General features: G+C 68.0%; 55 protein-coding genes and 4 tRNA genes (1 of these 59 only partly in view). 38 read left to right on the plus strand and 21 right to left on the minus strand.

What is annotated here, in order from left to right:
• Together RIB98_17165 and RIB98_17170 are read left to right on the plus strand one after the other, a co-directional pair.
• On the plus strand, nt 1-196 hold a 196-nt coding region (locus tag RIB98_17165), incomplete at its 5' end, for a Flp family type IVb pilin (protein MEQ8842715.1).
• 95 nt (nt 197-291) lie between these two features.
• Nucleotides 292-1155, plus strand: a complete 864-nt coding sequence (locus RIB98_17170) for a pirin family protein (protein ID MEQ8842716.1) — start codon at nt 292-294, stop codon at nt 1153-1155.
• Between the two features lie 3 nt (nt 1156-1158).
• Here RIB98_17170 and priA read toward each other — a convergent pair whose 3' ends face one another.
• Nucleotides 1159-1896, minus strand: coding sequence for a bifunctional 1-(5-phosphoribosyl)-5-((5-phosphoribosylamino)methylideneamino)imidazole-4-carboxamide isomerase/phosphoribosylanthranilate isomerase PriA (gene priA, locus RIB98_17175; protein MEQ8842717.1), 738 nt, complete (start codon nt 1894-1896; stop codon nt 1159-1161).
• 103 nt (nt 1897-1999) lie between these two features.
• Nucleotides 2000-2083 (minus strand) — tRNA-Leu (locus RIB98_17180).
• Nucleotides 2084-2196: 113 nt separating this feature from the next.
• Between RIB98_17180 and RIB98_17185 the strand changes: the two genes are divergently transcribed.
• The 6 genes from RIB98_17185 to pknB all read left to right on the plus strand — a co-directional run bounded on the left by RIB98_17185 (nt 2197) and on the right by pknB (nt 9677).
• Nucleotides 2197-2850 (plus strand): DUF3662 and FHA domain-containing protein, encoded by a 654-nt coding sequence (locus RIB98_17185; protein ID MEQ8842718.1) that lies wholly within the window; start codon nt 2197-2199, stop codon nt 2848-2850.
• Between the two features lie 71 nt (nt 2851-2921).
• Entirely contained in the window at nt 2922-3416 is a 495-nt protein-coding gene (locus RIB98_17190) for an FHA domain-containing protein (protein MEQ8842719.1), read from the plus strand.
• Nucleotides 3413-4621 (plus strand): protein phosphatase 2C domain-containing protein, encoded by a 1209-nt coding sequence (locus tag RIB98_17195; protein MEQ8842720.1) that lies wholly within the window; start codon nt 3413-3415, stop codon nt 4619-4621. The genes RIB98_17190 and RIB98_17195 overlap by 4 nt, the downstream gene beginning before the upstream one ends.
• The gene (locus tag RIB98_17200; protein MEQ8842721.1) at nt 4618-5940 is read left to right on the plus strand and encodes an FtsW/RodA/SpoVE family cell cycle protein; all 1323 of its coding nucleotides are present in this window, start codon (nt 4618-4620) and stop codon (nt 5938-5940) included. Before RIB98_17195 ends, RIB98_17200 begins: the two co-directional genes overlap by 4 nt.
• On the plus strand, nt 5937-7484 hold the full coding sequence (locus RIB98_17205; GenBank protein MEQ8842722.1) for a penicillin-binding protein 2: 1548 nt from the start codon (nt 5937-5939) through the stop codon (nt 7482-7484). Before RIB98_17200 ends, RIB98_17205 begins: the two co-directional genes overlap by 4 nt.
• Before the next feature lie 78 nt (nt 7485-7562).
• Entirely contained in the window at nt 7563-9677 is a 2115-nt protein-coding gene (gene pknB, locus RIB98_17210) for a Stk1 family PASTA domain-containing Ser/Thr kinase (protein MEQ8842723.1), read from the plus strand.
• Between the two features lie 3 nt (nt 9678-9680).
• Here the strand turns inward: pknB and RIB98_17215 are convergent, their stop codons facing one another.
• Genes RIB98_17215 through RIB98_17225 form a run of 3 tightly spaced genes read right to left on the minus strand, consistent with a single transcriptional unit; the run spans nt 9681 to nt 12867 of the window.
• Nucleotides 9681-10280 (minus strand): aminodeoxychorismate/anthranilate synthase component II, encoded by a 600-nt coding sequence (locus tag RIB98_17215; GenBank protein ID MEQ8842724.1) that lies wholly within the window; start codon nt 10278-10280, stop codon nt 9681-9683.
• Between the two features lie 10 nt (nt 10281-10290).
• Complete coding sequence (locus RIB98_17220; protein MEQ8842725.1) at nt 10291-10566, minus strand: hypothetical protein; 276 nt, start codon at nt 10564-10566, stop codon at nt 10291-10293.
• A gap of 15 nt (nt 10567-10581) precedes the next feature.
• Complete coding sequence (locus tag RIB98_17225; GenBank protein MEQ8842726.1) at nt 10582-12867, minus strand: 4Fe-4S dicluster domain-containing protein; 2286 nt, start codon at nt 12865-12867, stop codon at nt 10582-10584.
• A 115-nt stretch (nt 12868-12982) separates the two neighbouring features.
• Here RIB98_17225 and RIB98_17230 point away from each other — a divergent pair, with 115 nt between their 5' ends.
• Together RIB98_17230 and RIB98_17235 are read left to right on the plus strand one after the other, a co-directional pair.
• On the plus strand, nt 12983-13486 hold the full coding sequence (locus RIB98_17230) for a winged helix-turn-helix domain-containing protein (GenBank protein MEQ8842727.1): 504 nt from the start codon (nt 12983-12985) through the stop codon (nt 13484-13486).
• Nucleotides 13487-13653: 167 nt separating this feature from the next.
• Nucleotides 13654-15060 (plus strand): ammonium transporter, encoded by a 1407-nt coding sequence (locus RIB98_17235; GenBank protein MEQ8842728.1) that lies wholly within the window; start codon nt 13654-13656, stop codon nt 15058-15060.
• Nucleotides 15061-15160: 100 nt separating this feature from the next.
• On the opposite strand, the gene RIB98_17240 is transcribed toward RIB98_17235, so the two are convergent.
• Genes RIB98_17240 through RIB98_17260 form a run of 5 tightly spaced genes read right to left on the minus strand, consistent with a single transcriptional unit; the run spans nt 15161 to nt 19946 of the window.
• Entirely contained in the window at nt 15161-16537 is a 1377-nt protein-coding gene (locus RIB98_17240) for a rhodanese-like domain-containing protein (GenBank protein ID MEQ8842729.1), read from the minus strand.
• Nucleotides 16534-17151 carry a rhodanese-like domain-containing protein gene (locus RIB98_17245; GenBank protein MEQ8842730.1) on the minus strand — a complete coding sequence of 206 codons (618 nt, stop codon included), beginning with the start codon at nt 17149-17151 and terminating at the stop codon, nt 16534-16536. Before RIB98_17245 ends, RIB98_17240 begins: the two co-directional genes overlap by 4 nt.
• Nucleotides 17148-18950 carry a solute carrier family 26 protein gene (locus RIB98_17250; protein MEQ8842731.1) on the minus strand — a complete coding sequence of 601 codons (1803 nt, stop codon included), beginning with the start codon at nt 18948-18950 and terminating at the stop codon, nt 17148-17150. The genes RIB98_17245 and RIB98_17250 overlap by 4 nt, the downstream gene beginning before the upstream one ends.
• Nucleotides 18951-18993: 43 nt before the next feature.
• Complete coding sequence (locus tag RIB98_17255) at nt 18994-19185, minus strand: hypothetical protein (protein ID MEQ8842732.1); 192 nt, start codon at nt 19183-19185, stop codon at nt 18994-18996.
• A 2-nt stretch (nt 19186-19187) separates the two neighbouring features.
• Nucleotides 19188-19946: a phosphoglyceromutase gene (locus RIB98_17260; protein MEQ8842733.1), complete on the minus strand. Its 759-nt coding sequence runs from the start codon at nt 19944-19946 to the stop codon at nt 19188-19190.
• 55 nt (nt 19947-20001) lie between these two features.
• On the opposite strand from RIB98_17260, the gene RIB98_17265 reads away from it, so the two are divergent.
• A complete protein-coding gene (locus RIB98_17265) occupies nt 20002-20973 on the plus strand; it encodes a hypothetical protein (protein MEQ8842734.1) in 972 nt (323 codons plus the stop codon).
• A complete protein-coding gene (locus tag RIB98_17270) occupies nt 20973-21818 on the plus strand; it encodes an SDR family NAD(P)-dependent oxidoreductase (GenBank protein MEQ8842735.1) in 846 nt (281 codons plus the stop codon). The genes RIB98_17265 and RIB98_17270 overlap by 1 nt, the downstream gene beginning before the upstream one ends.
• Before the next feature lies 1 nt (nt 21819).
• On the opposite strand, the gene RIB98_17275 is transcribed toward RIB98_17270, so the two are convergent.
• The gene (locus tag RIB98_17275; GenBank protein MEQ8842736.1) at nt 21820-23622 is read right to left on the minus strand and encodes a right-handed parallel beta-helix repeat-containing protein; all 1803 of its coding nucleotides are present in this window, start codon (nt 23620-23622) and stop codon (nt 21820-21822) included.
• Nucleotides 23623-23818: 196 nt separating this feature from the next.
• Between RIB98_17275 and dnaK the strand changes: the two genes are divergently transcribed.
• From dnaK to RIB98_17295, 4 genes are read left to right on the plus strand one after another with little or no spacing between them, the layout of a single operon-like run.
• The gene (gene dnaK, locus RIB98_17280) at nt 23819-25657 is read left to right on the plus strand and encodes a molecular chaperone DnaK (GenBank protein ID MEQ8842737.1); all 1839 of its coding nucleotides are present in this window, start codon (nt 23819-23821) and stop codon (nt 25655-25657) included.
• Nucleotides 25654-26229, plus strand: a complete 576-nt coding sequence (locus tag RIB98_17285; GenBank protein MEQ8842738.1) for a nucleotide exchange factor GrpE — start codon at nt 25654-25656, stop codon at nt 26227-26229. Before dnaK ends, RIB98_17285 begins: the two co-directional genes overlap by 4 nt.
• Nucleotides 26230-26258: 29 nt before the next feature.
• Nucleotides 26259-27386 (plus strand): molecular chaperone DnaJ, encoded by a 1128-nt coding sequence (gene dnaJ / locus RIB98_17290; GenBank protein MEQ8842739.1) that lies wholly within the window; start codon nt 26259-26261, stop codon nt 27384-27386.
• A gap of 5 nt (nt 27387-27391) precedes the next feature.
• Entirely contained in the window at nt 27392-27778 is a 387-nt protein-coding gene (locus tag RIB98_17295; protein ID MEQ8842740.1) for a helix-turn-helix transcriptional regulator, read from the plus strand.
• Nucleotides 27779-27797: 19 nt separating this feature from the next.
• Here the strand turns inward: RIB98_17295 and RIB98_17300 are convergent, their stop codons facing one another.
• A complete protein-coding gene (locus tag RIB98_17300) occupies nt 27798-28184 on the minus strand; it encodes a GntR family transcriptional regulator (protein ID MEQ8842741.1) in 387 nt (128 codons plus the stop codon).
• Nucleotides 28181-29068, minus strand: coding sequence for a hypothetical protein (locus RIB98_17305; protein MEQ8842742.1), 888 nt, complete (start codon nt 29066-29068; stop codon nt 28181-28183). The genes RIB98_17300 and RIB98_17305 overlap by 4 nt, the downstream gene beginning before the upstream one ends.
• A 26-nt stretch (nt 29069-29094) precedes the next feature.
• On the opposite strand from RIB98_17305, the gene RIB98_17310 reads away from it, so the two are divergent.
• The 8 genes from RIB98_17310 (at nt 29095) to RIB98_17345 (ending at nt 40129) form a co-directional block, all read left to right on the plus strand.
• Nucleotides 29095-29628: a hypothetical protein gene (locus RIB98_17310; GenBank protein ID MEQ8842743.1), complete on the plus strand. Its 534-nt coding sequence runs from the start codon at nt 29095-29097 to the stop codon at nt 29626-29628.
• Between the two features lie 192 nt (nt 29629-29820).
• Nucleotides 29821-31086: an ergothioneine biosynthesis protein EgtB gene (egtB, locus tag RIB98_17315; GenBank protein ID MEQ8842744.1), complete on the plus strand. Its 1266-nt coding sequence runs from the start codon at nt 29821-29823 to the stop codon at nt 31084-31086.
• A complete protein-coding gene (egtD, locus tag RIB98_17320) occupies nt 31083-32078 on the plus strand; it encodes an L-histidine N(alpha)-methyltransferase (GenBank protein ID MEQ8842745.1) in 996 nt (331 codons plus the stop codon). The genes egtB and egtD overlap by 4 nt, the downstream gene beginning before the upstream one ends.
• A gap of 34 nt (nt 32079-32112) precedes the next feature.
• Nucleotides 32113-33270 carry a hemolysin family protein gene (locus tag RIB98_17325; GenBank protein ID MEQ8842746.1) on the plus strand — a complete coding sequence of 386 codons (1158 nt, stop codon included), beginning with the start codon at nt 32113-32115 and terminating at the stop codon, nt 33268-33270.
• A gap of 78 nt (nt 33271-33348) precedes the next feature.
• Nucleotides 33349-35838: an AAA family ATPase gene (locus RIB98_17330; GenBank protein ID MEQ8842747.1), complete on the plus strand. Its 2490-nt coding sequence runs from the start codon at nt 33349-33351 to the stop codon at nt 35836-35838.
• A 121-nt stretch (nt 35839-35959) separates the two neighbouring features.
• Nucleotides 35960-37654 (plus strand): hypothetical protein, encoded by a 1695-nt coding sequence (locus tag RIB98_17335; GenBank protein MEQ8842748.1) that lies wholly within the window; start codon nt 35960-35962, stop codon nt 37652-37654.
• 199 nt (nt 37655-37853) lie between these two features.
• The gene (locus tag RIB98_17340; GenBank protein ID MEQ8842749.1) at nt 37854-38660 is read left to right on the plus strand and encodes a hypothetical protein; all 807 of its coding nucleotides are present in this window, start codon (nt 37854-37856) and stop codon (nt 38658-38660) included.
• Nucleotides 38661-38848: 188 nt separating this feature from the next.
• Entirely contained in the window at nt 38849-40129 is a 1281-nt protein-coding gene (locus RIB98_17345) for an adenylosuccinate synthase (protein ID MEQ8842750.1), read from the plus strand.
• Between the two features lie 19 nt (nt 40130-40148).
• Here the strand turns inward: RIB98_17345 and RIB98_17350 are convergent, their stop codons facing one another.
• A complete protein-coding gene (locus tag RIB98_17350; GenBank protein MEQ8842751.1) occupies nt 40149-40715 on the minus strand; it encodes a hypothetical protein in 567 nt (188 codons plus the stop codon).
• 96 nt (nt 40716-40811) lie between these two features.
• On the opposite strand from RIB98_17350, the gene purB reads away from it, so the two are divergent.
• Nucleotides 40812-42221, plus strand: coding sequence for an adenylosuccinate lyase (gene purB / locus RIB98_17355; protein ID MEQ8842752.1), 1410 nt, complete (start codon nt 40812-40814; stop codon nt 42219-42221).
• 16 nt (nt 42222-42237) lie between these two features.
• Here the strand turns inward: purB and RIB98_17360 are convergent, their stop codons facing one another.
• Nucleotides 42238-42762 carry a hypothetical protein gene (locus tag RIB98_17360; GenBank protein MEQ8842753.1) on the minus strand — a complete coding sequence of 175 codons (525 nt, stop codon included), beginning with the start codon at nt 42760-42762 and terminating at the stop codon, nt 42238-42240.
• A gap of 52 nt (nt 42763-42814) precedes the next feature.
• On the opposite strand from RIB98_17360, the gene pyrE reads away from it, so the two are divergent.
• The 4 genes from pyrE to RIB98_17380 are packed head-to-tail and all read left to right on the plus strand — an operon-like array spanning nt 42815 to nt 47385.
• Nucleotides 42815-43360, plus strand: a complete 546-nt coding sequence (gene pyrE, locus RIB98_17365; GenBank protein ID MEQ8842754.1) for an orotate phosphoribosyltransferase — start codon at nt 42815-42817, stop codon at nt 43358-43360.
• A gap of 25 nt (nt 43361-43385) precedes the next feature.
• A complete protein-coding gene (locus tag RIB98_17370) occupies nt 43386-44789 on the plus strand; it encodes an NAD-dependent malic enzyme (GenBank protein MEQ8842755.1) in 1404 nt (467 codons plus the stop codon).
• Between the two features lie 44 nt (nt 44790-44833).
• Nucleotides 44834-46978 (plus strand): FAD-dependent oxidoreductase, encoded by a 2145-nt coding sequence (locus tag RIB98_17375; protein ID MEQ8842756.1) that lies wholly within the window; start codon nt 44834-44836, stop codon nt 46976-46978.
• A 35-nt stretch (nt 46979-47013) separates the two neighbouring features.
• A complete protein-coding gene (locus RIB98_17380) occupies nt 47014-47385 on the plus strand; it encodes a nuclear transport factor 2 family protein (protein ID MEQ8842757.1) in 372 nt (123 codons plus the stop codon).
• Nucleotides 47386-47450: 65 nt separating this feature from the next.
• Here RIB98_17380 and RIB98_17385 read toward each other — a convergent pair.
• Both RIB98_17385 and RIB98_17390 read right to left on the minus strand, forming a co-directional pair.
• Nucleotides 47451-47526: transfer RNA gene (locus tag RIB98_17385), tRNA-Phe, on the minus strand.
• Nucleotides 47527-47557: 31 nt separating this feature from the next.
• A tRNA-Asp gene (locus tag RIB98_17390) sits at nt 47558-47635 on the minus strand.
• Between the two features lie 144 nt (nt 47636-47779).
• Here RIB98_17390 and RIB98_17395 point away from each other — a divergent pair.
• The gene (locus tag RIB98_17395; GenBank protein ID MEQ8842758.1) at nt 47780-48508 is read left to right on the plus strand and encodes a hypothetical protein; all 729 of its coding nucleotides are present in this window, start codon (nt 47780-47782) and stop codon (nt 48506-48508) included.
• A gap of 68 nt (nt 48509-48576) precedes the next feature.
• Here the strand turns inward: RIB98_17395 and RIB98_17400 are convergent.
• A tRNA-Glu gene (locus RIB98_17400) sits at nt 48577-48649 on the minus strand.
• 129 nt (nt 48650-48778) lie between these two features.
• On the opposite strand from RIB98_17400, the gene RIB98_17405 reads away from it, so the two are divergent.
• The 4 genes from RIB98_17405 to RIB98_17420 are packed head-to-tail and all read left to right on the plus strand — an operon-like array spanning nt 48779 to nt 52196.
• Nucleotides 48779-49405 (plus strand): glycerol-3-phosphate acyltransferase, encoded by a 627-nt coding sequence (locus tag RIB98_17405; GenBank protein MEQ8842759.1) that lies wholly within the window; start codon nt 48779-48781, stop codon nt 49403-49405.
• Nucleotides 49402-50238, plus strand: coding sequence for a DegV family protein (locus tag RIB98_17410; protein ID MEQ8842760.1), 837 nt, complete (start codon nt 49402-49404; stop codon nt 50236-50238). Before RIB98_17405 ends, RIB98_17410 begins: the two co-directional genes overlap by 4 nt.
• Before the next feature lie 36 nt (nt 50239-50274).
• Nucleotides 50275-50736: a PH domain-containing protein gene (locus RIB98_17415; protein ID MEQ8842761.1), complete on the plus strand. Its 462-nt coding sequence runs from the start codon at nt 50275-50277 to the stop codon at nt 50734-50736.
• Nucleotides 50733-52196: a PH domain-containing protein gene (locus RIB98_17420; protein ID MEQ8842762.1), complete on the plus strand. Its 1464-nt coding sequence runs from the start codon at nt 50733-50735 to the stop codon at nt 52194-52196. The genes RIB98_17415 and RIB98_17420 overlap by 4 nt, the downstream gene beginning before the upstream one ends.
• Here RIB98_17420 and RIB98_17425 read toward each other — a convergent pair.
• The 3 genes from RIB98_17425 to RIB98_17435 are packed head-to-tail and all read right to left on the minus strand — an operon-like array spanning nt 52193 to nt 53830.
• Nucleotides 52193-52657: a DUF2017 family protein gene (locus RIB98_17425; protein ID MEQ8842763.1), complete on the minus strand. Its 465-nt coding sequence runs from the start codon at nt 52655-52657 to the stop codon at nt 52193-52195. The genes RIB98_17420 and RIB98_17425 overlap by 4 nt on opposite strands.
• Before the next feature lie 28 nt (nt 52658-52685).
• Nucleotides 52686-52973 carry an ATP-dependent Clp protease adapter ClpS gene (gene clpS, locus RIB98_17430; GenBank protein ID MEQ8842764.1) on the minus strand — a complete coding sequence of 96 codons (288 nt, stop codon included), beginning with the start codon at nt 52971-52973 and terminating at the stop codon, nt 52686-52688.
• Complete coding sequence (locus RIB98_17435; protein ID MEQ8842765.1) at nt 52970-53830, minus strand: COX15/CtaA family protein; 861 nt, start codon at nt 53828-53830, stop codon at nt 52970-52972. Before RIB98_17435 ends, clpS begins: the two co-directional genes overlap by 4 nt.
• Before the next feature lie 59 nt (nt 53831-53889).
• Between RIB98_17435 and RIB98_17440 the strand changes: the two genes are divergently transcribed.
• The 4 genes from RIB98_17440 to RIB98_17455 form a co-directional block, all read left to right on the plus strand.
• Complete coding sequence (locus RIB98_17440) at nt 53890-54783, plus strand: heme o synthase (GenBank protein MEQ8842766.1); 894 nt, start codon at nt 53890-53892, stop codon at nt 54781-54783.
• A gap of 201 nt (nt 54784-54984) precedes the next feature.
• Nucleotides 54985-56649 (plus strand): cbb3-type cytochrome c oxidase subunit I, encoded by a 1665-nt coding sequence (locus RIB98_17445; GenBank protein MEQ8842767.1) that lies wholly within the window; start codon nt 54985-54987, stop codon nt 56647-56649.
• Entirely contained in the window at nt 56650-57240 is a 591-nt protein-coding gene (locus RIB98_17450) for a cytochrome c oxidase subunit 3 (GenBank protein ID MEQ8842768.1), read from the plus strand.
• 7 nt (nt 57241-57247) lie between these two features.
• On the plus strand, nt 57248-57324 hold the 5' end (the start) of the coding sequence (locus tag RIB98_17455; protein MEQ8842769.1) for a hypothetical protein. The gene runs 772 nt beyond the window's last position; only the first 77 of its 849 coding nucleotides appear in the window; its start codon is at nt 57248-57250; the stop codon falls past the right edge of the window.

Genomic DNA, 57324 nt, shown 5'->3' on the forward strand with positions numbered 1-57324 from the left:
GAGTCCAACAATGACCACCGCATACCAGTTCCTCAGCGCCTGGATCACCAGCCGTATCGATGACGAGCGTGGCGCGAGCCTCGTGGAGTACGCGCTCCTCGTCGCCCTCATCGCCGTCGTGTGCATCGCTGCCGTGACCGCTCTCGGTGAGTCCGCTTCCTCGAAGTTCTCGGAAGTCGATTCGTCGCTCGGCTAAGGCCTCTGACGCGGCTTCCGCCGTGTGAGGACGCAGAAACCCCCGAGCCGAGAGGCTCGGGGGTTTCTCACTCTTTCGGCTAGAACCGGGGCACGATGTCCGGCCCACCGATCGAGCAGCTGATCGAGCCCCGTCGCCGCCAGGTCGGCACGGGCCACGTTCGCCGTCTGCTGCCGTTTCGCGAGCGGCGCATGGTCGGCCCGTTCATCTTCGCCGACCTGATCGGACCGACGACGTCGCCGCCGGGTGCCGGTATGGACATCGACGCCCACCCCCACATCGGACTCTCGACCGTGAGCTATCTGTTCTCGGGGGGTCTCGTCCATCGTGACTCCACCGGTGCCGTCCAAACGATCGAACCCGGTGCGGTCAACTGGATGACGGCGGGAGCGGGCATCACCCACACGGAACGATCGACTCCCGAGGGCCGGACGGCCGCATCGGAGATGCACGGACTGCAGACCTGGGTGGCGCTGCCCGACGACGCGGCCGACGGTCCGCCGGGCTTCGAGCACCAGGGCGCGGACACGATCCCGGGTCTCGAACGCGATGGCGCGTCGATCCGGTTGGCCGCCGGCACGGGCTACGGGCTCGAGTCGCCGGTCACCGTCTCCTCGCCGCTCGTACTCGCCGAGATCCGCCTCGAGCACGCGGCGGTGCCCGTCGACGACGCTCACCCCGAGCGGGCGGTGCTGGCGGTCGAGGGCGAGTTGCTGATCGACGGTCGTCCCATCGCCGAGGGCAACCTCGCGGTGATCGGCCGAGGCGAATCCGCCACCGTGTCGGGCACCGGCCGGGCGATGCTCATCGGCGGCGAACCGGTCGGCAAGAGGTTCATCTGGTGGAACTTCGTACACGCCGATCGCGACCGGATCGAACAGGCGAAGGACGACTGGACCAACCAGCGTTTCCCGAAAGTGCCGGACGATCACGATCCCTGGGTTCCGCTACCGGAGTGAGCCTCAAGCTCTGCCGGGCCGGGTGAGCGCGAGGGCGTCCTCGAGGGTGAAGCGACCCTCGTGCAGCGCCGCGCCGATGATCGCGCCCTCGAGCCCGTTGTCGAGCAGTCCCAAGAGGGCGCGGAGGTCGGCGAGCCCGGCGACACCGCCCGAGGCGACGACCGGCCGGTCGGTGGCGGCGCAGACCGCGCGCAGGAGATCGAGGTTGGGGCCCCGGAGCATCCCGTCCTCGTCGACATCGGTCACGACGTAGCGAGCGCAGCCCTCGGCATCGAGCCGGGCGATCACGTCGAAGAGATCACCGACGGCCCGCGCCGAACCCCGCCCGGTCAGGATGCGACCGCGGACGTCGAGCGCAACCGCGATGAGGTCGCCGTGGTCGGCGATCGTCTTGGCACACCAATCCGGTTGCTCGAGCGCCGCCGTCGCGAGGTTGACCCGACGACACCGGGTGGACAGCGCCGCGGCCAGCGATTCGTCGTCGCGGATCCCGCCGCTCAGCTGCACGTCGACGTCGAGACGGCCGACGATCTCCGCGAGCAGAGCCCGGTTGTCGCCCCGCCCGAACGCCTGGTCGAGATCGAACAGGTGGACCCACTCAGCGCCGCGCCGCTGCCAGTTCAGGGCCGCCACGCCAGGGTCACCGAACGCCGTCGCCGACCCCTCGGCCGCCTGCACGAGCCGCACCGCCTGCCTGTCCTGCACGTCGACCGCCGGCAACAGTTCGAGATGGTCCGCCACCGCCAGACCGTAGTGGCGGCCGCCACTCGTGCTCGGAGAAAGGCCGAGGAGAACGGAGAACCCCCGAACCGAGGTTCGGGGGTGTCCGACGAAATCCGAATCGTGCGCGAGGGGGGACTTGAACCCCCACACCCTTACGGGCACAGGCACCTGAAGCCTGCGCGTCTGCCAATTCCGCCACTCGCGCGTGGCCGTACACCGAAGTGAACGTGTGACGAGGCTAGCGCGCCCGTCGCAGGTTTCGACCGCGTTTGCGGGGTGCCCGCTTCGCGATTCTCGCGCAGCGCTAGCCTCCACGGCGTGGGTCTGCGATCAGTGGAACGACGCCTCGAGCGTTTTGTCGAAGGCACGGTCGGACGGTTCTTCCGCGGCGGTGTGCGCCCGGTCGAGATCGGCCACCGCATCGCCCGCGAGATGGCCGACTCCCGCAGTGTCGGCGTCAAGGGCCAACCCGTGGTGGCCAACCACTTCTCGGTGCGCCTCGCCGCGTCGGATCTCGAACGCTTCGCCGAGGTGAAGGACTCGCTCATCCGCGAGCTGTGCGACGCCACCCGCGAACACGCCCGCGAAGAGGGCTGGACGTTCATGGGCCCGGTGCAGATCGAGATCGAGGGCGACGAGGCCCTGCGAGGAGGAGCGGTCAACGTCACCGGACGGATGAAGGAGGCCGACGGCGGCGTCGGCGTGTTGCACCTCCCCACCGGGCAACCGGTGGTCCTCGGCGAGTTCATCGTCACGATGGGACGGTTGGCCGAGTGCACGATCTCGTTCGACGACCCCAACATCAGCCGCGAACACGCTCAGATCCGGCCGGAGGGTGACGGCTTCATTCTCACCGACAACGGCTCCACCAACGGCACGCTCGTGAACGGCGTGGCCATCACCTCGCACCGTCTGGTCGACGGCGACCGTATCGATCTCGGCGCCACCACCATGGAGTTCCGCGCCGGCTGACCCCGGCGGGAACGCGTCCCGTCCGGCCGCGTCACTTCTGACGTGGCCGACAGCGTTAGTCTCGGCGGACCGTGTCGGACCAGCTCTTCATCGTCCTTCGGGTGTGCCTTCTTGCCCTCGTCTACCTCGTCTTCCTGCGCGTCCTGCGGGCCGTCTGGGTCGAGCTCCGAGCCGAGTCGTCCATCCCCGTGGGTGCCGCCGCGCCCACCGCGTCGCCGCGACCTCGTCCGGCGGCTGCGCCGACGCCGCCCCGGTCAGGATCCACGATGGTCTCCACCGACGCATCCCGGCTCATGGTGATCGCTCCGGCCGGCTTGGCCGGACGCAGCTTCACGCTCGCCGGCGAGACCACCATCGGACGTGGTGCCGGCTGTGGCGTGTCGATCGACGACGCCCACGTGTCGAAGCTGCACGCCCGCCTGTGGCCCAGCGACGGCGGCTGGTTGCTCGAGGACCTGGGGTCGACCAACGGCACGCAGCTCGACGGCACGCTGCTCACTGCACCCGCCCCGCTCGGTGTGGGCAGTCGCATCACGATCGGCGAGATCGTGTTGGAGCTCGCATGATCGAGTTCCGTTGGGGTACCGCCACCGACGTCGGGCGGGTCCGATCCGCCAATCAGGATCAGCTCCTCACCGTCGACCCCGTGTTCGTCGTCGCCGACGGCATGGGCGGTCACAACGGCGGCGAGGTGGCCGCCGCGATCGCGGTCGACGAGATGGCGAAGGTCGGCGTGGTCAGAACGCTCGACGAGCTGAGCGAGGCCGTTCAGGTCGCCAACCGCGAGATCGTCGACCGCTCGAAACTCGAACCCGGGCTGCGGGGAATGGGCACGACGCTGGTGGCGCTCGTCGGAATGACCACGGGCGACGTGTCGCGGCTGGGTGTGGCCAACGTCGGTGATTCGCGGCTGTATCTGCGTGGCGCCGACGAGTTGGTGCAGGTCACCGAGGACCACACGCTCGTCGAGGCGCTGGTGCGCGACGGCCGCCTCACCGCAGAAGAGGCACTCGATCATCCCCAGCGCAACATCGTCACCCGTGCGCTCGGCATCGACGACAAGGTGCTCGTCGACACGTGGGAGCTGGCCCCGGTCGCCGGCGATCGCTACCTGCTCTGCAGCGACGGCCTGTTCAACGAGCTGACGCCCGCGGAGATCCTGGCGATGCTGCGCGACATCGACGATCCGTCCGAAGCCGCCGTGTCGCTGGTCAACGGTGCCTGCGACGCCGGGGGCCGCGACAACGTCACGGTCGTCATCGTCGATGTCGTCGAGATCGACCGGGACGACGACGCGGCAGGCACGACGGTCGACGACGTACCCGCCGACCGGGTCGTCTCGACCCGCAAGGCGGTGCCCGACAGCGTGCTGCGCGTCGACCCACCGGTCGCCACCGGCCCGAACGACCCGCATCCCGACGAGATCCTGGTCGATCGCCGCAGCAGTTCGTCCTTCTTCACCTGGCGGCTCGGTCTCTTCGTCGCCACGGTGCTGTTGGTGCTCGGCATCCTCGCGTCATCGGTTGTCGCCTACGCCCGTTCGGCCTACTTCGTCGGCATCGACGGCGAAACGGTGGTGATCTACCGCGGCCGGCCCGACGGCGTCCTGTGGTTCGACCCCACGCTCGAGGAGCCGCTCACCCTGACGGTCTCCGAACTCGATTCCGACGATCTCGACGATGTCGCCGGCGGCGTCGAGTTCGACACGCTCGACGAGGCGCGGGCCTATGCCGACGTGCTGCTCGAGCGGGCTGCGACCGACGACCCGTGACCGCCACCGCGCGCCGGCCCGCCGTGCGCCCCCAGATCGCGGCAGTCCGGCCCCGCCGCGTCGAACTCGGTCTGATCGCGCTGATCGCGATCGTCGTGGTGTCGGCTTACGGTCTGGCCAGCCTCGGCGAATCCGCGTCGGTGCCCGCCGACATCGGACCGTTCCTCGCGTGGATGCTCGGCCTGTTCTTCTTCGTGCACCTCGCCGTCCGCCGGTTCGCGGCGGCCGCCGACCCGGTGCTGCTGCCGATGGCGTTGCTGCTCAACGGCATCGGCTACGTGATGATCGCCCGCCTCGGCGAGGACGTCGGCGGCGGCCTCGCCGGTCTCCAGTCGGTCTGGACCGCAGTCGGCATCGCTGCGTTCGTCGCCACCCTGATCCTGGTCCCCCGGGTTCGGGAGCTGGCGCAGTACCGGTACCTGTTGGGTGTCGGCGGTCTGGTGTTGCTCGCGCTCCCGCTCCTGCCGATCGGTGTGGAGATCCGTGGCGCCCGAATCTGGGTGAGCATCGGGCCGGTCAACTTCCAGCCCGGCGAATTCGCGAAGATCGCACTCGCGCTCTTCTTCGCGTCCTATCTCGTCGACGCCCACGAGCTCATCAAGAACCGAATCGAGTTGCGCGATCTCGCCCCGATCGGCGCGGCATGGGCTGCGTCGGTCGGTGTGATGGTCCTCGAGCGTGACCTGGGGTCCTCGATGCTCGTGTTCGCCCTCTTCGTCGTCATGATGTGGGTGGCAACCGAACGCACATTGTTCGTAGGGCTCGGCGTCGCGCTTTTCGCAGCGGCCGGTGTCGTCGCCTTCCAGCTGTTCGCCCACGTGGAACGGCGAATCGACGCCTGGCTCGACCCGTGGGCCGACCCCCAGGACACCGGGTTCCAGATCATCCAGGCCACCTACTCGATGGCGGAGGGTGGTCTCACCGGAACCGGCCTGGGACGAGGAGAGCCCGATCGCGTACCGGTCGCGGAGAGCGATTTCATCTTCTCGGCCATCGGTGAGGAGCTCGGCCTCGCCGGGACGACTGCGATCCTGATGGCGTTCCTGATCGTGATCGGTTCGGGTCTGCGGATCGCCATCCGGGCGACCCGGCCCTTCGAGAAGCTGCTCGCCGTCGGCCTCACCACGCTGCTCGGATTCCAGGCCTTCATCATCATGGGTGGCGTGGTTCGCCTCGTCCCGTTGACCGGCGTGACGCTGCCGTTCGTCTCCTACGGCGGCTCGGCGTTGGTGTCGAACTACATCGTCCTGGCCCTCTTGATGCGGCTCTCCCACGAGCAACGTGTCGTGTCGCCGTCGTCCTCGGGAACGTCGCGATGAACCGCCGCATCCGCAATCTCGGCGCCGCGTTCATCGTGATGTACGCGGTGCTGTTCGCCCAACTCAACCGGGTGCAGTTCGTGCAGGCCGACGACTACAAGACGCACGAGGGCAACGTGCGGCCGCAGCTGCGGGCGTTCGGTCAGGAGCGCGGCGACATCGTGACCGCCGACGGTGTCGTCGCCGCGTTCTCGGTGCCGGTCGAGGCGGGAGAGATCGAGTTCCGGCGGGACTACCCGACCGGCGACCGCTACGCCCACATCGTCGGCTACCAGTCGTTCAACCAGGGCGCCTTCGGGCTCGAACGGCAGTACAACGACCAGCTGGCCGGGGCCCGGCTCGACCAGCAGTTCGACTCGCTGAAGGATCTCTTCGTCGATCGTGACACCACCGGCACCGTGGTGATGACCCTGCGCGACGACATCCAACAGGCGGCGGCGGCCGCCCTCGGCGAGCGCAACGGTTCCGTCGTCGCCGTGGACCCCCGCACCGGCGAGGTACTCGCCATGTGGACGTATCCGAGCTTCGACCCCAACCTGCTCTCCGGGCTCGACGGACCCGCCGTCAACGCCGCGTACCAGACGCTGCTGAACGACCCCGAGAATCCGTTGTTGGCCAAGTCGTTCCGCGAAGTCTTCTTCCCCGGTTCGACGTTCAAGGTGGTGACCGCGGCCAGTGCGCTCGAGTCCGGTGACATCACCCTCACCGAGCCGGTCTGGCCCGACAGCTCCGGCTATGAGCCGCTGCCCGCCGGATCCCTGATCCGCAACTTCGGTGGTTCGACCTGCGGCGGCGACCTGATGCTGGCACTCCAACGGTCCTGCAACGCGACCTTCGCCGAGATCGGGGCCGAGTGGCTCGGTCCCGACGCGATGATCCGCACGGCCGAGAACTTCGGTTTCAACGCCGACCCGGTCATCGATCTGCCCGACGCCGCCCGGTCACAGTTCCCGACCGACTACGGCGCCTACATCGCCGACCTCGACGCCTACCAGCCCGAGGGAAGCCCTCCGCTGATCAACGGCGACACCCCGATCCACGAGAACTCCGCGATCCTCGCCCAGGCCGCCATCGGGCAGAACGACGTCAAGGCCACCCCCTTGCAGATGGCCATAGTGGCCGCCGCGATCGCCAACGACGGCCTGATGATGAGGCCGCACGTGGTCGCCGAGGTGCAGTCGGCCGACGGTGACGTCTACGACACCGTCGAGCCGTCGCTGTGGCGCGTCGCCATGTCCCCGGGTGTGGCGAGCGAGCTCCAGCGGGCGATGGTCAACGTGGCCGAGAACGGAACCGCCGGGGGGATGCAGGTGGGTGGGCTCACCGTGGGCGGCAAGACCGGCACCGCCCAGCTCGGCACCACTCCGGCCAGTTCCCACGCCTGGGTGGTCGGTTTCGCGGGCCCGCCGGGCATGCCGGCCGAGATCGCGGTGGCCGTTCTGGTCGAGGCCCAGCCCGGCGCCAGCGAACAGACCGGCGGCACCGTGGCCGCCCCGATCGCCCAGGCCGTGTTCGAGGCCGCCTTCGCCGCGTCGGGCAACTGACGCCGTGTTCGACCCCATCCGCCCTGCGCACGGGACCTGCACCGATCCCGTGCCACTGCACAGTTAGAATCTCTCGTCATGTCCGATCAGGGCCCCACCGTCTTCAACGGACGCTACGAACTGCTGCGCCACATCGCCCGTGGCGGGATGGCCGACGTCTATCTCGCCCGCGATGAGCTGCTCGACCGGGAGGTCGCGCTCAAGGTGCTCTTCCCGGAGTTCGCCAACGATCCCAACTTCGTCGAGCGATTCCGGCGCGAGGCCCAGGCCGCCGCCAACCTGAACCACCCCAACATCGTGGGCATCTACGACTGGGGTCAGGAGCGCGGCACCTACTACATCGTGATGGAACACGTGTCGGGCCGCAGCATGTCCGACGTGCTGCGTTCCACCGGTCCGTTGCAGCCCGACCGGGCCGCGGAGATCGCCGCCGACGTGGCCGCCGCGTTGTCCACCGCACACCAGGCCGGCCTGGTGCATCGCGACGTCAAGCTCGGCAACATCCTCGTGTCCGACGGCGGCAACGTGAAGGTGGCCGACTTCGGCATCGCCACCGCGCTGGCCGGCGGCACCGACGCGGGTCTCACCCAGCACGGGTCCGTGATGGGCACCGCCACCTACTTCTCGCCCGAGCAGGCGCAGGGCAAGCAGGTCGACGGGCGCAGCGACCTCTACTCCCTCGGTGTGGTGCTCTACGAGATGCTGGCCGGAGTGCCGCCGTTCCAGGCCGAGACACCGATCGCCGTCGCCTACAAGCACGTGCAGGAGAAGCCCGAAACGCTGATCGAACGCGGCGTCCCGGTGGCCAAGTCGCTCAACGCGATCACCATGAAGCTGCTGGCCAAGAACCCGGCCAACCGCTATCCCACCGCCGAGGACCTCCGCAACGACCTGCGTCGCTACCTGTCGGGCGCCCACCAGGTACCCGGCGCCGCTGCGGCAGCAGCAGCCGCCGCCGGAGCCGGAGCCGCCGGAGCCGCAGCTGCGGCGCCCGCGCCCGACTCGGCCCCGGTCGATGCCACCACGGTCGTGCCCACCACCCCGGCCGCGAGTCCCACGGTCGACGCCACGATGATCGGGGCCCCGGCGGCCCAGCCCGGCGCGGGACTCGATCCTGCGGCGGCCGCGGCCCAATACGCCCAGGGCGGCTACTACTACGACGACGAGCCGGCCGGCGATGACGACTGGAAACGCACCGCCGCGCTGTTGGTCGGTCTCGGCGTGCTGATCTTCATCCTGGGATTCCTCACCATCGCCTTCGGCCGTCAACTCGGCCTCTTCGGTGACGATGGGGGCGACGCGGGCGAGGAGGTCGTCGACAAGGTCGATGTGCCCAATCTCGAAGGAATGACGGCCCTCGAGGCCGAGGCGGCCCTACGCGAGCTCGGCCTCGTGCCCACCCAGACCGAGCAACGCAACGACAGCGTCGACGCCGGCATCGTCTTCGGCCAGTTGCCCCCGGCCGGGCAGAAGCTCGACCCGGGTGAGTCGGTCGAGATCGTCGTGAGCACCGGCAGGGCCCTCACGGTGCCGTCGGTCGTGGGGAGATCGCAGGAGGACGCCACACGAATACTGAACGAGGCCGGTTACACGGTCGATCCCCGCGACGAGTCCAACGTGCAGGACGTCGGCACGGTCGTCAGCCAGACGCCGACGGCGGGCACCGAACTCGATCTCGATCAGCCGGTCATCATCAACGTCTCGACGGGGCCGGCCCAGGTCGTGGTGCCGGATCTGAAGGGCAAGTCGGTCCCGCAGGCCGTGCGCGAGCTCCAGGAACTGGGGTTCGTCGTCGCGGACGACACCATCGAGGAGCCGTCCGACTCGATCACTGCCGGCAACGTCACCCGCACCGACCCGGCGGCCAACAGCATCGAGGCCGACGGGTCGATCATCACGCTCTACACCTCGTCGGGCGTGGAGCAGATCGCCGTGCCGCGAGTGATCGGACTGTTCTACGACACCGCCGAGTCCACCCTGCGCAGCCTGGGCCTCGAGCCGGTGGTCGAGTTCCGCCAGGTGCCGTTCGGTGATCCCCAGGTCGGTCTCGTGATCGAACAGAGCCCCGCCAACTTCACCGAGGTCGACAAGGGCACCGAAGTGGTGATCGTCGTCGGGGAAGCGGCGCCGGAACCCACCACGACCACGACGACCACGACGACGACGACGACCGAGCCGCCCGACGACGAGTGACGCTCAGGCTCGGGCGGTCGAGCTGCAGCGGGCCAGGAAGTTCGCCAGCAGGTCGTGGCCCGACGCGGTGAGCACGGATTCGGGGTGGAACTGCACGCCTTCCACGTCGAGCTCGCGATGACGCAGGCCCATGATGAGGCCGTCGTCGGATTCGGCGGTGATCTCGAGGCAGTCGGGCAGCGACGCCCGATCGACGATCAGTGAGTGGTAGCGGGTGGCCTCGAGTGGGTTGGGGAGACCGGCGAACACGCCGACGTCGTGGTGGCGGATGAACGACGTCTTGCCGTGCATGACCTCGGGAGCCCGGATCACCTCGCCGCCGTAGACCTGGCCCATGGCCTGCATACCGAGGCACACACCGAAGATCGGCAGCGTGCCCGAGAGTTCCTCGAGCACCGGGATGGACACGCCGGAGTCGTCGGGCGTGCCGGGGCCGGGCGAGATGAGGATGCCGTCGGGATCGAGCTCGCGGATGCCGTCGAGGTCGATCTCGTCGTGGCGGTAGACCACCGGCGTGGCACCGAGCTCGCCGAGATACTGCACGAGGATGTAGACGAACGAGTCGTAGTTGTCGATCACCAGGATCGTCGGCGAGTTACTCACGCCGGGGAACCTACCGCCGTTCTGGTCCGTGAGCCGACTGCTTTCGGGGCCGCCGACGGACCAGAACGAGAGCGGCGGCACCGAGGCCGATGGCGAGCACCGGGTAAAGGAAGAAGGCGACGTCGCCCGCCATGCTCCCTTCGCAGTAGCGCGGCATCCCCGGCGCGTGCTCGTAGTGCGTTGCGACACAGGCGACCTCGCTGGCGGCGGTGCCGATGCTCGCGACCAGCGACCACCCGACGAGCACGTAGACCGCGGCCCAGAAGCTCACCTCTCCGACCGTCACGGGTCGGATGGTGGGTCAGTCCTCGGTGGCGGCGTTGTCGGGCTTCACGGCCGCGACGAGTCCGGCCAGTTCGCTCTGCTGCGCCCGTTCGGCCTCGACTCGGTTCTTCTCGCCGGTCTCGATGGCGCCGAGGACATGGATGGCGATGTCGGCCACCCGGACCTCGTCCTCTTCCTTGCCCGCGGCCTTCACGCCGTCGTCCATCATCACGTAGCAGAACGGACACGCCGTCGCGACCTGGGTGGCACCGGTGGCGACGAGCTCCCGGGCTCGGACGTCGTTGACCTTCTCGCCAACGGACTCCTCCATCCACATGCGGGCGCCGCCGGCGCCACAGCACATCCCCTTGGTGCCGTTGCGTTCGGCTTCGACGATCTCGATGCCGCCGAGCTTGCCCAGCACCTTGCGAGGGGCCATGTAGACGTCGTTGTGGCGGCCCAGGTAGCAGCTGTCGTGGTAGACGACGCGCTCCTCGAGTTCGGCACCGTCGAGATCGAGGCGGCCCTGGTCGACCAGCCATTCGAGGAACTGCGAGTGGTGCACGACCTCGTAGTGACCGCCGAGCTGGGGGTATTCGTTGGCCAGCGTGTTGAAGCAGTGCGGACACTGGGTGACGATCTTCTTCACGCCCATGTTGTTGAGCGTCTCGATGTTCTGGCTCGCCAGCATCTGGAACAGGTACTCGTTGCCGGAGCGACGGGCGGAATCGCCCGTGCAGCTCTCGGCCGGACCGAGGATGGCGAAGTCGACGTCGGCGCGCTGCATGAGCTTCGCCATGGCCTGGGTGACCTTCTTGTTCTTGTCGTCGAACGATCCGGCGCAGCCGACCCAGTAGAGATACTCGGCCTCGATGGGGTCGGAACCGTCGATGACGTTGATGCCCTCGACGCCAGTGGTCCAGTCGGCTCGCTCGCTCTGGCTGATGCCCCACGGGTTGGCGGAGTTCTCCATCGAGCGGAACGCGGTGCCCAGTTCGCTCGGGAAGTCGGACTCCATCAGCGTGAGGTAGCGCCGCATGTCGAGGATCTTGTCGAGGATCTCGATGTTGACCGGGCAGATCTCGTCGCAGGCCTTGCACGTCGTGCAGGCCCAGAGCTCTTCCTGGGTGACTCGATCGAACATCCAGTTGGCGGGCACGGTGATGTCGTCGTCGACGCCGATGGGGGGCGACACCGCAGGGTCGCCGGTGCGGGCCATGACCTCGCCGGTCTTGAGCACGATCTCACGCGGATCGAGGGACTTGCCGGTGGCGTGGGCCGGGCAGACCGAGGTGCAACGGCCGCACATGGTGCAGGCATCGGTGTCGAGCAACTGCTTCCAGGTGAAGTCCTCGATGACCGAGGCACCGAAGGTCTCGAGCTCGGTGTCGCCCGAGACGAGGTCGGGCATCGGCTTCATGGCGCCCTTCGGGCGGTCCTTGTCGGAGAGATACATGTTGAGCGGCGAGGTGAACATGTGGCGCAGCATCGTCGTGGGCAGGATCACGAGGAAGGCGATGAAGCTGAGGACGTGGGCGATCCACCAGGCCTGATGCCAGCCGGCGACGTTGTCCCATCCGTCGACGAGCGTGGCCAGCGGGTAGCCGACGAAGCTCCACTTCTCGAACTCGGGCAGCTCACCCGCGGCGCGACCCTGCTCGGCGATGCGGAACATCTCGGCGCCGAAACCGGTGACGGCGATGGCGAAGAACACGCCGAGGATCACCGCATGTTCGGGCTTGCTCTTGACGCGGATGCGGTAGGGCCGCCAGTTCCACGGGCCGTAGCGGCGCACGATCGCCCACACGATGCCGATGAGGAAGATGAGTCCCGCCGCGTCGCCGACCGCCGCGTAGCCCCGGTAGACGTCGCCGTGGAGGAACTTGGCGCCCTCCGGCAGCTGGTGGTTGACCTCGAGCGTGGTGGTGACCGCGAGCAGGATCAGGAACCCGAAGTAGATGAACGAGTGCATGATGCCGGCGCCCGGCTCGCGCAGCAGGGTCTGCATGTAGACGCCCGAGCGGAAACTCTTGGCCCGCTTCGGCGCGTTCTTCAGGGTGGTACGGCGGTTGTCGGGACGGCCCCGTTCCCAGTTCTTCACCCGCATGGCGAACATGTAGGCGCCGTAGACCAGCAGCAGCGGAATGACGGTGTAGAAGGCCAGCTTGATGCCGGTGGGGATGTTGTCGAACACCTCGCGCTGGACCGCACTGTCGTCGTGCCAGTTGGTGAGGCTCGGGACGACACCGGAGATCGCCGTGAAGAGGGCGATTCCGACACCGAGAGCGATGACGAGGTGATGGGGCTTGAGGCGCGAATTCATGGCGAGGCAAAGATACCTCTCTCTCCGAAGCCGTCGCGCATCCAGCGGAATCGGTGACCGTACGGTTCATCTCGGCGAAACAATGGCGAAATCCTCGGCTGGCACGGTGTTCGCCATGGACATCACGCTCATCCGATGGCCTGCCGAGGCCGATCGTCTTCCCGAACTTCGCGACGCTCGAGTGCCCCGCTTGCTGCTGGTGGATCGCGGCGCGCCGCCGCCGGTCGTCGAGGACGACTACGAGGACTGGATTCGGGTGCCGGCGCCCGAGGAGGACCTTCGAGCCCGGGTCGAGGGCCTCTCGCGCCGCGCCACCGCGGCCGGCGAAGGAACACCGGAGATCGACGAGTACGGGGTGGTGCGCTTCAACGGCGCGCACACCGCCGTGCCGCCGGTCGAGGCTCGGCTGGCCGAGCTGCTCATCGGGCGCTTCGGCGCCGTCGTCGGACGCCCCGAACTCTCCGAAGCGGGATGGCCCGGCGGCCATGCGAGCCGCAACGCACTCGACGTCCACGTATTGCGGCTACGGCGTCGTCTGGCCGAGGCCGGACTGTCGATTCGCACCGTTCGCGCCCGCGGCTACCTGCTGGAGCCGTCGCCCGCCTGCGCCGCGGTCTGAAACATTCGCGTCACATTCGTGACGCACTGCGGCAACGCGACGGTGCGCAACGGGTAACAAACGACGAACAATCCGGAAATCTGCGCCTTCTACGTTCCTTTCCATCGCCGTAAGGAAGGGAAAAGCTGATGCGGACGAAGTACGGAACAAGAGGGTTGTCCAAAAGGATGATGCTCGGAGCAACCATCGGGGCGGGAACGCTCTTGTGGGCACTGCCGGCAGGGGCGCAGGAGACGGAGGCCACTGTGGCCGATGTCGAGGCCGCCAACGCGTTGTCGCAGGCCATCATGGACAACATGTGGCTGGTGATCGCCGGCGCCATGGTCTTCCTGATGCAGGCAGGCTTCGCGTTCGTCGAGGCCGGTCTCACCCGGGCCAAGAACATCGCGAACATCATGGCGAAGAACCTGGCCGACATGGCCATCGGTGCCGTCGCCTTCTTCATCATCGGCTGGTCGGTCGCCTACGGGACGAGCGAAAGCCGACTGTGGGGTGGTCTCAACGACTTCTTCTTCAAGGACTCGGGTGATCCGAACGCCTTGTTCGACATGTCAGCAGGACTCTCACCGGCCACCAACTTCTTCTTCCAGGTGGTCTTCGCGGCCACCGCCGTCACCATCGCCTCCGGCGCCATGGCGGAACGGACGAAGTTCTCGGGCTACCTGATCTTCTCGGCCGCGATGACGGCGTTCATCTACCCGGTCGTGGTCCACTGGACCTGGGGCGGCGGCATGATCGCGCAGATCAACATCGGCGATCGCGTCTACTCGGACTTCGCCGGCTCGACGATCGTGCACCTCACCGGTGGCGTGGCGGCGCTCGTCGGCGCAGCGATTCTCGGGCCTCGGATCGGGAAGTACGGCCCCAATGGTGAGTCCAGGGCCATTCCCGGCCACAACATCGGCTTCGCGGTGATCGGTGTCTTCATCCTCTGGTTCGGCTGGTTCGGCTTCAACGCCGGCTCCGAGCTCGTGGCCGACGGCCTGCTCTCGTTCCTCGCCATGAACACGCTCATGGCGGCCGCTGCCGGGGTCATCGGTGCTTCGCTGATCGTCTTCTTGAAGACGGGAGTCGCCGACGTCGCCATGGGCGGCAATGGTGCGCTTGCCGGTCTGGTGTCGATCACCGCGCCGGTCGGCACGGTCGAACCGTGGGCAGCCCTCGTCATCGGATTCATCGGTGGTGTGATCGTGGTCTTCGCGGTGCTGTTCTTCGACAAGATCCACATCGACGACCCGGTCGGCGCCATCGCCGTCCACGGCGTCTGCGGTATCTGGGGCACGCTCTCGATCGGCCTCTTCGCCCGCTACAACGATGCGTTCCTGGCCATCGAAGGTGTCCACGACGGCGAGAATCTCGGTCTGCTCTACGGCGGCGGCGTGTCGCAGCTGATCGTCCAGGCGCTGATGGTGCTCATCGTCATCACCTGGGTCGGCATCATGAGCTTCATCGTCTTCAAGCTGATCGACCTGACCATCGGTCTGCGGGTCGACGAAGAGGAAGAGGTCACCGGCCTCGATGTCGCCGAGCACGGTTCTGCCGGCTACGGCCTCGAGACCATCGGACTCAGCTGATCGGCGCACGCTGAAAGATCGGGTTTCTCCAACCCAAGCGAACGGCCCCGGGATCCCCCTCCCGGGGTCGTTCCGCGCCCCGGTTCAGGTCGGGGGGGGGTCAGGTCGGCGCGGTCTCCATCCAGGCGCCGTAGCCGCCGCGGATGTCGGACACATCGGCGAAGCCGGCGTGGCGCAACACGCTCGCCCCGACCGACGACCGGTAGCCGCCGGCGCAGAACACGACGGTTGTGGCATCGGCATCGAGCTCGTCGATTCGACCGGGCAGCTGACCGACCGGGATGCTGATCGCACCGTCGATCGAGCCGAGCGCGAACTCGCCGGGGTTGCGGATGTCGACCAGTTGGAGGTCGTCGAGTTCGCGGCGGCGGGTCGTGAACTCCTTCGCGGTCAAGCGCGACGCCCGCGCCACGCGGTCGGGGTGGGCGGCCATCGCGTCGAGCGGTTGTTCGAGGAAGCCGGCCACCCGGTCGAAGCCGATGCGAGCCAGTCGGTTCTTCGCCTCGAGTTCGAAGCCCGGTTCGACCACGAGCACGATGTCGGTGTCGCTGGGGATGACGGATCCGGCGAACTCGGCGTAGCGCCCGTTGAGTCCGACGTTGATCGCGCCGGTCAGGTGGCCCCGGGCGAAGTCCTCGGGGTCTCGACCGTCGAGCAGCATGGCGCCCCCGGCGACGAGCGCGTCGGTCGCCGCGAGGTCGAGGGCGGTCGGCAGCGCCGACTCGTCCAGAAGCGCGCGGTCCTTTCGGTTCAGGACGGCATCGAACACGAAGTAGTCGGGCGCAGGAGGTTGCCCTTCGGTGACCAGGTCCACGAACGTCGCACGGTCGGGCGCCAGCAACGCGTAGTTGCTCGTGCGCTGCTCGCCCATCGTGGACGACGTCTCGGTCGACAGGTTCTTCCCGCACGCCGAGCCGGCACCGTGCGCGGGGTAGACCCGCGTGGCATCGGGGAGCGGCAGCAACTTCTGGTGGAGACTGTCGTAGAGCTTGTCGGCAAGTTCGTCGCGGGTGAATCCGATCGACGCCAGCAGGTCGGGACGCCCGACGTCGCCGACGAACAGGGTGTCGCCGGTGAGCACGCCGAACGGAACGTCGTCGTCGGCGCGTTCCCAGATGACGATGCTCATCGACTCCGGGGTGTGGCCCGGGGTGTGGAGGACCTCCAGCGTCACCTCGCCGAGAGAGATGCGCTCACCGTCTCGGAGTTTGCGCGACTCGAACTCGGTCGTGGCGACCGAGGAGTAGGCGATCTCGGCGCCGGTGGCCGCGGCGAGTTCCAGGTGACCGGAGAGAAAGTCGGCGTGGAAGTGGGTCTCGAGGACGAGCTCGATCGTCAGTCCTGCCTCGCGAGCGTCGTCGACGTATTCGTCGATGTCGCGGCGCGGATCGACGACCACTGCGCGACCGGTGGTCTCGTCGCCGATGAGATACGAGGCCTGCGAGAGACAGTCGAGGTAGTACTGGGTGAACTTCACGGTGAGTCCTCCTCTCCGGTCGCTCGGAGGTCGCGTAGCACGCCGTCGATGTCGCATCCGTCGGTGCGGTTGTAGGGCAGCTTCGACAGCGCGCTCGCCATCGCGCACGTGTTGGAGAGCGCCGAGTAGGTGAGCCCGGCGCCCACGCCCCCGGCCAGCCACTTCGCCCGGGGCAGCACCGTGCTCGTGAGGATGCCGGTGAGGACGAGCGAGCCGGCGACCAGTCGGACCTGGCGATCCATCGCCCATCGCTCGCGGTCGCCGCGGACGATGTCGCCGCCGGCGGCCTGCCAGGCCTCGATGCCACCGTCGAGGATGTGGAGCGTCGTCTTGCCGGCACCGGTGAGCTTCTCGTGGGCGCTGGTGGCCCGCCCGCCGCTCTGGCAGACGAGCACGACGGGGTGTTCGACGTCGGCGAGGTCAGCGACGTGTTCGGCGAGGGTGTCGAGGGGCACGTTGTACGAGCCCGGGATGTGCACGGTCTCGAACTCGCCGCCGGTGCGCACATCGAGGATGCGGATGCCGTCGTCGCTCTCTCGTAGCGCGCGGAGTTCCGCCGTGTCGATGACGTCGGCTCGTCCGGGGATCGACGGGGAAGTGGTCGTGGTGGTCATGGTGAAGCCTCCTGGGCGTCAGCCTTCTCGGAAGTTGGCGGTGTTGAAGTTGGCGGTGTCGGTGCGGGCGCGGTCCGTGTCGGCCGCTCGTCGATGCCGTGACGGCGGTGGTCCTCGGGCGCCGGTAGGCAGTCGCGGATGGCGCGGATCGCGTCGTCGGTCGACGTGTGGACCCGATGGCCGAGATCGTCCCAGATTCCGGCGCGGCGCAGCACATCACGAACCGGGCCCTTGACGTCGCTGAGGTGGAGCACGACCCCGCGTTCGTCGAGTTCGTCGAGCACCTCGCGCAGCGCCGCCGCGCCGGTGGCATCGATGTCGTTGATGCCGGACGCGTCGAGCACGAGCGCCTGCGGCGGCTCGGTCAGTGCGTCGGCGTGGTCGAGCAGAAGCCGTTTCACGTGGGCGGCGTTGACGAACGACAAGGCGGCATCGATACGAACGATCCGGATGCCGTTTGTCGTGCACGCCTCGGGGAAGCGCTCGACGTTGCGATAGCTGGTGGTCCCCTCGATGTGGCCGAGCACCGCGCTGTGGGGCGTCGACATGCGTGCGAACACGACGAGCATCGAGGCGATGACGGCGACGAGGAGACCGAGTTCGATACCGAGGGCGAGGGTGGCGACGAACGCGACGGTGAGTCCGATCAGGTCGCTGCGCTTCACGGTTGCGATGTGGCGGATCTCGGCGACGTCGATGAGACCGACGACGGCCATCAGGATGATCGCCCCGAGCGCGACATCGGGGAGCAGGGCGAAGAGCGGGGTGAGAAACGCAAGGGTGGCGACGACGATCGACGCGGTGATCAGCGATGCCAACGGCGTTCGGGCCCCTGCGGAGGCGTTGACGGCGGTGCGGGCGAAACCACCGGCCACCGGGTACCCGCCGAAGAGTCCGGATGCGATGTTGGCTGCGCCCAGCCCGATCAGTTCCTGGTTGGCGTCGAGTTCGTAGCGGTTGCGGCGGGCGTAGACCTTGGCGACGGCGATCGACTCCGTGAAGCCGACGATCGTGATCACCAGGGCCGCGGCGCCGAGGTCGGCGATCCATCCGCCCTGGATGTCGGGGAGCCCGAATGCCGGCAGTCGATCGGGGATGTCGCCCACCACCCGTACCCCTCGGGCCTCGAGGTCGAACCACTTCACGGCCAGGATCGAGCCGACCACGATGATCAACGCGGCCGGGACGCGCGGGGCGACGCGCTTCATCACCACCAGCGCAGCGAGGGCGATGACCCCGATGGTGAGGGTCGTGCCGTTGGTGTCGGGGAGTTTCCTCCACACGTCGATGACCGTCTCGTGGAAGTGATCCTTGCGCTCGGTCGAGATGCCGAGAAGATGCTTCGCCTGCGAGAAACCGATGATGATCGCCGCGGCGGCCGTGAACCCCACGAGCACGGAGTGCGACAAGAAGTTGACGAGGAAGCCGAGGCGGCCGAGGCCGAGCACGAGATGGATGGCGCCGACCATGAGGGCCAGCAGTGCGGCGGCGGCGAGGTAGCCGGCCTCGCCCTCCTGGGCGACCGACGCCAGGGCCGAAGCGGTGAGGAGGGAGACGATGGCGACCGGTCCGGCGGCCAGCTGTCGGGATGTCCCGAAGAGGGCATAGACCACCACGGGGATCGTGGCGGCGTAGAGACCCACCTCGGGCGGGAGACCGGCCAGCAGGGCATAGGCCATCGCCTGGGGGACGAGCATCGCACCGACCGTGAGTCCGGCCGCGAGATCGCTGCGCAGGTCGGTTCGGTCGTATCCCGGACCCCAGCGAAGGATCGGGAGTATCGCAGAGGCGGACGGCACACCGTAAATGTACGGACATTTCTGCCCGCCGCAACCCCGAGGGTCAGCTCCGGCGGACCTGGGTGACGTAGATGATGGCCAGCACGACCCCGAGCGGGGCGTAGATCGCCGTGGCGATGGCCATGCCGAGGGTCCAGATCCGCTCACCGTCGCGCAGCGCGAGGATCACCGCGCCGATGACGATGGCCAGCGAAACGAGGAAGAGAATGCCGTTGAAGGCGCCGATGCCGAGCATGGTCAGTGACCGCCCGCCTGGGCCGCGACTTCGGCCGCGCCGGCGGCGGCTGCCTCGGGGTCCATGGCCCGTTCCAACGGATGCCGGGCCTCGAGCGGCCGCATGTCGTCGCCCAGCCGGTAGTGCAGCGGCATGCCGGTGGGGATGTTGAGCTCGGCGATCTCGTCGTCGGGGATCGAGTCGAGGTGCTTGACCAGGGCCCGCAACGAGTTGCCGTGGGCAGCCACCAGCACCGTCCGACCCACACGGAGGTCGGGGACGATCCCGTCGAACCAGTAGGGGAGCATCCGCTCGACGACGTCCTTCAGGCATTCGGTCGTCGGCAGGAGCTCGGGGGCGAGGTCGGCGTAGGCGTCGGAGGTGTTGGGGTTGTACGGGTTGTCGTCGGCGATCGGGGGCGGCGGCGTGTCGTAGCTGCGGCGCCAGATGTGGAGCTGCTCGTCGCCGTGTTTGTCGCGGGTGGCGGCCTTGTCGAGACCGGTGAGGTCGCCGTAGTGGCGTTCGTTGAGGCGCCAGCTGCGACGCACGGGAATCCAGCGCCGGTCGGTGGCGGCCAGCATCAGCTCGGCTGTCTCGATGGCCCGCTGCTGGAGCGAGGTGTGGACCACGTCGGGAAGCAGGCCGGCGTCGACGAGCATCGGTCCGGCCGCTCGTGCCTCGGCGCGACCCTTCTCGATGAGCGGGCAGTCGTACCAGCCGGTGAAGAGGTTGAGCTCGTTCCATTCGGAGCGCCCGTGGCGCACGAGAATCAGGTCGTACATGCGGGCGAGGATAACCGACGACTAAAACTGCTCCATGGCCCACGGCTCATCCTCCATGCCCACCGCAGGACTTCTCGCCTTCTTGGTCGCACTTGCGCTGGTGGTGGGCGGGTGCGGAACGGTCGACCCGGAGTTGGCGGAGACGATCGCCTCCGCTCCGGGCGCCGATGACACCCTTGCCACACTTCCTCCGGTCGCGACCGGCGATGTCGTGGTCGAGACGACGACCACGACACCGCCCGAAGGTGGCGAGACCGGTGCGCGCAATGCCGACGCCGCCGCGCTGGCGGCCGCTCTGGAGGTCGGTGCGGTGCAGCTCGAGGAGACGCTCGCCGCCAACGGCGGCCTCGACCCTTTCGCAGCGTTGATCGACGCGTCACAGAACGGCGCCGACGGCTATCGGGCGATTCCGGCCACGGCTGCCACGTCGGAGGTTCTCGCCGATCTCGCGGCCAGCGGCGACGCGTTGGCGGAACTCATCGGGCGTTACGAACCGTTGCTCGCCGATCCGGCGACGGCCCCTGCGGCCTTGCAGGACTTCCTCGCGGAGAATTCGGAGATCGTGGAGATCGGGGTCGAGATCGAGGCTCGCCTCGTTGGGTTGGTGAACGACCAACTGGCACTGAGGGGCGGTCCGGTCGCCGATTACCTGGTCGCCTCCGCCGACGTGCAGCAAGAAGCGGGGGTGGTGATCAGTGAACTTCTCGACAGCATGCAACTCCTCGGCGTCGACCCCGTCGCCGCGCTCTCGGCGATGCGGGGACCAGTCGAGACGATCGGGGATCTCGGTCCGTTGATCGACCAGCTGGATGCGCCACCGAGCCTCGAGGACTACCACCGCCGATACGTGGCGTTTCTCGACGAGTACGCCATGACGTTCGGTGTCCTGATCGACACTGCAGAGGCGAGCGGAAGTCCGACTGCCACAGACCTGCGCTCGATGCAGTCGCTGGGCGTGCAGGGCCCCGAGCTCAATGCCGAACGATCGCGGCTGCTCGCCGCCGCCCTGCGCGGAGAGCTGAACTGATGGCGTTCGGGAGCTTCATCGACAAGGTTGTGGTCGTCACCGGTGCCGGTTCGGGCATGGGCCGCGCCTACGCGCTCGAGTTCGAGAAGGTGGGCGCCAAGCTGGCGCTCTGCGACATCGACCCCGTCGGTCTCCAGGAAACGGTCGACGCGCTCCGTACGCCCCGCGACGATCGTGTCTTCTCGTCGACGGTCGACGTGGCTGACGAGGACGCCGTCAACGAGTTCGCCGACCGGTCGCGGGCGGCCCTCGGCAACGCCCACGTGGTGATCAACAACGCCGGCATCGCCGGTTCGATGCTGCCCGGCGCCGAGACCTCGGTGAAGGATCTCGACCGGGTGTTCGCCGTCAACTTCTACGGCGTGGTGCACGGCACGCTGGCGTTCCTTCCGCAGCTCGAGGCCAACGCCGAGGCCGCCCTCGTCAACGTGTCGAGCATCTTCGGCATGATCGGCGCGCCGGGCAACGCCGACTACTGCGCCACCAAGTTCGCAGTGCGTGGCTACACCGAGGTGCTGATGGCCGAGCTCGACGGATCGCACATACAGGTGCACCTCGTGCATCCCGGCGGGATCGACACGAACATCGTCCGCGGCACGACGGCCGAGGACGACGCCAAGGCGCTCCTCACCACGCCGCCGGCCGAGATCGCGGTGAAGGTCATCGAGGCGATTCGCAGGAACCGGCGCCGTGTCGTGTTCGGCAACGCCGCCCGGCCGGCCCGTTTCGTGTCGAACTTCCTGCCGGTCGGGCTCGTGGCCCGTCTGCTCCACAAAGGAGTCGAGCGAGGCCGAAGCCCGGGCGCACCGCACTCAGCGGCGCCGCCTCCACACGCACCCGAGTGATTCAGTCGTCGTCGGTGACCAGGCCGAGTCCGATGCCCCACCAGCCGCCGATTCGGGCGTTGACGGGCTCACGGACGAGCACCGCGGCGTACTCGAAGGGTTCGGCGACGGCGTCGTCGATCAGTTCCAGCACGATCTGCCCCTCGGTCTGACCCGGTTCGAATTCCACATCGCCCTCGCCGTAGACGATGTCGGTGCCGACGGTGGCCAGCATGTCGGCAAGTCCTTCGGGCGTGTACCAGTGGACCGACACCGTCTGATCGCTGGCGTGGGAGAGCTGCACGGGGATGACGATGGTGTCGTCGGTGCCCTCGATGACCTCGTCGAATCCGGGGACCACCGCCGGCTCGGCCGGCCGTTCGCACGGCTCGAGTGGCCCCAACACCGGGTGGGAGAGGTCGGCGGGAGCCGGGGTCTCGGGCGAGCCGATGGGCTCGAACGCCGCGGCGATCACCCAGATCAGCGCCAGGCGCGGCGGTTGGACGCCCTCACAGATGCCGACGGGCTCTCCGTTGGCCGTGTTGGCGTCGACAGTGAGACCGTCGAAGCCGTGGATCCAGCGAATCGGACTGGCGTTGCCGGCGATGTCGATCCGGTTGCCGGTGATCGTGGTGTCGGCCACCGGCTCGTCGAGCACATCGGTGCGGTACTCGGTGCCGACGATGATGCCGTGGTGGTTCGGATCGGCCGAGGTGATCGTGTTGTCGGCCACGGTGGTCCCGTCGTCCTCCACCCGGACCGGGTAGGTCACGTTGGTGAACACGTTGTCGCGAACCTCGTTGTCGGCCGCGTCGTCGCGGGTCACCCGCAGGAGTGGACCCTCGACGTAGGCCGGCTTGGTGCATTCCATCGGCAGGGTGTTCTCGGCCATGCGCTGCCCGACCCACACGCCGTTCAGGCCGCCGGTGAACGTGTTGTCCTCGATCAGGTTCCGGTCGGAGGGCCAGCGTCGGTCGAACCAGCGGCCCGAATCGGGGAACTCCCCACAGTTCGTGTAGAGCAGGATGCCCCCGTGGCGGTTGCCCCAGAACCAGTTGCCGGTCACCACGTTCTCGTAGCTTCCGTCGATGGCGAGCCCTTCTCGCCCGATGCCCCACCAGCGGAACCGCAGACCGCCGAAGGTGTCGACCTGACCGAGCGGCCCGTTCTCGCGACCACCGTTGCCGAGGATCATGTTGTTCTCGACCCGGCTACGACGGCTCCCCGTCTCGAGATAGATGCCGGTGCTCCCGGCGCCCCGGACGATGTTGTCGCGGATCACCGCATCGCTCACGTAGCCGTCGATGAACACGCCGACGCCCCGGGAATTGCGGAACTCGTTGTTCTCGATGACGACGCCGGTCAGCCCGTTCTCGTACTCGACACCTTCGGTGAGGTCGCGAAAACCCGGTCGGGTGACGCGCAAGCTGTTGAGGAATCCGTCGACGACGCAGCCGCGCACGACGACACCGCTCATGGGGATGTCGACGGGCGACGACACGTCGATCCCCCGGCCGCCGCCGTCGTTTCGGATCAGCGCGCCCTGACAGTCGAGAACGACGTCGGACGCGGTGATGTCGAAGCCCTCGCTCCAGACACATGTTGGATCGAGCCGGACGCCGGCGGTCAGCTCGTGGCGCTGGTCGGCTTCCGAGCAGTCGAGCTGTGGCAGCCCACCGGCGGCCGTGGTCGTCGAGACCGGCCCGCTGGTGGTGGAGGTGGCTGTCGTGGTGGATGCCTCGTCGGCGGCACCGGCGGGCGAGAGCAGTGCACCGAACGAGAGAAGAGCAGCGGCGAGGGTGACGGCGCGTGAGATTCTGCCCATCCGGCGAGTATCGACGGTGCGACACTCGCCGTCCAGGTGACGAGAAGTCGGCGAGGACGGTCAGCCGCCTCGCAAACCTGACAACAAGGCACTCAACTTTTCGGTGTCGATGGGAATTTCGCTCGCTATGGTGCGGTTCAAGCACCTGTACTCCCCGGAAACCACTCCCCCAACCAAGACAGAAAGAGCGTGTTCCATGCCCAAGGCAGTCGGTATCGATCTCGGCACCACCAACTCCGTCGTCTCCGTTCTCGAGGGCGGTGACCCGGTCGTGATTCCCAACGCCGAGGGATCACGCACCACCCCTTCGGTCGTCGCCTTCGCCAAGGACGGCGAGGTGCTCGTCGGCGAGGTCGCCAAACGTCAGGCGATCACCAACCCCGAACGCACGATCCGTTCGGTCAAGCGCCACATGGGCACCAACTGGACCATCGACATCGATGGCAAGGCCTACAACCCCCAGGAGATCTCGGCCCGCGTGCTGATGAAGCTCAAGCGTGACGCCGAGGAGTACCTCGGCGACACCGTCACCCAGGCCGTCATCACCGTGCCCGCCTACTTCGACGACGCCCAGCGCACCGCCACCCAGGAGGCCGGCCAGGTCGCCGGGCTCGAGGTGTTGCGCATCATCAACGAGCCCACCGCGGCGGCGCTCGCCTACGGCCTCGACAAGGAAGAGACCGAGCAGACGATCCTGGTGTTCGACCTCGGCGGCGGCACGTTCGACGTGTCGGTGCTCGAGCTGGGTGACGGTGTCTTCGAGGTGAAGTCCACCGCCGGCGACACCCACCTGGGCGGCGACGACTGGGACGACGCGGTCATCGACTGGCTCGCCGAGTCGTTCAAGAACGACCACGGCGTCGATCTCCGCAAGGACGCGATGGCCGCGCAGCGGCTCAAGGAAGCGGCCGAGAAGGCCAAGATCGAGCTGAGCCAGACCCAGTCGACCCACGTGAACCTGCCGTTCATCACCGCCACCGACGCCGGTCCGCTCCACCTCGACTACGAGCTCACCCGCTCGAAGTTCCAGGACCTCACCTCCGACCTGCTCGATCGGTGCAAGAAGCCCTTCGAGCAGGCCATCAAGGACGCCGGTCTCACCCAGGGCGAGATCGACCACGTCGTGCTCGTCGGCGGTTCCACCCGCATGCCCGCGGTCGCGAATCTCGTGAAGGAGATGACCGGCTCCGAGCCCAACAAGACGGTGAACCCCGACGAGGTCGTGGCCATCGGTGCCTCGGTCCAGGCCGGCGTGCTCAAGGGTGAGGTCAAGGACATCCTGCTCCTCGACGTCACTCCGCTCTCGCTCGGCATCGAGACCAAGGGCGGCGTCATGACCACCCTGATCGAGCGCAACACCACCATCCCGACCCGCAAGAGCGAGACCTTCACCACGGCCGAGGACAATCAGCCGTCCGTGGAGATCCACGTCCTTCAGGGCGAGCGGGAGATGGCCCAGTACAACAAGACGCTCGGCAAGTTCCAGCTCGTTGACCTGCCGCCCGCACCGCGCAATGTGCCCCAGATCGAGGTCGTGTTCGACATCGACGCCAACGGCATCGTGCACGTGAGCGCCAAGGACACGGCGACCAACAAGGAGCAGTCGATGACCATCACCGGTCAGAGCTCGCTCTCGGACGACGTCATCCAGCAGATGGTGAAGGACGCCGAGGCCCACGCCGAGGAGGACCGTCAGCGCAAGGAAGAAGCGGAGATCCGCAACACCGCCGACAGCCTCGTGTACCAGACGGAGAAGCTCCTCAAGGACCAGGCCGACAACGTCAACGACGACGAGAAGTCGACCATCCAGGCCAAGCTCGACGACGTCAAGACCGCACTCGAAGGCACCGACCTCGAGGCGATCAAGGACGCCACCGAGGGTCTGATGTCGGCCAGCCAGGAGTTCGGCCAGCGTCTCTACGAGGCCGCGGCCGCCGAGAGTCGTGATGCCGACGCCGCCGCGAGCACACCCGACGACGACGAGGTGGTCGACGCCGAGATCGTCGAGGACGACGGCGACGAAGAGGCGTCGTGAGCGATCACGGCGAGACTCCTCCGGAGTCCTCGGGAGAACCGGCCGAGCCGGATACCGCGGCAGGCGCGGCGAGCGAGCCCGCGGCCGCGGATCCGGCGGATGCCGGGATCAGCCCGGCGGATGCCGCGATCAGCATCGAGGAGCTCGTGGCCACACTCGAAGCCGTCACCGCCGAGCGCGACCAGCACCTCGCCGATCTGCAACGAGTGAGCGCCGACTTCGCGAACTTCCGCAAGCAGACGGAGAAGCGCAACGCCGAGCTGTCGGCCCAGGCCGGGTCGCGGGTCGCCGAAGCGCTGTTGCCGGTGCTCGACGCGTGCGATGCCGCGGCGCAACAGGGCGTCGAGGGCGTCGAGCCCATCGGTGCCCAGCTCCGCGGCATTCTCCAGAGCGCAGGACTGGAGACGATCTCCGACGAGTCCGAGCCGTTCGACCCGAACCGGCACGAGGCGGCGATGACCGAACCGGCCGACGAGGGCCAGGAGGTCGCCGTCGTGAGCCAGGTCCTGCGCACGGGCTACGCGTGGAACGGTCGGGTCCTGCGGGCGGCGATGGTCACGGTCAAGGGCTGAGGTCGTTCGCTTCGGAAGGGAGGTGTCACATGGCTGCGGAACCGCAGAAGGAATGGTTCGAGAAGGACTACTACAAGACGCTCGGCGTCGATTCCAAGGCCTCGGCCAAGGACATCACCAAGGCGTACCGCAAGCTCGCCCGCGAGCTGCACCCCGATGCCAATCCTGGTGACGCGGCGGCCGAGGCGCGATTCAAGGAGGTCTCCTCGGCCTACGACGTCGTGGGCGACGACGAGAAGCGCAGCCGCTACGACGAGGTTCGCCGCATGGGCCCGATGTCGGGCGGATTCGGCGGTCCCGGATCGCCCGGCGGACCCGGCGGCCCCGGTGGGTTCAATGTCGGGTTCGACGACATCGGCGATCTGCTCGGCGGTCTCTTCAATCGCGGTGGCCGCGGTGGCCGGGGCGGTCAGCAGCAACCACAACGAGGTCAGCAGGGCGCCGACCTCGAAGCGGATCTCACCCTCGAATTCGACGACGCCGTCAACGGTCTCGAGACCACGATCACCCTCACCAGCGAGGCCACCTGTTCCACCTGTGCCGGCAGCGGTTCCAGACCCGGGTCCACGCCCGAGACCTGCAAGGTCTGCAAGGGAAAGGGAGTGCAGGACGAAAACCAGGGTCTGTTCTCTCTCAGCCGACCGTGCGCGGCCTGCGCCGGGCGGGGTTCGATCATCACCGACCCCTGCACCACGTGTCGCGGCATCGGCGTCGAGGTGCGTCCCCGCGACGTGAAGGTGCGCATCCCGGCCGGGGTGAAGACCGGCCAGAAGATCCGCCTCAAGGGACGGGGTGGCCCGGGCCGTCTCGGCGGCCCGCCCGGTGATCTCTTCGTGAGGGTCAACGTCGCCGATCACCCGCTCTTCGGTCGTTCGGGCGGTGACCTCACGATCGACGTGCCCATCACGTTCGCCGAGGCCGCCCTCGGCGCCGACGTCAAGGTGCCCACCCTCGATGCCCAGCCGGTCACCATCCGCATTCCCCCGGGCACCGCCACCGGAAAGACCTTTCGGCTTCGGGGCAAGGCGGGGAAGGGCGACCTCCTCGCCACGGTCGTCGTCACCGTCCCCGAGGCGTTGACCGACGACCAGCGCGCCGCCATCGAGGCGCTGGCCGCGGCGTCCCCCGAGTCGCCCCGCACCCACCTGGGAGTCTGAGCAACATGGAGCACGAGCGTTTTCATCGAGCCGTCTACGTCATCTCGGTTGCCGCCGAGTTGGCCGGTGTGCACCCCCAGACGCTCCGCATCTACGAACGCAAAGGACTGGTCGATCCGGCCCGCACCGGTGGTGGCAGCCGTCGCTACAGCGACGCCGACATCGCGTTGCTCCAGCGCATCCAGGAGCTCACCAACGACGGGCTCAACCTGGCCGGCGTGAAGCGGGTGCTCGACCTCGAGCTCCGGGTCGCCGAGCTCGAAGCCGAACTTGCGCAGCGCGAGTCGGCCGCATCAGCCGCCGTCGACCAGGTCCACCGTCAGTACCGGCGGGACCTCGTACCGGTGCCGCCGCGAAGCGTCACCCTCTACCGGCGCGAACGTCGCGGCTGATCGACCCGGTGCCCGCAGTTCAGCCGGCAGCACCGCCGAGTCGGGTCAACGCCTCGCGCACGGCGGTGAGCGCGGACTGCTCGTCGAGACCGAGTTGACGGATGACGACCGCGAAACGGTCGCCGGCCTCCCGCAGGGCGGCAGTCGCGTTGGCGTCGCTCACCTGGGGCGGGGCGCGGACGAACGTGCCCGCCCGGCCACGGGTCTCGATCAGGCCGTCGGACTCGAGCAGCTGGAACGCTCGTTCGACCGTGCCCTTGGCCAACCCCAGGTCGGCGGCGAGCTGGCGAATGGTGGGGAGCTGGACGCCGGTGGTGAGCGCGCCGGACGCAATCATGCGCTCGATCTGACTTCGAATCTGCTCGTACACCGGAACGGGCGTCGCCGGGTCGACGTGGAGGATCACGCGATGGACCTCGCCGCGATGAGCACCATCACGAACACGGCGATGCCGGCGAACGCCATCGCGCCCGCACGCGCCGCCGAGGGCTGAAGGCCCTCGCGGCGGGCAGTTCTCGTCAAGCCGAACGAGCGGTTGCGCCGCCACCAGACGAAGGCAACGAGGAGAGTGGCGATCACGAACCAGCCGATGATCGGCTCCACGTTGCTGATGATCCGGAGCTGCCACGTCAACACCAGCAGCTCGAGGGTCACGATCGGACGCCCCAGGCCGACGGACGCCGCCATTCGCCGGATGTCATCGTCGGCCTCGGCGACCACAGGGGAGAGCGCGGGTCGGGGTCGCAGAGCGATCCGTCGCACCGCCCAGCGGCGGAGAAGTGCCAAGGCGACTCCTGCGGCAGCCAGGAGGGTGACTGCGAGCAGGTTCGCGCCGACTGCTGCGGCGAGCACGAGCGCGCCGACCATCCCGAACGCGACGAACTCTTCGCGCCGCAGGGCGATCTTGTCGTCGTAGTCGACGGGGTTGCGAACCTCGAGTGAGGCGATTCGCGGAGCCCGTGGTCGGCGGAACCGGAACGTCTCGGCCGCGATCGAGCCGATGACCGAACCTGCGAGCGCGATCGTCGCGACGAGGGTGAAGTCCAGGTGCCAGCTGCCTTCCTCGCCCAGGTCGGCGGCGACGGTGGCCGCGAAGATCGCCACGACCCAACCGACGACGGCGCCGCTGAGGCGAAAGCGACGTGACCGCTCGAAGAAGCGTTCGTAGAGCTCGCGTTCGGGACCGTCGGAAGCGAGGGCGCCGAGGTGTTCGATCGAGACCGACGATCCGCGTACGGTGGCCGCGGTCAGCCCGATGATCGCGATCAGTGAGAGTGCGACGATCGACATTCTTGCCTCGTTGGAGAACTGATTCGGTGAAATTCTGGGTCGTCGTCGCCGCCGCCGCCGCCGCCGTCGTGGCCGCCGGATGGGTGTGGTCGCTCGGCATCGCCAACCCCGAGATCTCCTCGAACGCGGCGACCTATGGTGGCGACGGTCCGGTGCACATGGGCTTCCAGATCACTTCGGATTCGTCGACGACGATCGAGATCACCGAAGGATTCGGCGTACCGTCCGGCCTTCGTCTACTCGGCTACACGACGGGTCCGTTCGACATCGACGCCCCGCCCGATTCGTTCCGCAGCGACATCTTCCCCCGTCGTCTGGAAGCCGGCGACATGGTCGAACTCACCGCCTTCTACGAAGTCGACGACTGCTCCAGGTTGCCGTTGGGCGACGACGGGGTCGAGGTGACGGTGGCAATCGCCGACGGACCCTTCTCCCGGTTCGAACATCGACGCCAGGTCAGCAACGACATCTTCGTCAGCTACGGGCCAGGCCGCGGCAGTTGGCCGGCGACGATTGCGCAGTTCGTCTGCGACGCCGACTCGGGGTCGATCGACGAGTAGCCGGCGCGGAGGCCGGGAGTTTGTGGAGGGCGGACGACGGGTAGAGCCGTCGGAACTCGCACGTGGCCGGAACATCGGACGACGTCGGCGGGTTTGGGCTTCGGTACCACCTCTCTGAAGGAAGAACGGCATGTCTGTGCACTCCTGGCTCCATCTCGGACCGATCCGCGACCGCGAGTGGGAGGCAGCCGCATGCGGACACCAGTGAAGACGGCGGTCACCACGCCTCTCTCGGTTCGCTATCAGGCCATCCGAGACCAGACCGAGGTGCTTGCCTCGCTGCTGAGCCCCGAAGACCAGGTCGTGCAGTCGATGCCCGATGTCAGCCCGACCAAGTGGCACCGGGCCCACATCACGTGGTTCTTCGAGAACTTCCTCCTCCTTCCGAGCGGCCACGAGCCGGTGGAGGAGTACTACGGGTACCTCTTCAACTCGTACTACGAGGCGGTCGGCGATCGCCAGCCTCGCCCTCAGCGGGGCCTCGTCACCCGGCCGACCAATGACGAGGTCGGCGAGTACCGGCGATGCGTCGATGCGTCGATGCAGGACCTGATCGCGAGTGACGCCGGGTGTGATCCCGACGTCGTCGCACTGATCGAGCTGGGTCTGCACCACGAGCAACAACATCAGGAACTGCTCCTGACCGACATCAAGCACGTGTTGTCGTGCAATCCGTTCCGACCCGCGTACGACCCGCGACCGGTGCCGGCTCCGGCGGCGCCCCCCGATCAGGGCTGGGTCGAGCACCCGGGCGGTATCGTGCCGATCGGTCATCGGGGCGAGGGGTTCCACTACGACAACGAGGGACCGCGTCACGACGCGCTCGTGCACCCCCATCGTTTGGCCGACCGGCTCGTCACCAATGGGGAGTGGCTCGAGTTCATGGCCGATGGCGGATATCGCGACCCCGGCCATTGGCTGTCGTCGGGCTGGCACACCGTCAACGCCGAGGGCTGGGAGTCGCCGCTCTACTGGCAGCGCTCCGACGACGGCTGGGCCGTGCACACGCTCACCGGGGTGCGGCCGATCGACCCCAGCGAGCCGGTCGCCCACGTGAGCTACTTCGAGGCCGATGCGTTCGCTCGCTGGGCCGGCGCGCGACTGCCGACCGAGTTCGAGTGGGAGGCCCACGCGGCGGGCGTCGCACCGGAAGGCAACTTCCTCCCGGACGACGAACTCCATCCCGTGCGGGCATCGGGCGATGGCGTGCGCCAACTCTTCGGCGACCTGTGGGAGTGGACGTCGAGCGCGTATGCGCCCTACCCCGGCTTCGTGCCGGCGCCGGGTGCGGTGGGCGAGTACAACGGCAAGTTCATGGTCGACCAGCAGGTCCTGCGCGGTGGTTGTTGCGTGACGCCCGGAGGCCACCTGCGGGCGACTTATCGCAACTTCTTCCCCACGCACTCACGCTGGGTTTTCAGTGGTGTCCGGCTGGCATCCGACGGAGGTGCCCGATGAATCCTCTGAACGACGTGGCAATCGCGCCGATCGTCGACGTGCATCTCGGACCGGACGATCTCGCGCTGGCCCTGCGCCGTGACGTCGGGGCCGGCTTGACCCGACAGCCGAAGGAGCTGCCACCCAAGTGGCTCTACGACGAGCGGGGCAGTGACCTGTTCGACCAGATCACCCGATTGGACGAGTACTACCCGACCGAGGCCGAGCGCGAGATCCTGCTTCGCCATGCCGAGGTGATCATCGAGCGGGCCGAGGCGCACACGATCGTCGAGCTCGGTGCCGGCACCTCCGACAAGACGACCGCACTCCTCGATGCCGGACGCGCCCACGGGAGCCTCGTCCGTTTCGTTCCCTTCGATGTGAGCGAGGAGTTCCTGCGGGCCACGGCCACGAACCTGGCCGAGGCCTATCCCGGTCTGCGCGTGCACGGCGTGGTCGGCGACTTCGATCGCCACCTCTCTCGGATCCCGCAGAGCGAGGATCGGCGGATGGTCGTATTGCTGGGTGGGACGATCGGCAATTTCGCGCCGTCGAAGCGAAGAGCGTTCCTGGAGGCGATCGTCGCGGGCATGAGGCCCGGCGACCGCTTCCTGTTGGGCACCGACCTCGTGAAGGAGCCGGCGCGGCTCGAGCTGGCCTACGACGACCCACAGGGCATCACCGCGGCGTTCACGAAGAACGTCCTGTCCGTGATCAATCGCGAACTCGAGGCGAACTTCGACCTCGACCAGTTCGACCACGAGGCGACCTGGGACGACGACGAGGAGTGGATGGATCTCGGCGTGCGGAGTCGTGTCGACCAGCGGGTGCGGGTCGCCGCGCTCGATCTCGACGTCGACTTCGCGGCCGGCGAGTACATGCGCACCGAGGTGTCGGCGAAGTTCCATCTGGCCGGTCTCGCAACCGAGTTGGCGGAGGTCGGGCTGACGGTCGAGCAGTTCTTCACCGACGAGGCCGGTGACTTCGCGGTGAGTCTCTCGGTGGTGCACTGATCCCCGACGAGATGACTCGGAGTAGGTTTTTTCCGTGAACAACATCTTGGCAGCGGTGGCGACGGGCGATGGCGGGGGTTCGGGCTCGCTCACGTTGCTCGTCGTGTTCGTCGCGGTGGCGATCGGCGTGTCGTTCCTCTGCTCGATCATGGAAGCCGTCCTCCTGAGCGTGACCCCGGCCTACGTCGGCGCTCTCGAGATCGAACATCCGGCCGCGGCTCGGCGCCTCCGTGAGCTCAAGGACGATGTCGATCGGCCCCTCGCCGCGATCCTCACCCTGAACACCGTGGCGCACACGATCGGTGCCGCCGGCGCCGGCGCCGAGGCCGCCGCGTACTTCGGCAACTCCGCGATCGGCATCTTCTCCGCCGTGCTCACGCTGGCGATCCTCGTGCTCAGTGAGATCATCCCCAAGACCTTGGGCGCGGTCTACTGGCGAGGGCTCGCGCCCCTGGTGAGTCGGACGCTGAAGCCGTTGATCTACCTGCTCTACCCGCTCGTGCTCATGTCGCAGTGGTTCGCGAAGTTGCTCACGCGGGGCGAGAAGAAGGGCGACGTCAGTCGCGAGGAATTGGCGGCGCTCGCCGACATCGGTGCCGAGGAGGGTGTCTTCAACAATCGGGAGGCGCGGCTCTTCAAGAGCCTGTTGCAGTTCGAGAGTCTGCGCGTGTCCGACGTGATGACCCCGCGAACGGTCGTGGTGGCGTTCCCCGAGACCGCGACGGTGCAGGAACTCGTCGACGCCAAGCGTTCCTTCTCCCGGTACCCGGTCTTCTCGCAGAACCACGATGACATCTCGGGCTACGTGCTGTTGAGCGACGCACTGACGCAGATGGCCGAGGATGCCAAGAACACCCCGTTGGCGGCCCTCCGAAGGGATCTCATCGTCGTGCCGGAGGATCAACCCCTGCTCGAGGTCTTCGAGGCGCTCGTCGAGGGCCGCGAGCACATTGCCAGGGTGATCGACGAGTACGGGGGCACGGCCGGTATCGCCACGATGGAGGACGTGATCGAGACGTTGCTCGGGCTCGAGATCACCGACGAGACCGACACGGACGAGGACATGCAGGTCCTGGCCCGGGATCAGTGGCGCGTCCGCGCATCGAGACTCGGTCTGGTCGACGACGCGGAACGTGATGCCACCATCAGATTGGGCCTCACCGGCGGCGAACCACCCGCTGCGGGGGAATAGAACCGACCTCGCCAAAGTTGAGTCTATTGCACTCAGGTTTTCTGAGATACGCCTGTCACCCACCTGGAGGTCCCCCACATGGCGCTCGATCCGAATCGCTGGACGCTCAAGACCACCGAGGCATTCTCGGCGGCCACCGAAGCCGCCCGGGCCTCGTCGCATCCCGAGGTCGTTCCTGCGCACCTCCTCACCGCCCTGCTCGGCCAGCAGGAAGGCATCGTGCTGCCACTTCTCCACAAGGTGGGTGTCGACGTCCCGGCAGCTCGCAACAGTGCGGCCGACGCCCTCGCCACCCTGCCCCACGCCTACGGCTCCGACCCCCAGCTCTCGAAGGAGCTGCGCGAGGTGCTCGAGCAGGCCGACGTCGTGCGGGTCGACCTCACCGACGAGTACCTCTCCACCGAACACCTCCTGCTCGCGCTGAGCAACTCGATCGGTGTCGATCGCGAGCAGCTGCTCTTGGCGTTGCGCGAGGTGCGTGGCAGCCATCGGGTGACGAGCCAGACCCCGGAGAACGAGTACCAGGCCCTCGAACGCTTCGGGCGCGACCTGACCGAGGCGGCCCGTCTCGGCGAGCTCGACCCCGTGATCGGGCGTGACGACGAGATCCGGCGGGTCATCCGCGTGCTGTCACGGCGGACCAAGAACAATCCGGTGCTCATCGGCGAACCCGGGGTGGGCAAGACGGCCATCGTCGAGGGTCTCGCCAACCGCATCGTCGAGGGCGACATCCCCGAGTCGTTGAAGAACAAGCGTCTGATCAGCCTCGACATCTCCTCGATGGTCGCCGGGGCCAAGTACCGCGGCGAGTTCGAGGAGCGACTCCAGTCGGTGCTCAAGGAGATCGAGGACGCCGACGGCGAGATCATCACGTTCGTCGACGAGATGCACACCGTCGTCGGCGCCGGCGGCGCTGAGGGTGCGATGGACGCCGGCAACATGCTCAAGCCGATGCTCGCGCGGGGCAAGCTCCGTATGGTCGGCGCCACCACGCTCGACGAGTATCGCAAGTACGTCGAGAAGGACCCGGCGCTCGAGCGCCGGTTCCAACAGGTCATGGTCGAGCCGCCGTCGGTCGATGCCGCGATCGCCATCCTGCGCGGGCTCAAGGAGCGTTACGAGGTGCACCACGGCGTCCGCATCCAGGACTCCGCCCTGGTGGCCGCGGCCGTGCTGAGCGATCGTTATCTCACCGGCCGGTTCCTGCCCGACAAGGCCATCGACCTGATCGACGAGGCGAGCGCATCGTTGCGCATCGAGATCGACTCGGTGCCGACCGAGATCGACGTGGTCGAGCGGCGCATCCGTCAGCTCGAGATCGAGCGTGTCGCCCTGGCGAAGGAGACCGACGCGGCGTCGGCCGAACGGCTCGAGGACCTCGATCGCGAACACGCGGACCTGAGCGAGTCGTTGGCCGGCCTCACCGCCACCTGGCAGGCCGAGAAGGACGCCATCTCCGCGTTGCGCGATCTCAACGAGGAGCTCGACGTCGTGCGGGGCGAGGTCGAGCGCGAGAGCGACCTCGAGAAGGCCGCCGAGCTGCGCTACGGCCGCATTCCCGAACTCGAGCGCCGCTTCGAGGCCGCTCGGGAGGAACTCGACAAGATCCAGGCCGAGTCCTCGATGCTCAAGGAAGAGGTCGACGAGGAGGACATCGCCCAGGTCGTCAGCCGCTGGACCGGGGTGCCCGTCTCTCGCCTTCTGGAGGGAGAGGTGCAGAAGCTCGTGCGGCTCGAAGACCATCTGCACCTGCGGGTGGTGGGCCAGGACGACGCCGTGTCGGTGGTCGCGAACGCGATCCGACGCTCGCGGGCCGGCCTCGCCGACCCCAACCGACCGATCGGCAGCTTCCTGTTCCTCGGCCCCACCGGTGTCGGCAAGACCGAGCTGGCCCGTTCGCTGGCGGAGTTCCTGTTCGACGACGAGCGGGCGATGGTGCGCATCGACATGTCCGAATACATGGAGAAGCACTCGGTGAGTCGACTGATCGGTGCCCCGCCCGGCTATGTCGGCTACGACGAGGGCGGGCAGCTCACCGAGACGGTACGGCGGCGGCCCTACTCCGTCGTGCTGCTCGACGAGGTCGAGAAGGCCCACGGCGACGTGTTCAACGTGCTGCTGCAGCTGCTCGACGACGGTCGTCTCACCGACGGACAGGGCCGTACCGTCGACTTCTCCAACGTGGTGCTGATCATGACGTCGAATCTGCCGGGCAATCCGGAGGACTTCTTCCGTCCCGAGTTCGTCAACCGCATCGACGACATCGTGCGGTTCCGTTCGCTCACCGAGGAGGACCTCGTCGAGATCGTCGACATCCAGCTCGCCGGGCTCTCCGGGCGGCTGTCGACCCGTCGCCTCACGCTCGACGTGACCGACGACGCCAAGCAACTGTTGGCGGTCGAGGGATTCGACCCGGCGTTCGGTGCCCGGCCGCTCAAGCGGCTCATCCAGCGAGCGATCGGTGACCCGCTCGCCATCGCCATTCTCGAGGGAACCTACGAGGAAGGCGACCTCGTCACCGTCGACGTCGACGGGCCGGCCGACGATCGCGAACTCAGCCTGCGCTGAACCTGCACCTCACCTGACCTTTCCGCCCTTGACCGTGCTGCCCACCGGGGAGGTGGGCGGAGCATCACCCTCCGTGGGCCTGGGGACAACTACGTTCCGTAATGGAGTACGGGAGAGTGATGTGAGACCACGACAGTTGTGGAAACTGCTGTCCGGTGTCGCCTTGCTCGTCACCGGTTTCGTGTTCGGCGCCTCGGCGCCGGCGGGGGCCACGACGGGAGGGTGCACCGGCGACATCGTCGTCGCGCTCGACGTCGCGGTCTGGTCGCGCTCCGGCCACGACACCTATGGCTTCACTCTCCGTGACCCGCTGCCGGCCGGTGAGTGGCGTGTGGGCGCCGCGTCGTCCGACGCCTACGTCGGTCGCGGCGCGAGCGACCAGACACACGAACAGTGGCTGCTCGACATCACCGACCATGTCGTGCTCGGCCCGACCACCGATCTTCGCGACGGGGTCGACGCCGCGAGCGTCACCGACGACCTCGGCACGTTCGTCTCGTCGAGCGGCGTCACCCACTTCACGGTGCGTCACTCGGCGCCGAGCACACCGTCGGGCACGAACTCGGTCACCGCCGACTGCGTGTCGTTCACGCGTGTCGCCCCGACCCCCACGACGACCACGGTGCCGTCCACGACGGTGCCGTCCACGACGGTGCCGACCACGACGGTGCCGACCACGACGGTGCCGACCACGACGGTGCCGACCACGACGGTGCCGACGACCACGGTGCCGACCACGACGGTGCCGTCCACGACGGTGCCCGCGTTGGGTCCGGTGCCCGGTGCCACCCCGACCGTGCCTCCACCGTCGACGACGGTGCTCGGGCCGGCGGCGTTGCGCGCCTCCGCGGTGGTCGACTGCGCGGCCGACAGTGTCCACGTACTCCTCGGCAACCAGGGTGACCTCGGTGCCACGGTCGACGTCGCGCTGCCGATGGCGGCGATCGAGGCGGGCCTCCGCATCGACGGGGGCGCCCTCACCACCACCACGCTCGACATCGGCGACCTCGAAGGCCCCACCGAGGTGCACGTCTCCGACTCGACATCGGGCGCGACCTATCTGCTCACCCCGGTCGACATCGACTGTGACGATCCCGCGCGGCCCACCGCAGCCACGGTGCTCGACTGTGCCGCCGACGTACTCGTGGTCGTCCTGGGCAACGACGCCGGCGACCCGGCGAGGCTCACCGTCTTCCACGAGCGCGTGGCGATGGTGGCACAACGCGAGGTGGCGGTCGGCGACGTCCTCCAGATCGAGGTGCCGCTCGACGGCGCGTCGAGCGTGCCGATACGCGTGGTCGACGACGACGGCACCGATGTCATGCGGGTCGAGGTCGACAACGTCTGTGCCCCGCCGGCCGAGGCCGATCCGGATGCCGGCAGCGATTCCGCCGACACCGGTGGTGCCGGTACGAACGGCGACATCGACTGTGCGACCTCGGCACGCTCGGCCCCGCCTTGCGCGGAGGTACGGGTCATGGTCTCGCCGGATTGCCCCGCGTCGCTCGCCGATGTGTCGATCCGCAGAGACGGCATCGGGCGCGAGCGCTTCGTGGTGCTGGTCGACGGTGCGGTGGCCGGAGTTGTCGCCATCGACGGGTCCGGTGAACGCACCATCCCGGTGTCCCTCGGCTCGGCCGATGCCGAGCTCACCGTTTCACGCTCGATGGTGGTCGAACCGATCGTCATCGGCACGCTCAGATGCGGGTCGAACGACGGGCGGGCCGGTCCGGTTGCCGCCGCGCTCGTGGTCTTCGCCGTGCTGTCCACGGCGGCCGGCGTGGCGCCCTGGCCGGTCAAGCTCACCTGGCCCTGACCGGCGGCGACGGGAACATTCCCCGGATCGCCGCCAATGATGGTGCAAGCGGCCTATTGTTACGACACTCCAGGCGCTCGTAGCCTGGCATCACGGGGAGGCAGTGACCCGTCGGACTGCATTGGTCGCTTTGTCCGGCGGTGAGCCAGAGCGAAACCGGCCCCTGTCCAGGCAATTCTCCTCTGAGAGGTCGGTTTCCATGTCCACCCGTTTGAAGCTCTTCACCTCGCTGGCCGTCATCGCCGCCATGCTCGTGGTGCCGACGACGATCAGTTCGGCGCAGGACTCCGGCGTTCCGACCTGCTCGGGGGCCGAGCAGGTCATCGCGTTCCCCAATGTCGGCTTCAACGCCGGAGCAGCCGCGACGATCGTGGCCGGCAACAGCGGATACGACCGCTCCAAGACCGTCAGCGCCGCAATCCCCGCGGGAGAGTACGCAGTGATCGCCGCCAGTCTCGACTGGTACACCGGCCGATCCGGTACCGCTCTCCAGGCGTTCGAACAGTACGTGCTCGAGTTCATCGATGCCGACGGCGACATCATCGCAACCACCGGTCTGACCGCCGACCTCGAGGACTTCGTCGAGCAAGCGAGCTGGACCGGTTCCGTTGGCACGGTCGTCCTCGACCGCGATGCGGTGGCGGTGACGGCAAGCCACGCCTATCAGAACGACGCCGCGGTCAAGGCGATCGGTGAGGCCCAGTCGGTCCAGCCGTCCTGCTTCGGTGTCACGAACCTGAACCCGACCACGACGACGAGCAGCACGACGTCCACGACCACCACGGTCGTCGACCCGCCGAGCAGCAGCTCCACGACGGTGGCACCGACGACCACGGTGATCGAGCCCCCGTCCAGCAGCTCCACGACCGTGGCGCCCACCACCACTTCCGGGGGTGGCGGGATCGCATCCACAACCACCACCACGGTGGCCACGGAGGTCCTACCCGAAGTGCAGGAGATGCCCGACCCCACACCGGTCGCCGCGAACCCCAGCTTCACCGGCTGACCCAAGGGTGGCCGGGGGCGAACCGGTTGCCGAGAGAACGCACCCTGGACAGCACGGGGCGGGGCGCAGGCCCCGCCTCTTGCGCGTCATGCGGGCGCGTGCCTCAGCAGAGACTGCGTTCCCGGACATCATCGGCGGGCGTGGCGGCTACTCTTTCCCGGTAACGCAATTCCCGAGAGGAGAGCGCCGTGCCCGCGACCGTTGTCGTCGGTACTCAGTGGGGTGACGAGGGGAAGGGGAAGTTCACCGACCTCGTCGCCAAAGAGATGGAGATGGTCGTCCGCTACCAGGGTGGCCATAACGCCGGCCACACCCTCGTGGTCGAAGGTGAGACCTTCGCTCTCCAACTCGTACCGAGTGGAATCCTCTACGACCACATCACGCCGGTGATCGGCAATGGGGTGGTCGTCGACCCGCGCGTGCTCCTGAAGGAGATGGACACGCTCGAGGCGAAGGGCGTGAACTGCAGCGCCCTCAAGGTCTCGGGCAACGCCCACCTGATCATGCCGTATCACCAGGAGCTCGATGCGCTGCACGAGCGGCACCTCGGCGACGGCAAGCTCGGCACCACCAAGCGCGGCATCGGCCCGGCCTATGCCGACAAGGCCATGCGGGTCGGGCTCCGGGTGCAGGACCTCCAGGATCCGAAGATCTTCCGGCAGAAGCTCGAGGTGGTACTCGGCCACACAAACCAGGTGTTGACCAAGGTCTTCAACCGGCTGCCCGTCGACCTCGACGAGATCGCAACCGAGTACCTCGAGGTCTGTGCGCCTCGCGTCATCCCGCACATCGCCGACACCATCTCGCTCGTGCACAACGCGCTCGATGCCGGCCAGGGCGTCCTCCTGGAAGGCGCGCAGGCGACCTTCCTCGATCTCGACCACGGCACCTATCCGTTCGTCACCTCGTCCAATCCGGTGGCGGGTGGGGCCTGCACCGGCGCCGGTGTCGGCCCGCGCGACATCGGGCGGATCATCGGCATCGCGAAGGCCTATGTCACTCGTGTGGGGTCGGGTCCGTTCCCGACCGAGCTCACCGATGAGATCGGCGATCACCTGGTCGACGTCGGCCACGAGTACGGCACGAACACCGGGCGACGGCGTCGGCCGGGCTGGTTCGACGCCGTGATGATGCGCCACGCAGTGCGGATCAACTCGTTGTCCGAGGTCGCCCTCACCAAGCTCGACGTTCTCGACGCGCTGGCGTCACTGAAGGTCTGTGTCGCCTACGACATCGACGGTGTCCGCCACGATCAGATGCCGTACCACCAGAGCGCCCTCCACGCGGCCACGCCGATCTACGAAGAACTCCCGGGCTGGGAAACCGACATCAGCAAGATCACCAACCCGTCGGCGCTGCCCGAGAACGCGGCCGACTACATCGCGTTCCTCGAGAGCCAGATCGACGTGCCGATCCGACTCGTCGGTGTCGGCCCGGGTCGGGAACAGTTTCTCGACCGGGCGGCGTGAGCCGCGGGCGCGAGGAAGGTCAGCCGAACGGCTGGCTCCAATCGATCGGAGGAGCGACACCGTCGGCGGGCTGTTCTCCGGCGTCACTCCCGCCCGGTACCCCACCGGGCGATGCCGCGGTGGACGGCGAATTGTTGTCGAAGGAATTGTTGTCGAAGGAATTGTTGTCGAGGGCACCGTTGTCGAACGGGTCGTTGTTGAACACGTCGTTGAGTTCGGCGGCGATGGCGGCTCCGTCGCTGGCCACCGGCGTCGGCACCGGTACGCGTTCGAGATCCTCGTCGGTGGGTGCCAGCGGGTCGTTCAGTATCGGGTCGCCCTCACCGGCGGCCCCGGCGGTTGTCCGCTTGCGTCGTTCGTCCCAGGCCTTGACCCGGCGGCGAACGTCACGCTTCGCCATCTCGGGGCGCGCGCCCTGGTGGCGCACGCCGCCGGCGACCATCGCGCATTCCTTGCAGAGCGGGCGCCTGGCGCCGAAGGGATACACCAGACAGAGTTCGCAGTACTCGAAGCCACAACGACGACAGAGGTTCTCAGCCGTCTCGAAGCTGTGGTCCTGGCAGAGGCCGGTGAGTTCGGCAGTCACGAAGCAGTCTCCTTGCAGTCTCCTAGTCCCGTCGGCACATACCCACGACTTCTTGATGAGTCGAACGACCAGTGAAAGGGTCGCACTGTGACGGTCATGTCCAACCTCCTGTCCGAGCGCTATGCCAGCGAGGCGATGAACGAGATCTGGTCGCCCGAACGAAAGATCGTGCAGGAGCGCCGGCTCTGGCTCGCCGTGCTGCGAGCGCAGGCCGAGCTCGGCGTCGAGGTTCCTGCCGGCGTGATCGACGACTACGAGGCGGTGATCGATGACGTCGACCTGGACTCCATCGCTCGCCGCGAGGCGGTCACCCGCCACGACGTGAAGGCGCGGATCGAGGAGTTCTGTGCCCTTGCCGGGCACGAACACATTCATCGGGGGATGACCTCGCGAGACCTCACCGAGAACGTCGAGCAGCTGCAGGTGCGCGAGGCACTCACCCTCGTACGCGACCGTCTCGTCGCCGTGCTCGCGCGGGTCGGCGGCCTCGCGGCGTCGCACGCCGATCGGGTGATGGTCGCCCGCACCCACAACGTGTCGGCCCAGGCCACCACACTCGGAAAGCGTTTCGCCGATGTCGCCGAGGAGTTGATGATCGGCCTCGAGCGGGTCGAGGAGTTGCTGGCCCGCTATCCCCTCAGGGGGATCAAGGGGCCGGTGGGCACGCGGCTCGATCAGCTCGACCTGCTCGGCGACCCGGCCAAGGTCGATGCGCTCGAGGCGGCCGTCGCCCGGCATCTCGGGTTCGCCCGGGTGCTCGACAGTGTCGGTCAGGTCTACCCGAGGTCGCTCGACCTCGACGTGGTGTCGGCCCTCGTGCAGGCGGTGTCGGCGCCGTCCAGCGCGACCACCACGCTGCGCCTCATGGCCGGACAGGAGTTGGCGACCGAGGGGTTCCGCCCCGGACAGGTCGGCTCCACCGCCATGCCCCACAAGATGAACGCGCGCAGCGCCGAGCGGGTCGGCGCGCTGCGCACCGTGCTCGACGGGTATCTCACGATGGCCGCGGGGCTGGCCGGTCGGCAGTGGAACGAGGGCGACGTGAGCTGCAGTGCGGTGCGACGGATCATGTTGCCCGACGCCTTCCTCGCCACCGACGGACTCCTTCAGACCGCGCTCGTGGTCTTCGAGGAACTCGGTGTCTTTCCCGCGGTGATCGAAGCCGAGCTGGCCCGCGACCTGCCGTTCCTCGCGACCACGAGGGTGTTGACGGCGGCCGTGGACCGCGGGCTCGGCCGCGAGGTCGCCCACGAACTGGTGAAGGAACACGCCGTGGCGGCCGCCCTCGATCGACGCGAGATGTCCGGCGCGCCCGGGCTGATCGATCGGCTGGCCGGCGACGCGAGGCTCCCGCTCGATCGCGCCGACATCGAGGCGCTTCTCGCCGACCCCACCGCGTTCACGGGCACCGCCGTCGATCAGGTGCGGCGCATCGTCGACCGGGTCGACGCCGTCGTGGCCCGACACCCCGAGGCGGCCGCGGCCGTCTCCGAGGTGAGGGTCTAGAAAGCGATGGGCGGGTTCAGCCCGCTCGGCTGATGCCGGCGCGTTTCAGGATCGCGGCCGGAACGCCCACCTCGCGCCAGGCGGCGTAGCTGATGCCCTTGCGTTCGCCGTAGCCCTTGGCCGCGTCGACGAAACCGTCCTCGAGCGCGGACAGGTCGACGGTGGTCTCGGCTGAAGCGATCGCTTCGGTGAGGTCGAGCCGTTCCTGCACAAGTTGGAGTCGGGTCATGGGGTCGGCCTCGTCGAGGCTCGCCTCGATCTTGGCCAGACGGGCGCGCATCGATTCGGGGGTGCGCTTGCGGCCACGCTTCGGGCGGTGCGCCTCGAGCGCTTCGAGATAGCCGCGTACGGCACGCCCCTGGGCGCGTCCTTCGGCCAAAGCCGCCTTGTGGGACTCGGTCATTTCCTTGCGGGGGGCCATCAAATGTCCTTCGCTTTCCTTGGAGTTCATCGCCGAATGAGACGCCACCACGCCCTCGAACATATCGTCGAGAAGCACACGAGTCTCGTCGCGGATTGGGTCAATTGGCGATGTCTCCATTTCGCCGAGTGTCCGATCAGAGGACCATTTCCGCCGGGCTAGCATCGGCGCCATGGTCTCCGCTGCGTTGCTCGCCCACCTGAAGGAACACTCCGTTCGAGAGGGCGACTTCACCCTCAAGTCCGGTCAGAAGAGCCGCTGGTTCATCGACTCGAAACAGACCGCGTGTCGGCCCGACGGCGTCATCGCCATCACCGATGCGGCGCTCGACGTCATTCCCGCCGAGGCGACGGCGATCGGTGGACTCACCATGGGCGCCGATCCGGTGGCATTCGGCATCGCGGCGGTTGCGGCCACCCGCGGCCGCGACCTGCGGTCCTTCTCGATCCGCAAGGAGGCGAAGGGCCACGGGGTCACCGGCCGCCTGGCCGGAGCGCTGCTCGAGGGCGACAAGGTGGTCATCACCGAGGACACGGTCACCCGGGGGATCTCGCCGCTCGAGGCGGTGACGGCGGTCCGCGAGCTCGGGGCCGAGCCGATCCTCATCATGGCGATCGTCGACCGGGGCGGTACCTGCGCGGCGATGGCCGCCGAGGTGGGTGTCCCCTTCACCGCTCTGGTCACGGCCCCGGACCTCGGCTTCGACTACGGCGACTGACCTCGGCGCGGATAGCGTTCGCCCCGTGCCAAATGCCCCCACCGCTGCTTACTCGATCACCCTCAAGATCTCTCTCGACAATGTGCCCGGCACGATGGGCAAGTTCGCCACGGCGATCGGCGAGGCGGGTGGCAACATCGCCGCCATCCCCGGTTTCGAGGCCAAGGGACCCACGGTCGTGCGGGCGATCGACGTCCACTGCCGGTCCGAGGAACACGCCGAGCAGATCGCGACCGCCGTCGACGCCCTCGACGGCGTCACCGTGCTCGAGTGGTGGGACCGCACCTACAAGCTCCACGAGGGCGGCAAGATCGAGGTCCTCCCGCTGTGTTCGGTCGGCGATGCCGACGATCTGGCCATGGCGTACACACCCGGTGTGGCCCGCGTGTGCATGAGCATCCACGACGATCCGGCGCTTGCCCACGAATACACGATCAAGAAGAACACGGTGGCCATCGTGAGTGACGGCAGTGCCGTGCTCGGGCTCGGCAACATCGGTGCTGCTGCGGCCATGCCGGTCATGGAGGGCAAGGCCCTGCTGTTCAAGGAATTCGGCGGCGTCGACGGGTTTCCGATCTGCCTCGACACCCAGGACATCGAGGAGATCATCGAGACGGTGATCCGGCTGGCGCCCACGTTCGGCGGCATCAACCTCGAGGACATCGCGGCGCCGGCCTGCTTCGAGATCGAGGAGCGCCTCAAGAAGGCGCTCGACATTCCGGTCTTCCACGACGACCAGCACGGCACGGCCGTGGTCGCGTTGGCCGCCCTGAACAACTCGCTGAAGCTCGTCGACAAGAAGATGGGCGACATCACCGTCGTCATCTCGGGCATGGGTGCCGCAGGGGTCGCCTGCGGCAAGATCCTGCTCGACGCCGGTGTGGGCGACGTCATCGGTGCCGACCGCCTCGGTGCCGTTCACGAGGGCCGCGACGGACTCAACGACGCCAAGCGCTGGTTCGCCGAGAACACGAACAAGGACCGCCGCGCCGGCACCCTCCAGGAGGTCCTGGTCGGAGCCGACGTCTTCATGGGCGTGAGCGCGCCGAACCTGATCGACGCGTCCGACATCCGCAAGATGGCCAAGGATCCCATCGTGTTCGCGATGGCGAACCCCGATCCCGAGATCCGCCCCGAAGAGGCCGATGGTCTGGCCGCGGTGATGGCCACCGGTCGGTCCGACTTCCCGAACCAGATCAACAACGTGCTCGCATTCCCCGGCATCTTCCGGGGTGCGCTCGATGCCAACGCCCACAGCGTCACCGAGCGCATGAAGGTGGCCGCGGCATCGGCAATCGCCGATTGTGTCGGCGAGGACCAGCTCAACCCGCAGTTCGTCGTGCCATCGGTCTTCGATCGTTCCGTGGCGCCGGCAGTGGCATCCGCCGTCGCCGACGCGGCGGTGGCCGACGGGGTGATCCGCGCCTGATCAGGCTGTCCCCAGCCGAGTTGGGACAATAGGGTCTGACCCCGATGTCCCAACTTGCGTATCCCCGGCTGTTGTCACCGATCTCGATCGGTTCGATGGAGGTGCGCAATCGCATCGTGATGGCCCCGATGGGCGTCGAGATCGTCGACTCCGACGGGCGGGCGAACGAGGGCATCGTTCGCTACTACGAGGAACGAGCGCGAGGCGGCGCCGGTCTGATCATCACCGAAGTGGCGGCCATCGCGTATCCGAGCGGTGCCAACTCCGTGCACCAGATCGGGATGTCGCAGGACTCGTTCATTCCGGCGCTGCGCGAGCTCACTTCCCGAGTGCAGTCCCACGGGGCCAAGATGGCGGTGCAGCTCGTGCATCACGGGAAGGTGTCCCGAGTCGACACGATGAAGGGGAATGACGTTCTGGTGCCGTCGATCCCCGAGTGGCACGGATCGCTGAGCATGATCCAGGACCTGACCGCCGGGGAGATGGGTCTGATGGCCGCGGCCAACGGTGGCGGCGCCCCGCACTACAAGGCGATGACGCTCGACGACATCGCCGACGTCACCGAGGCCTTCGCCGCAGCCGCGCGTCGGGCCGAGGAGGCCGGTTTCGATGGCGTCGAGATCCACGGCGCCCACGGCTATCTCCTGTCCGGGTTCCTGTCGAAGCAGTGGAACCGGCGCGACGACGACTACGGCGGCAGCATCGAGAACCGCTCGCGGTTCCTCTGCGAAGTGATCCGGGCCGTCAAGGAGCGGGTGGGCGCCGACTATCCCGTGTGGTGCCGGCTCGACGCGCTCGAGTACCAGACGCCCGACGGCATCGTGTTCGAGGACACCGAGGTCACCGCTCGCCTCGCGGTCGAAGCCGGCGCCGACGCGATCCACCTGAGCGCCTACGGCGACATGACCTCGGCCTCGGCCTTCACCGAGGGCACGCTGCCGCACCGCGAGGCCAAGCATGCGGCGCTTTCCGGTCGGCTGAAGAAGGCGGTCGCCGTTCCGGTGATCGGGGTGGGTCGGATCAGGCCGCACACGGGCGAAGAGATGATCGCCCACGGCAAGGCCGACCTGATCGCCATGGGTCGGCAGATGCTGGCGGATCCCGAGACGGCCAGGAAGCTGACCGAGGGTCGTGAGGACGACATCCGTCCCTGCATCAATTGCTACACGTGCGTGGCCCAGCCGTTCTTCGACCAGCGGGTCAGGTGTGCGGTCAACCCGGTCCTGGCCAACGAGGTCGAGCTCGGCGAGGTCGAACGGACGAAGGCGACCACGTCGAAGCGCGTCGTGGTGATCGGCGGTGGCCCGGCCGGCATGGAAGCAGCCCGGATCGCGAGCTCGCGGGGTCACGAGGTCACGCTGTTCGAGGCGTCGGACCATCTCGGTGGCGCGTTGCGGTTCGCCGCGCTGGTGTACGAACCCAACCTGCGGCTCCTGCGCTGGCTCACCCGCCAGATGGAGGTCGCCGACATCGACGTGCGGCTCGGCACCCCGGCCGACATCGACACCGTGCGAGCGCTCGACCCCGACGAGTTGATCATCGCCACCGGCGCAGCCCGCGAACAGTCGAGGTTGCCGGGCGCCGAGCGACGCCTGGTCGTCGACGGCGATGACCTGCGGGCGATGCTGACCGGAACGGGCGATGTGGGCGCCGCCGTGGCCAAGCTGCCCCTGGTCGGTCGGGTGGCCGCCACCGTCGGTCGTCGCGTCGGACTGCTCGATGACCCCGGCCGACTCGCCAAGCTGACCGAGCACTACATGCCGATCGGTAAGCGGGTGGCGATCGTGGGTGGCGGACTCGTCGGCATCGAGCTCGCGGAGTTCCTGGTCGCGCGCGACCGCACGGTCACCGTGATCGAGGAAGGCGAGGTGCTCGCCACGGAGATGGCCCATCCCCGGCGCTGGCGGGTGCTCACCGACCTCCGCCACGACGGCGCGAGCCTGGTGACCGGCGCCACCGTGGAGGGCATCGACGACGGTGCCGTGCGCTATGTCGTCGGCGACGATCCCGTGGTGTCGGTGCCTGTCGACTCGGTGGTGATCGCCACCGGGTTGGTGGCGGACGAAGGCGTCGCTGATCGGTTCCGCGCCGCCGGCTTCGTCCCCACGGTGATCGGGGACTGCAAGGGCGTCGGCTATCTCGAGGGCGCGATGCGCGAAGGATTCCACGCCGGTCTCGCCGTCGGCTGAGCCTCCCACGTCGGCAGGTGTGCGAGTATTCGTCGATGGGTGTGCTCTTCGACGTCCTCTGTCGCGCGGCTGATGCATCGACGGAGAAGAACTGGGACGAGTTCGCGGCCTGCTACCACGAAGACGTGGACGCGTGGGCGCCGACGTACACGGTCCACGGCCGCGGTGAGCTGCTGCGCACGATCAGGCAGCAGAATGACCCGGTCGACGGGATCCGACTCGACATGAAGCTTGTCGTGGAGGCGGAGTCGACGGTGGTCGCCGAATGGGTCTGGTCGATTCCTCACCCGTCGGGGGAGGGGCGAGCCTCCAACCACGGGCTCAGCTACTACGTGTTCGACGACGGAGTGATCCGAACGGTCCGACAGTACTTCGACACGGCCAGCTTTCTCGCTGAACTCGCGTAGCTGTCGGCGGCGCAAAACATCACCGACCCGGCGCTGCCGGTGACGACAATGCCGGGTCGTTGTGGTGGTGGTCGGGCGGGGCGTCGATCCCCGGACCTACCGCTTTTCAGGCGGTCGCTCTGCCGACTGAGCTACCCGACCCCACAAACGGCCACCCCTGAGGGTGGCCGTGTGGCGGTCCTGACGGGATTTGAACCCGCGGCCTCCACCTTGACAGGGTGGCGATCACTCCAAACTGATCTACAGGACCCCCCGCCCGGCGAACCGGGCGAAGATTCCACACCGCAGCACGAGGCCACCGTGTGGAGAGTCAAAAGGTACGGCAGGAACCCCGCGATCACAACCCGGTATGTCGCTTGTACGTCGGCCTTCTTCGCCCGTAGGTTCGCCGACGATGACCGAGTCCCTTCCGTCGTGGTCGATCCACGCGGTGAATCTTGCCGAGCACGCCGACAACCCGGTCCACACCCACGCCGGGGGTGTCGCCGCCGGCTATCCGGGTGCCGTCGTCGCGGGCACCACGATCTACGGCTATCTCACCCGCCCCGCAGTGCAGGCCTGGGGGCTCGATTGGATCGGCGGCGGCTCCGGTGAGGTGCGATTCAGGGCCCCGGTGGTCGCCGACGAGCTGGTCGAGATCGGTGCCGCCGCGCACGAGTCCGGCTGGGAGATCGAGGCCCGCACCTCGTCGGGCCGCTGCGCAACCCTGGTCGTCGGTCGTGGGGGCGAGTTGCCGTCGGAAGCCGTCGGTGAACGACTCGACCCGCTGGTCGTCGAACTCACCGATCGATGGACGGGCTACGCGACCCGGTCCGGTGAGGATCTCGGGCTCTGTACCGACCTCGACATCGTGCATCCCGTCGTGTGGCCGGCGCTGGCCAACCGTGTGTTCTCGACCCAGTTGGTGGATGGGCCGTGGGTCCACACCCGATCGAGGATCCGCCATCTCGGGACCGCAACACCGGGCGACACTGCCGTGGTCGAAGCCTGGTTGGTCGGACGCCTCGACAGCCGGGCCGGGGAGAGGGCGGTGGTCGACGTGCGGATCAGCATCGACCATCGGCCGGTGGCCGCGATCGAACACGAGGCGATCGTGCGGCTTGCCCCCAGAACCGCCGCATAGCGCATCCAGAAGAGCCCGAGCCCGGACCCTGCCCCGAGTGGGCGTGGTCCGGGCTCGTGGGGCCGGTGTACCCCGTACGGGATTCGAACCCGTGTTACCGGCGTGAAAGGCCAGCGTCCTAGGCCACTGGACGAACGGGGCCCCGATCGGCAGGACCGATCAAGCGACAAGGATACGGGGTCGGCGCGAGACCGACACGAAAATCTGTGCGGGTCCGCAGCACGGCAGCGAAACCGGGCATGCGATACTGGCGGCCGTGGTTTCCTCGCCGTGCGTGTGATCGCCTCCCTGGCTGCGGCAGCGGTGGGTTATGGCGTGGGCAACCTGCCGTCGGCTGATCTCGCATCGCGTGCTGCGGGTGGTGCTGACCTTCGGGTGGCGGGCACTCGCAACCCGGGCGCGATGAACGCCGGCCACGTCCTCGGCCGGAAGTGGGGTCTCGCGGTGTCGGCGGCGGACGTCGGCAAGGGCTTCGTCGCCGGTCGTCTCGGTGCGAGGATCGGAGGCCCGGCCGGCGCGAACATCGCGGCGACGGCCGCCGTCGTCGTCGGCCACTGCTTCCCGCGTGGTCGTCGCGGTGGGAAGGGCGTGGCCACGTCGGTCGGACAGGTCGTCGCGACCTTTCCTGCGTATCTGCCGGTCGACATCGCGGTGGCCGTCGGCACGTCGATGCTGCCCTTCCTCCGTCAACGCACGCGGACAGCGACAGCTTTGGCGAGTGCCACCTGGTTCGGCTGTGGCCTGCTCGCGTGGCGTCGAGGTTTCCCGAACCCAGGGGGTGTCGAGCCCACCGCCGCGCTGCCGATCGCAGCCCTCGCATCGTCGCTGGTGATCGCCGTGAGATTTCGCACGGAAGCCGAGAACGTCGCGGCGTTCAACCAGAACGCGCGCACGTGATCGCGCTCGTCACCGACTCGTCCTCGCAGATCCCGCCAGATCTCGCTCGCCGGTTCGGCGTCGAAGTGGTGCCGGTCGTGGTCTCCGTCGAGGGTGTCGACTATCGGGAGGGCGTCGACCTCCACGCCGACGACTTCTGGGAGCGTTTCGGCGGTGGTGACCTTCCCGAGGTCGCGACCTCACAACCGAGTCCAGGCCAGTTCGCCGACGTGTACGCACGCGCCATCGCCGCGGGGGCCGACGAGATCGTCTCGGTGCACGTCGGCGAGGTCCACTCCGGCACGATCAACTCGGCCCGGCTCGCCGCCGACGCCACGAGCGTGCCGGTCCATCTCGTCGACTCGGGTACGGCGTCGTTCGGCGTCACCTGTTGCGTCTGGGAGGCGGGCGCCGCGCTGGCTGACGGAGCCGCGGCCGCCGAGGCAGCCGATCGCGCACGAGCCACGGCGCCGACCATCGGCACCACCTTCATCATCCAGGCCCTCGACTTCGCACGGCGGGGCGGCCGGCTCGCCCCGCACCTGGCCGACGATCACGACGGGGTGATGGTGCTCGGCGGGGTCGGCGGCGCCATCGACGTGCTGGCGACGGGTCACACCGTCGAGGAGCTCTGCGATCAGATGGTGGCCCCCTTCCTGGCCGACGGTCGGCCGTTCCGGGCGGGCGTGTCGTTGGCCGACCCGGCGACCGCGGTGTTCACCGAAGGAATTGAGGCCCGGCTCCGGGCGAGCGGACGGTGTGACGATCTCGTCCGCTATCGAGTCGGTCCGTCGATCGCGGCGCACACCGGCCCGGGCACGGCAGGCGGATTCTGGTACCCCGTGGAGACGTGAGCGCGCCCGGGTCGCCCGCTCGTCGATACTTGGGGTGTGACTCCTCTCGAGGACGGCTCCATCGCCGTCGTGCCACTCCCGTCGGCGATCAAGACCCTGTGGCGCGTCGGCGCCGGTCTCGAGACGCTTCTCATTCTCGGCATCGGCGTGGCCGCCGGTGTGCTCGCGGACCTCCCGGCACTCTCGATCACCACGGTCGTCGTCGCCGTGGTGTACCTCTTGCTGCGCTGGTGGACGATCGAACTGCGTTTCGACCGATGGCGATGGGGCGTCGACGACCGTTGGGTCGAGCGGCGAAGCGGCGTGCTCGTCCGCCGCACGCAGATCGTGCCGCGATCACGGGTGCAGACGCTGACGACCCGCACCGGACCGATCGATCGCCGGCTCGGCCTGAGTTCGATCGTCATCCACACCGCGGGCACGCACACGCCGAACCTGACGATTCCCCACCTCGAGCGGGACGCGGCGGACCGGCTTCGCTCGGAGCTGGGCGGGTGAGCGCGGCCCCGCACTGGCGTCGTCCGCATCCGCTGACCGTGGTGGTGCTGATCGTCGGCTTCATCACGGGCAATGCGTTCCCGCTCCTGGCGGTGTTGGCCTTCGGCGGCGGTGGGCTCGGGTTCGACACCGTCGCGCTGATCGGCGGTTTCGCCACGGTGGCCTTCGGCGCTCTCGGCTGGTTCATGACCGGCTTCGCCGTCACGGACGAGGCGGTGCACCATCGCTCCGGCATTCTGAATCGCCAGGCCCGCGCGATCCCCCTGGAGCGGATCCAACAGGTGTCGGTGGTCGAGCCGGTGGCGGCGCGAGCCGTGGGTCTCGCGCTCGTCCAGGTCGCCGAGGCATCGGCCGACGGCGACGTCGAGATCCGGTTTCTCACCAAGGCCGACGCGATCGAACTCACGGCTCGACTTCGGTCGATGTCGAGGCCGGCGCCGCCGCGTGCCACGGTCGAGGGTGAGAGAGTCAGTTCGTTGGCGCCACCGCCAGAACCTCCGGCGGCGTTGTTGCACCTCACCTCGATCAGCGCCCTGATCCGCTTCGAGCTGGCATCGATCGCTCCCGCGCTGGCGGCGGTCGCGCTGCTCGCACCCATCGTCCTCGCCGTGATCGCGTGGCGCGTCGGTCCCGCCGCGGCACTTGCCAACGCGACCGTGCTGGGCATCGTGGTGACGACGATTCTCGTCTTTCCGCTGATCGGGCGGATCGTGGTCGACGGCGGGTTCCGCCTGCTCCGCTCGTCGCGCTCGTTGACGATCGAGGCCGGGTTGCTGTCGCGGCGACAGGTCGAGGTGCGGCCCGATCGCATCCAGACCCTGACCGTTCGTTCGGGCCCGGTGGCTCGACGAATCGACCTCCACCAGATCCAGTTCTCGGCCGCCACGGGGAAGGCGACCGGTGGGAGCGTCCCGATCAATGTCCTCTCACCGGCGGCGAAGGGCACCGAGGTCGAGAGGATCGTGCTCGGATCGGTCGACGTCGACCCCGCCTTCGGCGTGCCGCTCGAGTCGGTGAGCGAGCTCACGATCCGTCGCCAGCTCGTCCGCTTCGCCGTCGCCTACGCGGTGGTGGTCCTGCCCGCCTCGGTTGCGCTCTGGTTCGCCCACCCGGTTCTGGCGATGGTCCCCACGCTCGTGTTCTGGCCGCCGGCCGTGTGGTATTCCCGGGTCCGGTACCGGCGCTACGGCATGACCATCGACGGTCGTCGACTCGTCGTGCGCAGCGGCGTCGTCATCGAGCACCTCACCCAGATCCCGCTGGCGAACGTGCAGTCGGTGTCGAGCCGGACCTCTCTCTTCCAGCGCCGCCTGGGTCTGAGCGACCTCGTCGTGACCACCGCCGGGATCGGACCGAGCAACCATGTGTCGGTGCCCGACCTTCCGGCCGAACGTTGCCGGGCGCTGATCGACGAGCTGGCCACCGCCGCCGCGACGACGCGGTGGGAGCTCCGCCTCTAGCGTCCTGACACCGATACGGCTCGCACGAGCAGCTCGAGCAGTTCGCCGACCCACTGGAACAGGAAACTGGCCGGACCATCGGGGAGGTCGTCGGCGACGAGATCGACGCCGTCGAGCTCGAGACGTTCTCCGAGCACGAGGCGCATCATGTTGAGCGCCTGCATCCACGCGGCGATGCCGTCCTCATCGAGGGTCGCGCCACCGACACCGGCCTCGACCGTGTCGAGCAGGTCGAGTCGGGACCGGAGCAGGTCGTCGTCGACCAGTTCCCGATAGGCGGCCTCGGCCTCGGCGTTGTCGGCGTGAGCGGGTGGCTTCAACCGACGCAGCGCGTCGTGGGAGTCCGCCATGAGCAGGTGGCGGAGGTCGACGATGAGGTTCGTCAACACCTCCTGCTCCCCGTCCTGGAGATCGACCACGACCGTGTGATCGCCGCCCGGAAGAAAGGGCAACCCACTCACGAGTCGTGCTCCCTGTTCTCGGTCGCACTCACGAGTCGTGCTCCATCGTGGCCCAGAGGCCGTGTTCGTGGAGGCGGAAGACGTCGTTCTCGGCCTTCTCCTTCGGACCCGACGACACGACGGCGCGACCATCGACGTGGACCTCCATCATGAGGCGGTTGGCCTTCTCCTCGGAGAAGCCGAACAGTTTCTGGAACACGAAGGCGACATAGCTCATCAGGTTGATGGGATCGTCCCAGACGATGACCTTCCACGGACGGGAGAGATCGTCGTCGCTGTCGATGTCGGGCTCGATGACACTGAGCGGCGCCGTCATGTCCGCGCCACCTGATCGAGCCGGACGATGTGAATCCACGTGATCGACGCGAGCGTGATGTGGACGGCCACCAACAGCACGGGCACCCCCGTGAAGTACTGCCAGTAGCCGACCGCGGCCTGGGCGATGAGCAGTGTCGACACGATCGCCGCCGGTCGGATCAACTCGCCGTGATGTCGATTGCGCGCCACCCAGACCAGGCGGATCACCGCGAGGATCAGCGCCAGCGCCGTGACGCTGTGGATTCGGGTGACGTCACGAACGAGGAACGGCAGCCGTTCGGCCACCTCGGCCTCGTCGCTGCCCGAGTGGGGTCCGGTACCGGTGACGATCGTGCCCATGACGAGCACGACGGCACCGCCGAGCAGGATGCCACGGGTCCATCGACGCAGTGGATGGCGCGGGGGAGGGGCAACGAGCGGATCGGGAATCGCCGCACGGTGCATCAACACCGCGGCGTTCCACAGCAGAACCATCGAGAGCAGGAAGTGGCCCATCGTGAACCGGGGGTCGAGCTCGGTCTTGACGAGAATGCCGCCCAGCACGATCTGGGCGAGCACGCCGGCGACGAGGCCCCACGACAGGCGGATGAGGTCGGCGCGACGCGGCGTGCGGCGCAGTGACCCGAGTACCGCGCCGACCACCGCGACCGTGACCACGCCGGTGAACATCCGATTCCCGAACTCGATCAGGCCGTGGAACTCGAAGTCGGAGACGAGTTGGTTCTCCTCGCAGTTCGGCCAGTCGGAGCAGCCGAGCCCCGATCCCGTGAGCCGAACCGCGCCACCGCTGACGACGATGATCGTCAGCGACCACAACGCGGCACGGGTGAGGGAGAGGTAGCGGGCCGGGCTCACGACGAAAGCGTACGGCCCCGTTGGGCGGTCCTGCCCTGTCGGCCGTAGCCTTGTGTCTCGTGACCGCCACCGTCCCCACCCGTCGTCCGCGCGCGCTCGCCTTCATCGCGCTGACGAAGCCGCGGATCATCGAGCTTCTCCTCATCACCACCGTGCCCACCATGGTCGTGGCCGAGGGCGGCGTGCCGTCCTTGTGGCTGATGGTCGCCACGGTGCTGGGCGGCACCCTCGCCGCCGGTGGTGCCAACGCGTTCAACATGTACATCGATCGCGACATCGACCGGTTGATGGAACGCACCAAGGGCCGTCCGCTCGTCACCGGCGAGGTGACCCCGCGTGAAGCCCTGATCTTCGCCTTCGTCATCGAGATCGCCGCGTTCGCGTTCCTCTGGGGGTTCGTGAACCTGCTGTCGGCGGTACTCGCCGTGTCGGCCACCTTGTTCTACGTGTTCGTCTACACGATGTGGTTGAAGCGCACCTCCACCCACAACATCGTCATCGGCGGGGCCGCCGGTGCCGTGCCGGTGCTGGTCGGCTGGTCGTCGGTCACCAACGAGCTCGACTGGCCGCCCGTCATCTTGTTCGCCATCATCTTCTACTGGACGCCGCCCCACTTCTGGGCCCTGGCGATCCGCTACAAGGACGACTACCAGGCGGCCGACGTGCCGATGCTCCCTGCGGTCGCCTCGCTGCGCACCACATGCGGCCGCATCGTCGTCTACACCCTCCTCCTCTGGGCGCTCACCCTCGCCTTCGGACCGGTGGCCGACATGGGCGCCACCTACTACGTGGCCGCCGTCGTGCTCGGCGCGGTCTTCACCGGTCTCGCGGTACAGGTCTTTCGTCGCCCTGAGCCCGCACTTGCCATGCGTCTGTTCGGCTGGTCCATCACGTATGTGACCCTGCTCTTCGGCGCGATGGCCGCCGATGAGATCGTCCGCAACGGCTTCTGAGCACCATCGGCGGAGAAAATCCGTCGAAAATCCTCTGCCGCCCGGTTTCCATACCGGTGCGCGGAGGGTTGTAGGCTCCCGTCTCGGTACTGCACCTCGAAGCTGTCGCGTTCTTCGCGGCTCGCGCCGTCGTGTGCCACGAACGAAGCAACAGCTGCGCCACCGCTGTCCCGGTGCAACTGTCGGAGGACACCTGCCACCATGACGATGACCGACTCACCGCCGGCAACTGACATTGCCCATGCCGACAGCGCCGCTGCGGTGGCTTCTCCTGTCGCCGGGCTCTACGAGGCCCTCACCAGCACCGACCACAAGATCATCGGCCGTCTCTGGCTGCGCGCCGGCGTGCTCATGCTGATCGGCGCGGTCGCTCTCGGCGTGTTGCTGGGCTTCGAACGAGTCGACGGCGCCTCCACCGACATCTTCGGCGGTGACAACGCCTACTTCCAGGTGTGGGCCCTGTATCGCATCGGTCTGGCGCTGCTCGTCGCCGCACCGCTCTTCATCGGTCTGGCCATGGTCGTGGCACCGATGCAGGTCGGGTCGACCAACATCGCCTTCCCCCGCGCCGCACTCGCCTCCGCCTGGGGCTTCATGATCGGCGCCGTCATCATGATCGTCGCGGTGCTCGCCGGTGGCGGCTGGGGTGCGGTCGATCAGGCCAGCGGCGACGAGCGCGATGCCGTCGCGCTCACGCTCGTCGGCATGGCGATGGTCGTCATCTCACTGCTGCTCGGTGCGCTGTGTGTGGCCACCACCGTCGTCTCCATGCGGGTCAAGGGCATGACGCTGTTGCGAGCCCCGCTGTTCGCCTGGTCGATGCTGGTCGCCTCGGCCGTCTGGCTGCTCACCCTGCCGGTGCTGCTCGCCAACCTCCTGATCGCCTACGTCGACCTCCACAACGGTCCCGGCACGTTCGGCGGCGGGCTCAGCGGTGACCTCAGCATCTACGGCCAGGTCGACTGGCTCGTCCAGCAGCCGCAGGTCTACGCCTTCGCCATCCCCGTACTCGGCGTGCTCGGCTCGATCGTGCCCGTCACCGCAGGGGTGCGGGCCGGCCGTCACGGCCTGTCGATGGGCCTCATCGGGTTCTTCGGGCTCCTCTCGGTCGGCGCCTGGGCCCAGCCCTACTTCCAGCCCACGAGCGACGCCGTGGTGCGCTACGACGAGAAGTTCGTCTACATCGCCTTCGGCATCGCCGCGATCCTGCCGGTCCTCGGTGCGTTGGGCGGCGCCGCCGACGCGCTGTTCCGCGGTCGCAACAATTTCGCCGGACTTCCGCCGGCCCATGTGCTGGGTGCGCTCGGTGCCGGCCTCCTGCTGCTCGTCGGCACCGCCGCCGGTGTGGCTCGCGTCGTCGAACCGTTCGAGCTCGGCGATCGCGTCACCACCAGCGGCGTGATGAACCTCGTCCTCTTCTCGGCCATCGCCGCAGCCGTCGCCGGCATGTGGTTCTGGGCCCCGAAGATCGGCGGCAGCGAGCTTCCGCCGATGATGGGCCGACTCGTTGCCGTCAGCCTGATCGGCGGCGGCCTGCTCCTCGGCGGTGCCCAGGTCGTCAACGGATTCTTCGAGACCAGCGTCGTCCCGCTCGTGGCCCCCACCGACGACGTGGGCGACGCGCTGAACGTCGTGTCGCTCCTCGGCATGCTCCTGATCGCGGTGGGCGTGCTCGGCCTCGTCGCCGCGCTGGGCAAGGCTCTGCGCTCCACCGAGACGGCGGCCGACGACCCGTGGGGCGGTCACACCCTCGAATGGGCCACCGCCACACCGCCGCCCCCCGGCAACTTCGCCGAGGCGCCCGCCCTCGTCACCTCCGAGGCACCCCTGCTCGATGCACCAACCGACGAAGGAGGGGAGCCCTAGATGACTGCCGCCACCACCGGTCTCCCGTCGGCCGAGGTCACCCGTCCCCGCACGGTCCTCGTCGGCACCATGTTCGCCTCCGCTGCCGCCTTCATGGCGTTCGTCGGGGTCGTGCTCGTCTATGTCCACGAGCGGGCCGAGGCCGTCGGCTCGGACAGCGAGTGGTTCCCCGAGGGCGCCGTGCAACTCGGACCGGCCGGGTTCGTCCTCTCCACGCTGATCCTGTCGATCTTCACCATCCAATGGGCGTTGCAGGCCATCACCAACGACGACCGCAAGAACGCCCTCGTGGCGCTGGCGCTGTCGAGCCTCTTCGGTGCCGCGGTGTTCAATCAGCTCTGGTTCATCATCAACGACACCGGCTTCACGCTCTCGGCCACCAACGCCCAGTTCATGTTCTTCGTGGTGCTCGGCACCTTCACGGCGTTCATGATCAGCGCGGTGGTCTTCGTCGCACTCACCTTCCTGCGGGCCCTCATCGGGCAGTTCGGCCCCCGCAAGGCCGATTCGGTCGCCGCGGCCGCTTTCTACTGGAACACAGTCGTCGCAATGTATGCGATCGCCTGGTACGTCATCTTCGTCACGAAGTAGGGATCAGATGTTCACCACGGGCTTCAAGTTCTTCTTCGGCACCGGCGTCGCGCTCGCGACCGCCGGTGTCCTCTACGGCTACAC

It is taken from the genome of Acidimicrobiales bacterium (assembly GCA_040219515.1).
GTDB lineage: Bacteria > Actinomycetota > Acidimicrobiia > Acidimicrobiales > Aldehydirespiratoraceae > JAJRXC01.

Excerpts from the sequence above, each read along its gene's own strand:
- RIB98_17170 (MEQ8842716.1), top strand. The coding sequence starts at position 292 with ATGTCCGGCCCACCGATCGAGCAGCTGATCGAGCCCCGTCGCCGCCAG.
- RIB98_17195 (MEQ8842720.1), top strand. The coding sequence starts at position 3,413 with ATGATCGAGTTCCGTTGGGGTACCGCCACCGACGTCGGGCGGGTCCGA.
- RIB98_17450 (MEQ8842768.1), top strand. The coding sequence starts at position 56,650 with ATGACTGCCGCCACCACCGGTCTCCCGTCGGCCGAGGTCACCCGTCCC.
- RIB98_17305 (MEQ8842742.1), bottom strand. The coding sequence starts at position 29,068 with ATGTCGATCGTCGCACTCTCACTGATCGCGATCATCGGGCTGACCGCG.
- pyrE (MEQ8842754.1), top strand. The coding sequence starts at position 42,815 with ATGGTCTCCGCTGCGTTGCTCGCCCACCTGAAGGAACACTCCGTTCGA.
- RIB98_17270 (MEQ8842735.1), top strand. The coding sequence starts at position 20,973 with ATGGCGTTCGGGAGCTTCATCGACAAGGTTGTGGTCGTCACCGGTGCC.
- RIB98_17360 (MEQ8842753.1), bottom strand. The coding sequence starts at position 42,762 with ATGGAGACATCGCCAATTGACCCAATCCGCGACGAGACTCGTGTGCTT.
- clpS (MEQ8842764.1), bottom strand. The coding sequence starts at position 52,973 with ATGACGGCGCCGCTCAGTGTCATCGAGCCCGACATCGACAGCGACGAC.
- dnaK (MEQ8842737.1), top strand. The coding sequence starts at position 23,819 with ATGCCCAAGGCAGTCGGTATCGATCTCGGCACCACCAACTCCGTCGTC.
- RIB98_17375 (MEQ8842756.1), top strand. The coding sequence starts at position 44,834 with ATGTCCCAACTTGCGTATCCCCGGCTGTTGTCACCGATCTCGATCGGT.
- RIB98_17395 (MEQ8842758.1), top strand. The coding sequence starts at position 47,780 with ATGACCGAGTCCCTTCCGTCGTGGTCGATCCACGCGGTGAATCTTGCC.
- RIB98_17340 (MEQ8842749.1), top strand. The coding sequence starts at position 37,854 with ATGTCCACCCGTTTGAAGCTCTTCACCTCGCTGGCCGTCATCGCCGCC.
- RIB98_17225 (MEQ8842726.1), bottom strand. The coding sequence starts at position 12,867 with ATGAATTCGCGCCTCAAGCCCCATCACCTCGTCATCGCTCTCGGTGTC.
- purB (MEQ8842752.1), top strand. The coding sequence starts at position 40,812 with ATGTCCAACCTCCTGTCCGAGCGCTATGCCAGCGAGGCGATGAACGAG.
- RIB98_17275 (MEQ8842736.1), bottom strand. The coding sequence starts at position 23,622 with ATGGGCAGAATCTCACGCGCCGTCACCCTCGCCGCTGCTCTTCTCTCG.
- RIB98_17245 (MEQ8842730.1), bottom strand. The coding sequence starts at position 17,151 with ATGACCACCACGACCACTTCCCCGTCGATCCCCGGACGAGCCGACGTC.
- RIB98_17235 (MEQ8842728.1), top strand. The coding sequence starts at position 13,654 with ATGATGCTCGGAGCAACCATCGGGGCGGGAACGCTCTTGTGGGCACTG.
- RIB98_17260 (MEQ8842733.1), bottom strand. The coding sequence starts at position 19,946 with ATGTACGACCTGATTCTCGTGCGCCACGGGCGCTCCGAATGGAACGAG.
- RIB98_17230 (MEQ8842727.1), top strand. The coding sequence starts at position 12,983 with ATGGACATCACGCTCATCCGATGGCCTGCCGAGGCCGATCGTCTTCCC.
- RIB98_17330 (MEQ8842747.1), top strand. The coding sequence starts at position 33,349 with ATGGCGCTCGATCCGAATCGCTGGACGCTCAAGACCACCGAGGCATTC.
- egtB (MEQ8842744.1), top strand. The coding sequence starts at position 29,821 with ATGCGGACACCAGTGAAGACGGCGGTCACCACGCCTCTCTCGGTTCGC.
- RIB98_17255 (MEQ8842732.1), bottom strand. The coding sequence starts at position 19,185 with ATGCTCGGCATCGGCGCCTTCAACGGCATTCTCTTCCTCGTTTCGCTG.
- RIB98_17295 (MEQ8842740.1), top strand. The coding sequence starts at position 27,392 with ATGGAGCACGAGCGTTTTCATCGAGCCGTCTACGTCATCTCGGTTGCC.
- RIB98_17265 (MEQ8842734.1), top strand. The coding sequence starts at position 20,002 with ATGCCCACCGCAGGACTTCTCGCCTTCTTGGTCGCACTTGCGCTGGTG.
- RIB98_17380 (MEQ8842757.1), top strand. The coding sequence starts at position 47,014 with ATGGGTGTGCTCTTCGACGTCCTCTGTCGCGCGGCTGATGCATCGACG.
- egtD (MEQ8842745.1), top strand. The coding sequence starts at position 31,083 with ATGAATCCTCTGAACGACGTGGCAATCGCGCCGATCGTCGACGTGCAT.
- RIB98_17205 (MEQ8842722.1), top strand. The coding sequence starts at position 5,937 with ATGAACCGCCGCATCCGCAATCTCGGCGCCGCGTTCATCGTGATGTAC.
- RIB98_17445 (MEQ8842767.1), top strand. The coding sequence starts at position 54,985 with ATGACGATGACCGACTCACCGCCGGCAACTGACATTGCCCATGCCGAC.
- dnaJ (MEQ8842739.1), top strand. The coding sequence starts at position 26,259 with ATGGCTGCGGAACCGCAGAAGGAATGGTTCGAGAAGGACTACTACAAG.
- pknB (MEQ8842723.1), top strand. The coding sequence starts at position 7,563 with ATGTCCGATCAGGGCCCCACCGTCTTCAACGGACGCTACGAACTGCTG.